The organism is Amycolatopsis sp. TRM77291, from assembly GCF_054166285.1.
Genome location: NZ_JBSZHF010000001.1, coordinates 2,038,446 through 2,093,646 on the forward strand (window position 1 = coordinate 2,038,446; position 55,201 = coordinate 2,093,646).

The following is a 55,201-nucleotide window of genomic DNA, read 5'->3' on the forward strand; positions in this document are numbered from 1 at the left end:
CTTCGGCCGGGCTAGCGTCCGAAACGAGGCGTTGCGAAAGCCACTTTCGCAACGTTGAAGGTTGTGAAAGTGGCTTTCGCAACACCGAGCGAGGCCCGGGCCGGCCGCGTGTGTTCAGCTGCGGAAGAGGGCGACCTTGAGGGCGTCGCTTTCTTGAGGCCGGGCGAAGACGTCGTAGGCCTCGTCCATCTCGTCGAGTCCGAACCGGTGCGTGATGAACCGGGTCGTGTCGAGCCTGCCGGCGGCGAGCATCCGCAGCAGCATCGAGGTACTCGACGTGTCGACCAGGCCGGTGGTGATGGTGATGTCGCGGATCCAGAGCTCCTCCAGATGCAGCGTCGCGGGCGCGCCGTGGACACCGACGTTCGCGACGTGGCCGCCAGGACGGACCAGTTTCGTGCACAGTTCGAAGGTCTCCGGCACGCCGACCGCTTCGATCGCGACGTCCGCGCCGAGACCGCCGGTGAGCTCCGCGATGGCCGCGGCCGGGTTCTCCCCGGGCTGGAGGAGGACGTCCGCGCCGAAGGTCTTCGCGGCGGCGAGCCTGCTGGGTTCCTTGTCGATCACCACGATGGAACTCGGCCCGAACAGCTGCGCCGTGGTGATCGCGGCGAGCCCGATCGGTCCCGCCCCGACGATCGCGACGCAGTCGCCGGGTTGGACCCGTCCGTTGCGGGCGCCGACCTCGTAGGACGTCGGCAGGATGTCGGCCAGCATCAACGCGGCCTCGTCCGCGACACCGTTCGGCAGCACGTAGGTCGAGGTCTCGGCGAATGGAACGCGCACGAACTCCGCCTGCACGCCGTCGATCCGGTGCCCCAGGATCCAGCCGCCACCGCCGAGGCACTGCCCGTAGACGGCTTTCCGGCAGTATTCGCAGCGTCCGCACGCGGTGATACAGGAGATCAGTACCCGATCGCCCGGCCTCAAGGTCGTCACCGCCTTGCCGACTTCCATGATCGTGCCGACCGCTTCATGGCCCAGGATCGTGCCCGGTTCCACAGCGGGCACGTCGCCCTTGAGGATGTGCAGATCGGTGCCGCAGATGGTGACCGCGTCGACGCGGACGATCGCGTCGGTCGCCGCGGCGAGCTCAGGCTGCGGCCGGTCGGTCCAAGCCCGCCGCCCCGGTCCGTCGTAAACGAGTGCCTTCATGTTCTCTCCTTGTTCGCGGAAGGGCCATCGGTTCGAGCGTGTCGCGGTGCGGCCGCTCGACACAGAGCCCAAAGCCCCTGCGGGTAGCGACGTACGGCCGCATCACCACCGCGACGGGTGTCTAGCGTCGACGGAGCCGGTATCCGGAACCGATCGGCTGAAGGCGTGCTCCATGGCGGCCGCGTTGTGGGCGGCCGAAGAGGCGTTGCTGCACAAGGCGGACTGCTGCTTCTGATGGCCTACTGTGTCGATGGCGCGCCCTTCGGGAATCGATCGTTTCCGCCTGATACCTGGCTGAAAGCAAAGGAAGCCATCACCGAAGAAGTACTGCATGAGTTCCGCGCGGGCTGCGAGTCGGCGGTTCCCGAGGTGAAAGTGACCACCGCGGCCGTCGATACGGGCCCGGCCGCCGCGTTGACGGAAATCTCGGGTCATGGCTCGCTTCTCGCGATCGGGGCTCCCGCTGGAGAGATCGCCGGAGCGTCCGCGTCTCGCCTGTCCTCGGATGCCGCCTGCCCGGTCGTGGTCGTCCGGGGACCGGTGACGCCGGGCCCGTTGTCGTCGGGGTGGACGGCAGTCGGTTGAACGAAGAAGCACTCGCCTGGGCCTTCGAGGAAGCTGCCAGCGGGAAGGTCCCCTTGGCCGCCTTGCATGCGTGGCACGACGGTGACATAGCGGGGCTCTTCACCGGTGAAGGTGCTCCGCCTTTCCCAGCGAATCGGTGCGGGAGACCGAGAATCGCGTTCTGGGGCAACGGCTCGCGGGTTGGCGCAAGAAGTATCCGCAGGTGCCCGTCGACCAAGTCGTCGTCCGGGACAAGCCTCGGCACCGCCTGCTCGAGCCGAGCGAGAAAGGCGGCCGCGGGCGAGGTGGTTTCGACGCTCTGGCTGTCGGGTCGACGAGTCAAGCCCTGATCCATCACGCGAAGTGCCTGGTCATGATCGTCCGAGAGACGCCCTCACTCGTTCCGTAACGGCAAGACAACGTCGGTGATGTAGTCGGCGGGGTCCGGCGTGCTGTCCGGTCCACACAGGTACAACTCCCGTGGAGCTCCAGCGGGTCTGCGGCCGTTTTCCCGAACCCATTCGTACACGGCTTCATACGCCGCACCGATCTTGTCGTAAGGCCCGTGATGCGAGGTGCGGGCGGCAGGTCCGCCGTCGAGGGTGACGATGTCGATATCGCCCTGCGATGGGAGGCCGCCGGGAATGGGCAGGTAGAGGTCGAGATCGAGTTCTTCGCCCGGTTGGAAATCGCCCGGATAGGCCGCTTGGGGAGGGCCGTTCGGAGCGGCATCTGCCTCGACGACGAGGGCGTACAACGCTTCGAATCCCGACCCCAGCCACTCGCCGAGGTCGGGCGGTCGTGGTGTGAAGATGCGCGGCGCTGAGGGCGTCAAGTTCGGTGAGTCCCACTGCATAGGTCATGACACGAGCATCAGCCGCCGGGCGACCGTGGCGGAGACCCCAAGGTCCCCTCCCATGGCGTCCTAGGTCCCTGGTGACGTGCCGGTCGACCGGCGTACCGATTAGAGCATCGACTTTGGGAAAGGACGATCGATGCGGACGAAGGAAACCATGACGACGCCCGAGGTGCGGGTGGCGGTACGCGGCGATATCGAGCCGGATTCCGCGAGCCGCGCGGCCGCCAAGGTTTCGCGCCTGATGAGGCTCGCCCACCGGCCGGTACTGGCGGCGTCGGTGCGACTGACCAAGTACGGGGACCCGGCACGGGAGCAGTCGGTGACCGCGCAGGCGTCCCTGGACGTGAACGGCAGGCCGGTACGCGCGCAGGCGTCGGCGCCGTCGGTGGACGAGGCGATCGATCGGATGGACGCGAAACTCCGGAGGCAACTGGAGAAAAGTGCCCTGCACTGGGAAGCCCGGCGAGGAGGGCGTCCTGTTCCGGATCCCGGCGAATGGCGCCACGAGTCGGTTCCCGCCGCGCGCGAGCCCTGGTTCCCGAGGCCGGAGAAGGAACGAGAGATCGTGCGGCACAAGTCCTACTCGCTGGCCCGGTCGACGGTCGACGAGGCATTCGTCGACATGCACCTCCTCGACTACGACTTCCATCTGTTCACCGAGACCGGTACCGGGCAGGACAGCGTTCTCTACCACACCGGGCCGACCATGCACCGGCTCGCTCAGACCGTCCCGCCGGGCCCGCACGACCTGAGCCCCTTCAAGCTTCCTCTCACGATCAGCAGGCGGCCGGCGCCGTTTCTGTCCACAGTGGAGGCAGTGGACCGGCTCGGCCTGACCGGCTTGCCATTCCTGTTCTACCTCGACGCCGAGCGGGGCAGGGGCAGTGTGCTGTACCACCGCTACGACGGTCACTACGGCCTGATCACCCCGGCGGTCTAGGTGACTCTTCCCATGACCGAGTCACCGCGCGCCGGGCAGGCCGAGGTGCTGGCGGTGGCGGGGCTGACCAAGCGCTTCGGCGAACGGGTCGCCGTCCACGACGTCGGTTTCTCGATCGGCGCCGGCGAGACCTATGGCCTGCTTGGCCCGAACGGCGCGGGGAAGACGACCATCATCCGGCTGGTGTGCGGTTTGCTGCGGGCGGACGCCGGCACCATCACTATCGCGGGTGCGGCCGACGGCGGGGCCGTGGTGTCCCGGGAACGGATCGGCTACGTCCCTCAGGATGTCGCGCTGTATCCGGATCTCACCGCACGGGAGAATCTGCGGTTCTTCGCCCGGTTGTACCGGCTGCGCGGCAAGGCGCTGGACCGGCGGGTCGACGAAGTGCTGGAGTTGATCGGCCTCACCGACCGCGCCGGGGACCGGGTCGAGTCCTTCTCCGGTGGGATGCGCCGCCGGCTCAACATCGGTGCCGACTTGACGCACCGGCCGACGCTGCTGATCCTCGACGAGCCGACGGTCGGGGTCGATCCGCAGAGCAGGCACGCGATCATGGAGAACGTGCGGTCGCTCGGCGCGAGCGGGATGGCCGTCCTGTACACCACGCACTACATGGAAGAGGCCGAACGGCTGTGCGACCGGGTCGGCATCATCGACCGCGGCCGCCTGATCGCCGAAGGCACCCGCCGAGAGTTGATCGACCGCCTGGGCGAGCATGACCGCATCACGCTCTCCACCGACGGGGATCCGGCCCGGCTGGTGGACCGGATCGGCTCTGTCACGGGAATCGAGAAAGTCGATTCCGCGGGCGACGAAGTCCACCTGATCGTGCGCGAGGGCCGTCGCATGCTGCCCGCGGTTCTCGACGCGGCCGAGAGGTCCGAGGTCGGAGTGCGCTCGGTCGAAGTGACCGAGCCCGACCTCGAGGCGGTCTTCCTCCACCTCACCGGCACCGCACTCCGAGACTGAGGGAGCCAAAATGCAAGCGGCGTTCGTCGTGGCGGCCAAAGACCTCCGTCAGCGGCTGCGGGATCGGTCGGCGTGGGCGCTCGGATTCCTCGCGCCGGTGGCCGTGGCCTTGCTGATGAGCCTCGCCTTCCAAGGAGGGGAGCACTTCCACACCAAGGTGGCCGTCGTCGACCAGGACGGCGGGGCGTTGGCGACGGCGTTCACGGCTCTTCTCGCCGGACCACAGCTGGACTCCGTACTCGACGTGGTCCCCGTGACGAGCGAAGCCGAAGCCCGCGCCCTGATCAACGAGGGGGAACTCGGTGCGGTCTTCCTGATTCCCCAGGGCTTCACCGCCGCCGCGCACGGTGGCACGGCCGAGCCGATGACCGTGCTCTCCGGGGTCGATTCGCCGCTCGCCGGAACGGTCGCCCGATCCCTCGGCGAGTCTTTCATGGCTCAGCTGAACGCCGACCGCCTCTCGGTGGCGACGGCGCTGGCCGCCGGAGCCGGATCCGTGGATCCATCGGAGATGGCCGGGTTGCGGCTCCCCGAGCAGGTCGTGCCCAAGGCGGCCGGGACCGAGCAGCTCACCGCGGCCGGGTACTACGGTCCCGCGATGGGGATCTTCTTCATGTTCTTCGCGATCGGTTTCGGTGCGCGCGGATACTTCGAGGAACGCGCGAACGGCACCCTCGACCGGATCGCCGTCGCCCCGGTCGGCGCCGGTGCGCTGCTCCTCGGAAAGGCGCTGGCCACCTTCGTCTACGGCGTCGCCAGCCTGTCGTCGGTCGCGTTGATCACCGGCCTGGTCCTCGGCCCGGGGTGGGGGCCGCCGCTCGCCGTCGGCATGGTGATCGTCGCGCTGTCACTGACGCTGGTCTGCCTGACCGCCTTCGTGATCGCGGTGGCCGGCAGCGATCGGCAGGCAGATGGCATCGCCTCACTCGTGATCTTCGGACTGGTCCTGCTCGGCGGCAACTTCATCATGCTCGGTGGTGCACCGGAAATCATGCGGAAGCTCGCCCTGCTGACGCCGAACGGGTGGGCGTTGCGGGCCTTCACGGATCTCGCCGGGGGAGCGGGCTGGATCGGCGTCGTCCAGCCGGTCTCGGCGATCTTGTTGTTCTGCGTGGTGATTTCGGCCATCACGGTGCCGATCTACCGGAAGAGGTTCAGATGAACGTGGTGACCATCGCGTTGGTGTCGCTCCGGAGGCTGGCGCGAGACCGGATCGCCTTGTTCTTCATCGTATTGCTGCCGATCGTCGTGATACTGGTGATCGGCGAGGTGATGCGTGGTCAGAACGGGTTCAGGGTCGCTGTCGTGGCGGCGGATGGGCGTTTCGCCGTCGAGCTGACCCAGCGTCTCGCCGCCGCGGGAACGTTGGTCGCCAGTCCGTTCACCGAGGAGTCGGCGGCGAAGGACGCCTTGCGGCGCAATGAAGTCGACGCGGTTCTGCTCATCCCCGCCGGGATGGACGAGACGCTGACGGCCGGGGCGCCGGTCGAACTCCCCTTGCTCACCACTGCCGCTTCCAGTGCAGGGCAGGGGGCCTGGTCGGCGGTCGCGTCCGTGGTCGCGGACCAGGCGGCGACCGTTCAGGCCGCCGCCTTCGCCGCGAGCCGGACCTCTGCTTCCTTCGACGAGTTGTTGCCGCTGGCTCGCTCGCTCGACCGCACGGTGCCCCAGGTCGCCGTGCGAGCCGAAACGGTGGGAAGCACGGGTGACGTACTGCCGCCGGGATTCAGCTACAGCGCGCCGACCATGCTCGTTTTCTTCGTCTTCATCAACGCGCTCGCCGGTGGTGCGGCCTTGATCCAGACCAGGCGGCTCGGTATCCACGCCCGGATCCTCGCCGGGCCGGTCCGCCCGAGTGAGGTCATGCTCGGTGAAACGGTCTGCTACCTCGCGCTGACCTTGCTCCAATCCGGGCTGATCATCGGGGTGGGTGGCCTGCTCTTCGGGGTGAACTGGGGCGACCCGCTCGCGGCTGTGACCTTGACCTTCATGTGGGGTCTCGTCGGTGCCGGCGCGGGGATGCTGAGCGGCGCGCTGTTCCGCACCCCTGAGCAGGCGTCGGCCATCGGACCCGCGGTCGGCATCGGGGCGGGCATGCTCGGCGGCTGCACCTGGCCGTTGGAAATCGTTCCGCCCGCCGTGCGTGCGGCAGGACACGTCACGCCGCACGCTTGGGCGGTCGACGCCTGGACCACGATCCTGTCGCGGGGCGGCGGACTCGTCGACATCTTGGGGCCCTTGGCGATGCTGGGTGCCTTCGCGGCCCTCTTCCTCGGCGCGGCGACTCTGCGGCTGCGGCGGTCCTTGACCGCTTGAGCCCGGCGGCGAAGGTTGCGGGTGGCCGCGTGGTGCAGGGCGACACCTACCGATCGCCGAACAGCGAGGGGCCGGAATCCTTTTTGAGTTCGGTGGCCAGGACCGCGGCTTGTGTGCGGCGTTGGAGGCCGAGTTTGGCGAGGATGCGCGAGACGTAGTTCTTCACGGTCTTCTCGGCGAGGAACATGCGTTCCCCGATCTCGCGGTTGGTCAGTCCTTCTCCGATCAGTTCGAAGACCGCGCGTTCTTGTTCGGACATGCCGCTGGTCGGGTCGTCGCGATCCCGTTCGCGGCGGATGCGGTTCATCAGCGCGGCGGTGGTCCGGCTGTCGAGCAGTGAGCCGCCGGAGGCGATGGTGCGGATGGCGGAGATGAGGTCGTTGCCGAGTACTTGTTTGAGGACGAAGCCGGATGCTCCGGCCATGATCGCGGTGAAGAGCGCTTCGTCGTCGGCGTAGGAGGTGAGCATCAGGCAGCGCAGGTCCGGTTGGGTGGACAGTAGCTCCCGGCACAGTTCGATGCCGTTGCCGTCCGGGAGCCGGACGTCGAGTACGGCGATGTTCGCGTCGCTCTTCGGGATCCTGGCGAGTGCTTCGGAAACCGAGGCCGCTTCACCGGTCACCGTGATGTCCGGTTCGTTGCCGAGGAGATCGGCGAGTCCTCGGCGGACGATCTCGTGGTCGTCGACCAGAAACACCTTGGTCGTCATACGTTTCCTCTCGCTGCGTGATACCCGGCCCGCGAATTCGACCGTACTCGTCCGTTCCGCCCGGCGCAGCCGTCACACCGTCGCGGGGTACTTGGTCCTGGTGATCCGAGTCCTCCGAATCTGCTGCCGGTCCGCCGCGACGGCGCATCGTAGAGGTACGTGAAGTGGTAGGAGAGGACTGACATGGCCGGACGAAGGCCGGCGGAGCGCTGGTCGCCGCGGAACTCGAGGTAGTGGCGGGGGCGGTGCTGCGTGCGCCGTCGGTGCACAACATCCAGCCTTGGCGGCTGAACTTCGAGGACGGTCTGCTGGTCCTGGTCGAGCGCCGGGAGCTGGAGCTTCCCGAGCACGATCCGCACGGCCGTGACCGTCTCATGTCGTGTGGTGCCGCGCTGGCCAATCTGGAACTCGCCATCCGGGTGCTCGGTCACCGGACGTACACCACGGAGTTCCCCGACCCGGACCGGCCCGAAGTGGTGGCCGCCGTCGAACCGGACGGGCCGCTGCCCCCCTCGGTCGCGGAGGTGAACCGCTATTCCGCGATCAAACGACGGCACAGCCATCGCCGTCGTTTCTCAGGACGATCGCTGACCAGGCACCAAATCGTGGATCTCCGGGACAGCGCGGCGGCCGAAGGTGTCCAGACCCGGCCGATCCTCGACGAGATCGAACTCACCAGGGTCGCGGACCGGCTCGAGTTCGCCGCCGAGACCCACCAACATGATCGCGGTTATCAACGGGAGCTGGCCCTGTGGACGGTCCGTGACGAGGGCCAGCGGAACGGCGTCGGCCTGGCCGTGAGCGCGCGTTCGGCCGGTTCGCTGCCGTGGGCGGGGCTGGTGCGTGAGTCGACGGCGCTGCCCGATCGTGAGGTCCTCAAGCGCAGGCTCACCGAGGAGACGTTGCTGGCGTTCGTCACCGCAGCGAAGTGCGTGACCCATTGAATCACGGCTACCCGCTTCGGAGCTGCGACTAACAACACGGTCATCGCCGATGGACCTCGCAGACCGGGACCNTGAGTCGACGGCGCTGCCCGATCGTGAGGTCCTCAAGCGCAGGCTCACCGAGGAGACGTTGCTGGCGTTCGTCACCGCAGCGAAGTGCGTGACCCATTGAATCACGGCTACCCGCTTCGGAGCTGCGACTAACAACACGGTCATCGCCGATGGACCTCGCAGACCGGGACCTCCGGCCCTGACCGGCGGCGCGAACCGGCGCTCATGCTCGAAAGTGCTTGTTCTTCATCGTCTTCAGGGAGTCATCGTGGCGAATCGACAACAGCTCGAGGTCCTGGACCGCGAGCAGTGCCTTGGCCTTTTGCGGACAGTGCGGGTGGGGCGGCTGGTCTTCGTCGAAGACGCTTTGCCGGCGGTGCAGCCGGTCAATTTCCGGGGGAATCGGGACCACGTCGTGATCCGGGTGGCCGGCGGAGCGAAACTGGCCGCCGCGACCGGTAACATCGTGGTGGCCTTCCAGGCCGACGAACTGGATCCCGATCTGCGGACCGGATGGAGTGTGACCGTCGTCGGCCACGCGAACTTGATCACGGACGTCGCCGAGCTTGTGGACGTGTCCGGGACATGGCTGGAGCCTTGGGTCGACGGCCGCCGCGACCATTTCATCCGGATCGAGGTGGAGAAGGTGACCGGACGACGTCTGCGCGAGCCGGTGACCACCACCGCCTGACCGGATGCTCAGTGGAGCGCGACGGTGAGCAGGACGGCGCTGTCGAGGAACGCCGTCAGGCGGTGCCGCTCGGGTGGGATGGCGGTCAGCTGACCGCGGTCGAGGAGCCGGTCGTGGTCGTGGGTGCTCAGGCGAACGCTTCCGGTGATGACGTGAAGGGTGGCGGCCGGGGGCGAGTCGTGCTCCGCCAGCTCGGCGCCCTCGGCCAGCGCGATGAGGGTGACCCGTTGAGAGTTGCCTGCCACCAGGGTCCTGGCGGCACGCCGTGAGCGGTGTTCGCGGGCCTGCTGGAGCAGTTCGGCGGCCAGGACGCCGACGTCCGCGACCTCGGGACGCCCGCTCATTGTTTCGCGCGCTGTCATGGTTTCCTCCATTCCTTTGAAGGCGGCCCGCCCCGGGGACGGGCCGTGCGTCAGGGTGCTTCGTGCTCGAACGATCCGGTCGTCCGCCGCGATCGGATGGCCGAACCCGCGACGCCGGACAGCGTGATCGTGATGGCGAGCCCGATGGCCAGGTTGATGATCGCCGTCGCGAGACGTGCGTCCAGTGCGGCACCCAGGCTGAGCGGGATCACGACGGCGATCGCGGTGAACAGCACCATGATCCAGCCGAAGAACGTCCGGGGCTTCGGTGCGGTGAGCAGCAGGAGGTGCAGCAGAGCGGTCGCCGCGAGTGCGATGGCCGCAGACGCTAGGGAGTAGGTGAGGCTGCTCGCGCCACCCCACGCACCTTCGCGACTGGGGGCCAGCACGGCGACTTTGACCAGGCCGCGCGCGATCAGGATCCCGACGATCGCGGTCAGGGCGGCGGTCACCGCCGTCGCGGCCCCGCCCGCCCACAGCCGTGCTCCGTTGACAGCAGGTCGATCCTTTTCCTCGAAGTCGTTGTCCATGGGGAAAACCTTGCTCGCCGGCTCCTTCGTGCAGAAGGGGCCGAGGAACCCCGTTGGCGGGACCAACGGCCTGCGCGCAGAGGATGCTCCCGTGTGCGCGGCCGTCCGCCACCCCAAGCCCTTCAACGGCAGTGTCGCGAAAGCCACTTTCAGGGCATCGGACGTCCCCAAAGTGGCTTTCGCGACACGGAGTCGGTCCTCAAGGCACGCCACGTCCGAAACGCGCCACTGCCCACCGCTCACGCCTTGCCGTCGGGTGTGATGACGGTGCCTTCGGTGCCCCGCAGCATCGCGGCGGGCGAGTCGAGGGCACCGATGGCGGCCATGTTGCCGGTGAGTTCGACGAAGCGGCAGGCGGCGTCGACCTTCGGGCCCATCGAACCGGCCGGGAAATCACGGGACCGTAGCCGTGCCGGTGTGGTGTGGTGGATCGGAGTGGCGTGCGGGGTGCCGTAGTCGTCGATGACCGCGGGCACGTCGGTGAGCAGCAGGAGCGCGTCTGCGTCCAGGGCTTCGGCGAGCAGTGCGGCGGTCTGGTCCTTGTCGACGACGGCTTCGACACCCCGCAATCGTCCGGTGTGTTCGTCCCGTACCACGGGGACACCGCCCCCGCCGGCGCAGACCACGATCGTCCCCGCCTCGACGAGCGCGCGGATCACCGGGGTTTCCACCACGCGTTGCGGTTTCGGCGAAGGGACGACCCTCCGCCAGGACGGGCCGTCCCGGCGGACGGTCCAATCACGTTCGGCGGCCAGCGCGGCGGACTGCTCCTCGGTGTAGACCGGGCCGACGAACTTGGTGGGATCGCCGAACGCGGGATCGGCGACGGAGACGAGTGTCTGCGTCATCAGCGTGGCGACCTGCTTGCCGGGTACGACGTTCCGCAGCGCCTGGCCGAGGAGATAGCCGATCATGCCCTGGGTCTGCGCGCCGAGGACGTCGAGCGGGTACGGCCGGGTCAGTGCGGGATCCGCCGCGCTTTCCAAGGCCAGCATCCCCACTTGGGGGCCGTTGCCGTGGGTGAGCACGACTTCGTGTTCGGTGGCGAGTTCCGCGAGTGCCTCGGCGGCGGCGAGCACGTTGACCTGCTGGAGGTCGGCGTCGGGTCGTTCTCCGCGGCGCAGCAGGGCATTGCCGCCCAGTGCGACGAGAATCCGCATGGTCAGCTCCCCAGTGTGGCGACCAGGATCGCCTTGATGGTGTGCATCCGGTTCTCCGCCTGTTCGAACACCAGCGACGCCGGGGATTCGAACACTTCGTCGGTGACCTCGACACCGTCCAGCCCGAATTCCTTGAACGCTTCGGCTCCCACCTCGGTCTCGCGGTCGTGCAGCGCGGGCAGGCAGTGCAGGAACCGGACACCGGGATTGCCGGTGGCGCTGAGCGTCTTTGCGGTGACCTGATACGGCGCCAGCAACTCGACCCGGTCGTGCCAGGTCTCGGCTGGTTCGCCCATGGACACCCAGACATCGGTGTAGACGAAGTCCGCGCCCGCCACGGCCTCCTCGACGTCGTCGGTGACGGTGATCCGGGCCCCGCTGATCGCGCCTTCGGCCAGACAGGTCGCCAGGTGCTCTTCATCAGGCCAGAGCGACCGGGGTCCGGCGAGCCGGACGTCCATGCCGAGTTTGGCGCCCATCGCCAGCAGGGACCGAGCGACGTTGTTCCGGGTATCACCGAGGTAGCAGAAAGCGATCTCCGGCAGGGGTTTCGAGCTGTGCTCGCGCATCGTGAACACGTCGCAGAGTGATTGCGTCGGGTGACTCGTCGCGGTCAGTCCATTGTAGACGGGTACGCCGGAGTGCCTGGCCAGCTCTTCGACGGTGTCCTGCTCGTGGCCGCGGTATTCGATCCCGTCGTACATGCGGCCGAGCACGCGAGCGGTGTCACGGGCGGATTCCTTGTGTCCCAAGTGGGCGTCCTGGGGGCCGAGGTAGGTCGTGGTCGCTCCTTCCTCGGCGGCGGCGACCTCGAACGCGCATCGCGTCCGGGTGGAGGCCTTCTCGAAGATGAGCGCCAGGTGCTTGCCCACCAGCCGATTTTGCGCGATTCCGGCGTAGGCCGCGGACTTGAGCTGGGCGGCGAGGTCGAGCAGGAAGACGAGCTCTTCCTTGGTGAAGTCGAGTTCGGTGAGGTAGCTGCGGTTGCGCAGGTTGAAGGCCATTGTGGATCCGTTCAGCTAGGGTCGCGGTCGATCGGGCAGGTCATGCAGCGAGGGCCGCCACGGCCGCGTCCCAGTTCGCTTCCGGCGATGGTGACGACTTCGATGCCGTGTTTGCGCAGCATGGTGTTGGTGGCGACGTTGCGTTCGTAACCGAGGACGACCCCCGGTGCGACGGCGAGGTAGTTCGTGCCGTCGTCCCATTGCTCCCGCTCGGCGGCCCGGATGTCCTCGTCGGTGCTGAGCAGGGTGACCTCGGGGACTTTCAGGACTTCGGCGAGGGCGTGCCAGAGGTTCTCGTTGGCGTTCACGCTCAACGTGGAGGGTTCTTCGCCCGCGGTGATGGTCCAGCTGCGGGCGCCGCGGTCGAAGTAGGGGTAGACCACGAAAGTGGCGCGGTCGACCATGCTCATCACCGTGTCCAGGTGCATCGTGGCGTGGGAGTGCGGAAGCTCCACGGCGACGACGGTGTGTGCCTGTCCGGACGAGAACAGCGCCTTGGCGAGGATCTCCACGGCCATGGGCGTGGTGCGCTCTCCCATTCCGATGAGGACGGCGCCCTCGCCGAGGACGTGCACGTCACCGCCTTCGATCGTGGCAGGCTGGTGACTGACGTCGTCGTCACCGTAGTAGGTGTGGAATCCGGCCCCGGCGAACATCGGATGGTGGCGGTAGATGGCCCGGGTATGCAGGGATTCGCGTTGCCGGGCGGGTTTCGCCATCGGGTTGATCGAGACACCGCGGTACACCCAGCAGGAATCGTCACGCTGGAACAGGTGATTGGGCAACGGCGGGAGGACGAAGTCGTCGGCGGCGAGGGTGTCCCATCGAAGACTCCGCGCTCGCAGCGGGGAAAGGTCGGCTTTGAGGACTCCGCCCACCAGGTACTCGGCCAGATTCTCGCCGTCGAGGTCGTCGAACAGGGCCCGCAGTGGCGCGACCAGCGCCGGGCCGAGGATTTCGGGGGTGCACACGCGGTCCAGCACGAACGCCCGGCCCTCGGGCAGTGCGAGCGTCTCCGCCAGCAACTGACCGTAGTAGTGCACGCGGACGCCTTTGTCCCGCAGGGCCTCGGCGAACGCGTCGTGTTCTTGCTTCGCCTTCTTGGCCCAGAGGACGTCGTCGAAGAGCAGTTCGCCGATATTGCGAGGGGTCAACCGGCTGAGTTCGAGGCCGGGACGGTGCACGATGGCCTGCCGAAGCCGGCCGACCTCCGAATGGACGGCGAAAGTCATGCCTGCTCCTGCGTTTCGGACGGCGACGGGGAAGCGTTCTTGCCGCCAGCGCCGTTGTTCCCGTTGGGGGAGAGGTAATAGGGGCTGTCCGCGGGGTAGCGGATAGGGGAGACGACGGTTTCGCCGTACTCCTTGCGCTGGGATTTCATCCAGACGTAGACGGGAATACCGAGGAAGAAAGCGAACACTCCGTAGTACACCGCCTGATAACCGCTGCCTGCCAGCGCCCAGAAGCTGAAGAGCAGCGCAAAAGCGGTCACGGCCAGATCGCGGACCAAATGTGGCCAGTGCAGCGCGCGACCCTGGACGATCAGCCAGTAGAGATGCGCGGCGGCGGAGTACAGGTAAGGGATCACCGCGGTGAACACACCCAGCAGCACCACATTGGTGAACACGGACTGGAAGTTCCAGTAGCCGAAAGCCGTGAGCACCGACGCCAGCACGGTGGCGGCCAGGATGCCGAAGACCGGGATCTCCTTCTTGCTCAGCTTGGCGAACTGGGTCGGGAACAGCCGGTCACGGGCGGCGGCCATCGGCATTTCGGCGCAGATCAACGTCCAGCCGTTCAGGCAGCCGAGCCCGGAGACGATCGCCACCACGGCCATGGCCTGTCCGGCCCAGCTCGCCCCGAAGATGGCGGTGGCCGAATCGGAGAACGGCGAGGTGGAGTCGGCCAGCGCCTGCTGTCCGACCGTGCCGAACACCGTGACGGTCCCCAGGACGTAGACGACGGCGCAGACGAGGGTGCCGAGCACGGTCGCCCTCGACACGTTGCGCCGCGGGTCGCGGACGCGTCCGGCGGCCACCGAGGCGGTTTCCAGGCCGAGGTAGCTGAACAGGGCGATCGCGGCCGCCGCGGAGATGGCCCCCACCCACGACAACCCGCTGGGATTGAACGAGCCGAGGTTCTCGACCTTGATGAAGAACAGCCCGATGGTCGCCATGAACACCAGTGGCACGAATTTGAGGATCGTGGTGACGATCTGGAACCACGCGAGGTTCCGGACGCCGGAGATGTTGATCGCGGCGGGCAGCCACAGGCCGACCAGCGCGATGGCGATCGACCACCACGGGTTGTGGGCGGTGTTGACGAACACTTCCACGTAGCCGACCCAGGCGACCGCGATCCCGGCGTTGCCCACCCAAGCGGTCAGCCAATAGGCCCAGGCGGTGACGAAGCCGCCGAAGTCACCGAAGGCGTCTCGTGCGTACAAGTAAGGCCCGCCCGAGCCCGGCACACGTTTGTTGAGCCAACCGAACACCAATCCCAGGGCCAAGGCGCCGACCGTGACCAAAGCGAAGGCCAGAAGACTCGACAAGCCATACGGGGCCAAGGACGAGGGAAGGGCGAACACGCCCGTTCCGATGATCGAACCGACCACCAACGCCGTCGCGGTCGGCAAGCCGAACCGGTTCGAGAACTCCTTGCCGTTCGTCGGGTTCGCGGCTCCGTCGGGATCTCCCGGTTGTTCCTGCTGTGCCATCGGTCTTTCCGATCTTTCGTTCGTGTTTCCAGGTAAAGGATCTACGTTCGATCCGGCGGTGACATGGGGCTTAGGTCCGCGTCTTGCGGGTCATTCGGCGGTTCGCCCGGAATACCAGGGCGAGGTGCACACGCGGAAAAGGCGGACGACACGTCCCCGTGCCGTCCGCCGCACTTGATTCCGTATTCGGCTCAGCGGAGCCACTTGTGGTGCTCGACCAACGGCAGCCGGGCCCAGCGCTCGCCGAGGCCGAAGGTCTTTCCCGCCGCGGTCATGGCGAGGGCGATGAGGACGAGCGCGTAGATGACGTGGTATTCGATGAGCGGGTTGGTCGACATGGTCGGCTCGCCCGCGGCGGTCGTGCGGTCGAGTGGCCATTCGGCCACCCACATGAGCGCCATCATGATCGTGCCCGCGATGGCCGAGAGCCGGAGTCCGATGCCGAGGGTCACGGCGACGCCGATACCGAACAGGCCCGCCATGAACAGCCAGTCGGCCCACCAGGTGCCCGCCCAGGAGTGCAGGGTTTCGGCGAACGGGCCGACGTCGACACGGCTCAGGAAGCCCTTGGTGGGCGAGCCGCCGTTGAGCCAGGCGTTCTGGGAGGTCGTCGCGTAACCGAGGCCGAAGGTCTTGTCCGCGAAAGCCCACAGGAACAGCAGACCGGTGGCGACGCGAAGGACCGCGAGGCTCACGGCGCCAGGGTGTGCTTCTTTCGTGTTGTGGCGGACGCTGGTGGTTTCGCGCTGTCCACGATCGATCGTTGCCATGATGTCTCCTGGTTCTTCGTTCCTTGTCGGTTGAATGCGAGTCTGTAACGACTCGAATCGCCTCTCTGGGGCCGAAAGGCCCGGATAGGCCGGGCTGGAGTCCTTTCCGGGTTCCGGCCCGACGCGGTCGTCACCCCGGCGCGGGTATTTGGTCCTGGTGATCCGAGCCCTCCGTAACTGCTCCCGACTCGGCGCGGCGGCGCATCGTGGAGAGCGCGAGAGTGGCAGGAGAGGACGGAAATGGTCGGACGAAGGGCTTCGGAGGACTGGTCGCCGGCGGAACTGGAGGTGCTGGCGGGGGCGGTGCTGCGTGCGCCGTCGGTGCACAACATCCAGCCGTGGCGGCTGAACTTCGAGGAGGGCAGGCTCGTCCTCGTCGAGCGCCGGGAACTGGAGCTTCCACAACACGATCCGCACGGCCGTGACCGCCTCATGTCGTGTGGAACCGCGCTGGCCAATCTGGAACTCGCCGTCAAGGTGCTCGGCCACGTGACGAGCACCGCGGAGTTCCCCGACCCGGACCGGTCCGAGGTCGTGGCCGCCGTGGTACCCGGCGGACCCGCCGTCCCGGCCGCTGCCGACCTGAACCGCTATTCCGCGATCCAACGGCGGCACAGCCATCGCCGCCGGTTTTCGGGACGGTCGCTGACCAGGCACCAGATCGTGGATCTCCGCGACACCGCGACCGCGAACGGCGTCGAGGCCAGGCCGGTCCTCGACGAGATCGAACTCACCATGGTCGCCGATCTGCTCGAGTTCGCCGCCGAGACCCATCAACATGATCGCGGTTATCAGCGGGAGCTGGCCCTGTGGACGCTTCGCGACGGAGGGCACGCACACGGAACCGGCCTGGCCGTGAGCGTGCGCTCGGCAGGCTCGCTGCCGTGGGCGGGACTGGTGCGTGAGTCGACGGCGCTGCCCGATCGTGAGGTCCTCAAGCGCAGGCTCACCGAGGAGACGTTGCTGGCGTTCGTCACACCAGGTGACACCCGGCACGACCACCTCCGGGCCGGGCGGGCGTTGCAGCTCACTTGGCTCGACGCGGTCCACCAGGGACTGGTCGGGTCGGTCCTNTGAGTCGACGGCGCTGCCCGATCGTGAGGTCCTCAAGCGCAGGCTCACCGAGGAGACGTTGCTGGCGTTCGTCACACCAGGTGACACCCGGCACGACCACCTCCGGGCCGGGCGGGCGTTGCAGCTCACTTGGCTCGACGCGGTCCACCAGGGACTGGTCGGGTCGGTCCTGACACAGCCACTGCATCTGCCCGAGGTGCGCGCCGCCCTGACCGAGGATCTGGAGCTGTCCGGATCGCTCCAGGCACTCATGCGATTCGGCTACCCCGCGGGCGACGTCCCGCATTCCCCGCGACGCTCGATCGACGAACTATTCGGCACCGGGTTCTGAGCGGGTACCGCTTCAACCACCCCTGGTTGTCCATCATCAAGGAGAGAACTCATGAGCGAATTCCCCGACAAGGCCGTGATCGCCGGCGTCGACGGAATGGCGTCCTCGCTGACGGCGGTGCGCTGGGCCGCCGCGGAGGCACGTCATCGCCGTGTCGAGTTGCGGCTCGTCCACGCGTTCGACAAGGACTCACTGGAGTATCCGCAGCCGTTGCCGACGCGTGATGAACTCGCGGATATGGCGCGGATGCGGGGACAGCGTCTGCTCCGGCAGGCCAGGGAGGCCGCCAGGGAGGCCGAACCCTCCGTGGAGGTCCAGCTGATCCTGCGTAACGAGAAGCCGGCGCAGGCGTTGCTGGCGATGTCAGAGGATGCCGGCCTGCTGGTGCTGGGCCCGGAAGAGATCCGCCCGCTCGGCCGGATGCTGGTCGGCTCGGTGTCGATCGGGCTCGCGGCGCACGCGAAGTGCCCGGTCGCGGTGGTGCGCCCCCGGGTGGCCGAGGAGCAGCCTCCTTCGGAGGGTGCGGTCGTGGTCGGTATCGACGGCACCCGGACCAGTGAGGCCGCGGTGGCGCTGGCCTTCGGGGAGGCATCGTGGCGGCGTGCGCCGCTGGTCGCCGTCCACACCTGGGACCACGCCTTCCTTTCGGCACTGTTCGAGGAAGCGCGATGGACGCTCGACGCGCGCGAAATCGAGGAACGCGAGAGCGAGGTGCTGGCCGAGCGGCTCGCTGGCTGGCAGGAGAAGTACCCCGATGTCGCGGTGGAGCGGGTGGTCACCCGTGGCCGTCCCGCTGACGAACTGCTGCGCCACGCCGACCGCGCGCAGCTCCTGGTCGTCGGTAGCCGGGGCCGGGGCGGAGCGGCCGGGATGCTGCTCGGTTCCACCAGCCAGCACCTGCTGTCGTACGCGCTGTGCCCGGTGATCGTCGCCCGCTCACAGGGAGAGACAAAGCCGTGAGCGCGACCGGCCCGCATCGGCGTCGATAGTCCACAAAGGAGAGTGAGGGCCGCGGCCGATCACCCTCCTTCCGGAACACCGGCGATCTGCGCGCACCGCGCCAGGTTGTGGAGGGCGACGAGGTCGCGTTCGATGGCTTTGGAGAAGAACCCCGAGTCCGGTGAGCTGTCGAAGTCCAGCGTCACGCCGAAAGTGACATCGTCGCCGTAGGACAGGACGGCGATTCCGGTCCGGAGACGCAACGCGATCGGGACGTACGGATAGAGGCCGATCACCGCGCGACCGAGCAGGTGCAACGGTTCGCGGGGGCCGGGGACGTTCGTGGTGACCGTGACGACGTTGTGCTGGGGAAGACCGGCCGCCAACCGGATCGCCCACGAGATCGGCGCGAAGGGAACGTGCAGCCCCGCGCCCGTCAGTTCGGCTCCCGTCTCGACCTCTTTGCTGTTCTTCAGCTCGGCCAGCCGCCGGTGGACCTCGGTGAGCCTGTCCGCCGGATCTTCGATGTCCACCGGCAGCAGCGGCAGCATCAAGGAGATCTGGTTGTCCACGCTCGCGAAGTCCCGGCGGACCGAGACCGGGACCAAGGTACGCACCGAATCCGGGCGTGGCTCCTCACCGCGCCTCAACAGCAGCGCGCGAAAGGCGGCGGTGATCGACGCGAGGACGACGTCGTTCACGGTCGTGTCGAAGACTTCGCCGATCTCGTGGATCTCGCGGAGCGACGCGTGTGCCAGTTCGTAACGACGGTCCGGGCCGATCGGACCGGAGAGTGAGGACCGCGCGGCCGGAACCAGAGCGGAAGCGAGTGCACCCATACCCTTCGCGGCGTCGGCGATCCGGCGCACCGCGAGACCGGGTGAGCGCACCAAACGGGTGAGCGCGGCCGTTTCGTCGAAGGGGATGGCGGCGAGCTTGCGCATGGCTCCCCACAGCAGCGCGATCGACCCCGGATCCTCGGCCTCTGCCGCTTCCGGAGCCGTCGCCACCTGAGTGTCGAAGAGCGCTCTGAGCAGCCGCGTGCCGCTGATCCCGTCGGCCAGGCAGTGGTGCAGTTTCGACAACACCGCCCACCGGCCACCTTCGAGCCCTTCGATGACCCAGAACTCCCACAACGGGTGATCGCGGTCGAGTCGTTCCGCCATGAGCAGGGCGACGAGGTCGCAGAGTGCGTTCTCGTCACCCGGAACGGGGACGGCGACCCGGTGGAAATGTCGTCGTGCGTCGAAGCGGTCGTCGTCGACCCATACCGGGGCGTCCAGGTCGAGCGGGAGCCGGTGGACCTTCTTCCGGTAGCGCGGGATCCTCGGCAGCCGGGCGGTGATCGAGTCGATGAACTCGTCCTTGGCCGGAGCGGGGCCTTCGAGCACGGCGACCGACGCGATCGACAGCGTGGAGTTCGGATCACCGTCCTCGAGTTCGAGGAAGGCGGCGTCCAGCGGGCTGAGCCGGTCCATGTCCTGATCCTCCGGTCCGTGTCGGTGGGGTTCTTTTCATGGTCGCCTCGCGTGGATCGCCGAAGCAGGGCCGGAGGGCCCGGGCCATGGGGCCCTTGGTTCCTGTTCCCGGGCGCGGGTAGGCCGGATCGTCGAGAGATCCGGACGACGCGAGGTGGCTGAGGACCGGCCATGACACAAGGAGCTCACCGATGCACGTGATAGTGGTGTTCGAATCGATGTTCGGGAACACCGAACGGGTGGCGAGAGCGGTGGCGGAAGGGTTGGCGCCCTTCGCCGCGGTGGAGGTCGCGAACGTCGACGAGGCACGTGGCTACGAGGATGCGGATCTGCTCGTGGTCGGCGGTCCGACGCACGCACACGGCATGTCGCGTGCCGGCACCCGGAGCGAGGCCGCCCGTGAGACGGATGGCGCGGTCCGGTCGCACACCGGACTGCGAGACTGGATCGGTGCCCTGGACCACGCGCCGGAGCGCATGCCGGTGGCGGCCTTCGACACCCGGTTGGCGAAACCGCGCTGGCTCACCGGCTCCGCGGCGGTCTCCGCGGAACGGCGGCTCCGGGCTCTCGGCTTCGTCCCTGTCGTGCCGCCGGAGAGCTTCCTCGTCGAGACGGACGGGACGCGCACGGTCTTGAAGGACGGTGAGCGGGAGCGGGCGCGGTCGTGGGGTGCCGCGTTGGGAAGGCGCTTCGCCACGGCGATGCTCTGATCTGCGCGCACGCGCTTGATCGAATAGGGCCTTTCGGTCCTGTGTGCGGGACCGGTCGGCCGGGTATCCGGGACCGACGGCGTGGAGCCTCGGGACGTCGGGCTCTGCGATTCGAGTGCCGGTCCAGGCGAAGCTGGAGCAGAACCGAATCGCCGACAAGATCGGCCGTGCGAACTCAAGGAGTGATCATGCAGCTGCCCGCTGAAGGAGCCATCGTGGCCGGGATCGACGGCTCGGGGTCGGCCCGGACGGCGGCGATGTGGGCCGCGGGTGAAGCCCACCGGCGCGGATTGCCGTTGCGGCTCGTGCATGTGTACACGGTTCCCGCGGTGAACACCCCCGGCGTGTCGGTCCCCCGTGAAGCGGTTCGCGCGGGGTTCGAGAGCCGCGGCCTCGAGTGGCTTGCCGAAGCACGGAAAGACGTGCTCGACCGGTATCCGGAGCTCGTCGTCGAGACGGCGGCCCGCGAGTGGAGTGCCGTGCCCGCGCTGGTCCAGGAATCCCTGAGCGCGACGATGGTGGTGCTGGGGTCGCGCGGCCTCGGCGGGTTCACCGGGATGCTGGTCGGCTCGACCGCCGTCGCCCTCGCACACCACGGACATTGCCCGATCATCGTCGCCAGGGGGAACCAGCCGGACGGTGTGGTCCCGCAGGCCGGCCCGGTCGTCGTCGGCACGGACGGCTCGCCCTCCAGCGCGGCGGCGCTCGCGTTCGCGTTCGACGAGGCGGAGCGGCGGAAGACGGCGCTCGTCGTCGTCCGGACCTGGTCGGAGATGTTCGACCACGGGACCATCCGCCCGCATTTCCTCGATGTCGATCCGGCCGGAATCGAAGCCGCCGAGCGCACGGAAGCCGAAACGCAGATCGCTCCTTGGCGAGAGAAGTACCCGGACGTCGCGGTGGAACTCGTCGTGCGCAAGGGGCGACCGGTGCGGACCCTGCTCGAGTTCGGCGCGAAGGCGAGTCTGCTCGTGGTCGGCAGCCGGGGACGCGGCGGGTTCCAAGGCATGTTGCTCGGTTCGACCAGCCAGGCGCTGGTGGCGCACTCGGAGTGCCCGGTCGCCGTCATCCGGCCCGCGGCCCCGGCGGAATGACCACGTACCCCCTGTTCAGGAGACGAGATGCGAGCACGAGACCTGATGACGAGGCCGGTCCTCACCGTCACCCCGGAGACGACCGCCAAACACGCAGCCGGAGTGCTGACCGAACACGGCTTCACCGCCTTGCCGGTGGTGGACGACGACGACCGCCTGATCGGCATCGTGACCGAAGCGGATCTGATCCGCGACCGGTTCCCCCACGACATCCGGTCCGGCGATGACTCCGGCCTCCGGGCGACCCCGGGCACCACCGTGCGCGAGGTGATGACCTCACCCGCGACCGGAATGGGCGCCGGCGCCGACCTGGCCGAGGTGGGCAAAGCGCTGCTCGACGGGAAGATCCGCGCGATGCCGATCGTGGACGGTGCACGGGTGATCGGCATCCTCACCCGCGGTGACTTCGTCCGCGCCTTCGCCCGCGATGACACGGCGATCGCCGCGGACGTCCGGCATCACCTCTCCGTCTACGGCGGCTCGGACCGCTGGACCGTCGAAGTGACCGACGGCGTCTGCCGCATCGGCGACGCCTATGACGACGACACCGACCGGCACGTGGCCAAGGTCATCGCCGAAGCGGTACCCGGCGTCGTCGAAGCCGAAGTGACTTATCAGGAGGAAGACCGATGAACACCGCGGAAAACAGGATCGTCGTCGGAACCGACGGGGCCGAGCCGGGACGGGCCGCCGTCAGGTGGGCCGCCTCCCTCGCGGCCGAGCGGGGGTTGGGGCTGCTGATCGTCCACGCTCTCCACAGTGAGCAGCTGGCCTACGGTGCCGGTCTCGCCGGCCCCGTTCTGTGGCTGGACGATCTCGCCGCCGCGGGGCGCAAGGTGCTGGAGGAGGCCGTGGCGGACGCCGAAACGGTCGCTCCCGGTGTCCCGGTGGACACCGCCATGCCCACCGACTCGCCGACGCCGTACTTGATCGACGCGTCGAAGTCGGCGGCGATGATGGTGGTCGGCGCTTCGGGGAAGGGCTTCTTCGCCGGAATGGTGATCGGTTCGACGGCGTCGGCCGTCATCTCCCACTCCCACTGCCCGGCGGTGGTCCTGCGGGGGCGGAAGGGCACCACGAACTATCCCGACAGCGGACCGGTGATCGTCGGGATCGACGGCAGCCCGTTGAGCGAGCAGGCACTGGAGACCGCGTTCGACGAGGCGTCGCGGCGGAACGCGTCCCTGGTGGCCGTGCACGCGTGGTCGGACGTCACCTACGACGACGTGTACGGCATGGCGCGGCTGGTCACGCAGTGGGAAAGCATCGAGGGCGACGAACGCCGTCTGCTCGCGGAACGGCTGGCGGGCTGGCAGGAGAAGTACCCGAACGTCACCGTGGAGCGGGTACTCGTCCGTGACCGGCCCCGCCACACCCTGCTGGAGTGGAGTGCCAAGGCGCAACTCGTGGTCGTCGGCAGCCGCGGCCGGGGAGGCTTCACCGGGCAACTGCTCGGCTCGGTCAGCCAGGCGCTCACCCGCCACGCCGAATGCCCCGTGATGGTGGTCCGGCCGAGGAAGACCCGATGACCGCGCTCAGCGCCCCGGCCACCCCGGCCGTGCTGACGCCGGCGGAACTGTCCCAAGTGGACGCCCAGTGGCGGGCGGCGAACTACCTCGCCGCCTGCCAGATCTACCTGATGGACAACCCTCTGCTGACCGAACCGCTGAAGCCGGAGCACGTGAAGCCCCGGCTTCTCGGGCACTGGGGGACTTCACCAGGGCTGAACTTCCTGTACGCGCACCTGAATCGCGCGATCGTGCACCGGGATCTCGAGGCACTGTTCGTCACCGGACCCGGCCACGGCGGTCCCGCGTTGTATGCGCACACGTGGCTGGAAGGCAGTTACTCGGAGGCGTGGCCGTCGGTCACCTATGACAAGGCCGGCCTCCGCAAGCTGTTCCGGCAGTTCTCCTTTCCCGGCGGCGTTCCCAGCCACGTCGCGCCGGAAGTGCCCGGATCCATCCACGAAGGCGGTGAGCTGGGCTACTCTCTCGCGCACGCGTACGGCGCGGCGTTCGACAACCCCCACCTCGTCGTCGCCTGCGTGGTCGGCGACGGCGAGGCGGAAACCGGTCCGTTGGCCGCGAGCTGGCAGTCGAGCAAGTTCCTGAACCCGGCCCGCGACGGAGCGGTGCTGCCGATCCTGCACCTGAACGGCTACAAGATCGCCAATCCGACCGTGCTGTCCCGGATCACGCAGGCGGAACTCGACGAGCTGCTGCGGGGCCACGGGTTCGCCCCGCGCTACGTCGAGGGTGCCGATCCGGCGCTGATGCACCAGGCCATGGCCGCGGCGCTGGACGGGGCGCTCGACGAGATCGAGGGCATCCAGGTCCGGGCACGAGCCTCCGGCCGGGCGCCGGAGCGGCCGCGCTGGCCGATGATCGTGCTGCGCAGCCCCAAAGGCTGGACGGGTCCGTCCTTTGTGGACGACAAGCCGGTGGAAGGCACCTGGCGTTCGCACCAGGTCCCGGTCGCCAATGCCAGAGGAAATCCGGACCATCTGCGGCAGCTGGAGGACTGGCTTCACTCCTACCGCCCGGAAACCCTCTTCGACGAGGACGGGCGACCCTCTCCCGAGGTCACCGCGCTGATCCCACGCGGCGATCGCCGGATGGGATCGAGCCCGCACGCCAACGGCGGACTCCTGCTGAGGCCGCTGGACCTGCCCGCGGTGTCCTCTCACGCGGTGCCGGTCGAGCGGCCGGGCACGGCCGTCGCCGAGCCGACCCGGGTGCTCGGCCGATGGTTGCGCGACGTGTTCGCGATGAACCGTCGTGCGGCGAACTTCCGGTTGTTCGGTCCCGACGAGACGGCGTCCAACCGGCTCGACGCGGTGTTCGACGAGACCGCCAAGACCTGGATGGCAGGCGTCGAGCCCGTCGACGAGAACCTCGCCGCCGATGGCCGGGTCATGGAAGTGCTGTCGGAGCACCTGTGCCAGGGCTGGCTGGAGGGCTACCTGTTGTCGGGCAGGCACGGGCTTTTCTCGTGCTACGAGGCGTTCGTGCACATCGTCGACTCCATGCTCAACCAGCACGTCAAGTGGCTCAAAGTGCACCGGAGGATTCCGTGGCGACGGCCGGTCGCGTCCCTGACCTACTTGCTGACGTCGCACGTCTGGCGCCAGGACCACAACGGCTTCTCCCACCAGGACCCGGGATTCGTCGACCATGTCGCGAACAAGAGCGCCGAGGTCGTCCGCGTGTACCTTCCACCGGACGCGAACACCCTGCTGCACGTCGCCGACCACTGCCTGCGGAGCAGGGATTACGTCAACGTGATCGTGGCGGGGAAGAACGACAGCCCGGTCTGGCTCGACGACGAACAGGCCGCGATCCACTGTGCACGGGGCGCCGGGATCTGGGACTGGGCGAGCACGCACCCGGAGCGGGAACCGGACGTCGTACTGGCCTGTGCAGGTGACGCGCCGACCGTCGAGGTGCTGGCGGCGGTGAAACTGCTGCGCGAGCACTTGCCCGAGCTCGCGGTCCGGGTGGTGAACGTGGTGGACCTGATGCGGCTCCAGCCGGCCACGGAACATCCGCACGGGATGGGGGACCGGGAGTTCGACGCGTTGTTCACCACTGATCGCCCGGTGATCTTCGCCTATCACGGTTACCCGTGGCTCATCCATCGGCTGGCGTACCGGCGCACGAACCACCACAACATGCATGTGCGCGGCTACATCGAGCAGGGGACCACGACGACTCCGTTCGACATGCTGGTCCTCAACAGCATGGACCGTTTCCAGCTGGTGATCGACGTGATCGACCGTGTGCCCGGCCCGCTCGCCGGCGCGGGACTGGTGTGGCAGCGAATGGCCGAGGCGCAGGAACGGCACCGGCGCTGGATCGTCGAGCACGGCGAAGACCTGCCGGAGGTCCGGGATTGGGCGTGGGAGGACCGATGAGGGTTCTGACGCTGAACCCCGGCTCGTCGACCATGAAGGCTTCCCTGGTGCACGACGGCAGCCCGGTCGGCTGGGCCGCGTGGCCACTGGCGGACGCCGGAGACGACGCCACGGTGGTGGCGCAGGCGCTCGACCGATGGTCCACAGTGGACGCTGTCGCCGTGCGCTTCGTACACGGTGGATCGAGGACAGGCCCGGAACGGCTCGACGACGCGGCACTCGACGCGCTCGAGCGGCTCGTGCCGCTGGCACCGCTGCACCAGCCCCGCGCGCTCGGGCTGGCACGGGCGGTCCTCCGGCTGCGGCCATCGCTTCCGATCGTTGCGGCATTCGACACCGCTTTTCACGCCGAGCTTCCGGCCGCCGCGGCGAAGTATCCGTTGCCGAGGGAGTGGACCAGGCAAGGACGGTTGCGACGGTACGGTTTCCATGGCCTCTCGTGCCGTCATGCCGCCCGCCGCACCGCCGAACTCCTCGATGTCGCCGCACCCCGGCTGGTGTGCTGTCACCTCGGCGCCGGTGTGTCGGTGACCGCGATCCGCGACGGCCGGAGCGTCGACACGAGTATGGGATTCACGCCGCTGGAAGGGCCCGCCATGGCCACGAGGTCCGGGTCGGTGGACCCGGGACTCCTGCTGCACGTCATGCGGACGGCGCCGATGTCGGCCGAGGAGATGGAGGACGCGCTCTATCACCGCTCCGGTCTGGCCGGGATGAGCGGTACGGACGGGGATCTGCGTTCGGTGCTCGCGCTGGCCGCCACCGGCGATCCCGACGCGACGACCGCGCTCGAGGTCTACCTGCATCGCCTCCGCCGGGAGATCGGTGCGATGGCCGTGGCGCTCGACCGGCTGGACGCGATCGTCTTCACCGGCGGGGTCACCGCTCACCAGCCGGAATTGCTCGCGCGACTGGCGGAATCCCTTGGCGTACTGGGAATCGCGGTCGACCCCGCGCGCTGCCTCGGTGAGGGTGATCGCGTCGTGAGTCCCGAAGGGGCGATGGTCACGGCCTTCGCCTTGGGAACAGGGGAGGACGTCGAACTCGCTCGCGACGCCGAGGACGTCCTGGCCGCCGCGCGGCTCTGAAACCCGGTAGAGCGCGTGAAGGCCCCCTTCCCTCGGCTCAGCTGAGGGAAGGGGGCCTTCACGCGTGTTCAGGAGGCTGTGGGGCTGAACCGGTGTGCCGCCTGAGGGGTCACGAGCACGGTCGGGCAGGGTGCGTGCCGGACACAGGCTGCGGCCACGCTCCCGAAGACGAGCTTGCCGATACGCCCTTCGGAAGGCGAGCCGAGCACCAGCAGGTCCGCGCCTTCCGCGGCGGCCAGCAGCACCGAGGTTGGGTCACCCGTGCGGACCGAGGTCTCGACGGCGAGATCCGCTGCGAGCTCGTCGTGGATCCTCGCGACCTCCTTCGCCAGGGGATAGCCGTCCTGGATCGGGAGCCTGCCATGCGGCTGAAGCGCGAACGGTGTTCCGGGCAGGAGAACGTCCTTCGGTCGCACGAGGATCACTTCGACCCGAGCGCCGAGCGCCCGGGCTTCGCTGATCGCCCAGCGGACCGCTTCTTCGCCATGTGCGGTGCCGTCGGTCCCGACGACGATCCGGCGTTCGTGTGGTGACTGCTGGTTCATGGCATATCCCTTGACGAGGTTTCGGTGGCTCGCGCGCGCAGCAGGTCCCGCCAGGTGACAACGCCGACGACGCGGCCGTGGTCGAGTACGGGGACCGAGCGGAGCCGGTGTTCCAGCATCCGTTCCGCCAGGTCCGTGAGTTCCGTGTCCGGGTGCGTTCCGGCGCCCGGGGTCCGCATCACGTCCCGGACCTTGGTGCGGCCCCCGAGCAGGACACCCGCGTCGGGGTCGCTCGGTGACCGCGGGCCGGGCACGTAACAGGTGAGGACGACGTCGTCTTCCTCCAAGACGCCGAGCAGCCTGCCGGTCTCGTCGACGACGGGCAGGGAAGTGAACCCCTTCCCGGCCAGCACGGCGATCGCTTCGCCGAGTGTCGCGGCCGGGGTGACCGCGACGACGGGGGTGGTCATGACCTCACGTACACGCATTACCGCAGTGTGCGGCCCCCATCGCGGTGGCCGGAACCGCTGGAGGTCCCGGCCTGCCGGGACCGAGGACCCTCTCCGCGCTCACGCGCCGGGAGGGTGTCGAAGGTCCCGGATGGCCGGGGCCCACGGCTCTGCCGCCCGGCGCCGTCCCGCGACAGGCTGAAAGTGTCCACCGACCGGCTAGGAGCCCACAGCATGATGCCCACCGATTTCCCGGCACTGACCGCGTTGGAGGCTGCGGTGCGGGCACCGTCGCCGCACAACACCCAACCCTGGATCTTCGAGCTGGAGCCGGGCGCGATCGAGGTGCATCTCGACGAGGACCGGTTGCTCCGGGTGTGCGACCCCGACGGCAGGGAGGCGCGACTGGCCTGCGGTGCGGCCTTGCTGAACATCGAGCTCACGATCGCGGCCGCCGGACGGCTCGTGGAGACGGAGCTAATGCCGGACCCTGGCCGCCCTTCGCTGCTGGCCAGGGTCGAGATCGGCGGCCGTCACCGGCCCGGCATCGAAGAACTGCGCCTCGCCGCCGCGATTCCGCGCCGCTACAGCAATCGCCGGCCGTTCGCCGATCAGGCCGTGCCGGAAGGCGCGCGGACGGCGGTACGGCGGGCGGCCCTCGCCGACGGCGCGGGACTGGTCCTGGTCGACGAGGTGGGCAAGCTGGAGGCGACCGCGGCACTGATCCGGCGCGCGGATCACATGCAGACTCAGGACGGGGCCTTCCACGAAGAGCTCCGGGCCTGGACTCGTGGGCATGGCCGGGACGACGGCGTGCCCGCGTTCGCCGGCGGGCCGCGTTCGGCGGGCGGGCTCCTGCCGGTCCGGCACTTCCATGACAGCGACGCTCCCCGGCCGTTCGAGCAGGATCCGGTCGTCGCGGTACTCACGACCGCCGCAGACGGTCCGTCGGCGCAGCTTCGCGCGGGACGGGCCATGCAACGCGTGCTGCTCACCGCGACCACCGCGGGGCTGAGCGCCTCGTTCTATTCCCAGCCCATGGAAATCCCGTCCACCCGGGACGAACTTCGTGCGCTGCTCGGCGGAACCGGCTATCCGCAGACGGTTTTCCGGCTGGGCTACGGCTACCCCGGTGTCCCGACTCCACGTCGTCCCCTCGAGACGGTCATCAGGCAGAAGACCTCGTGACGCCCATTCCCTCTTCGCCACAGGAGACTTCAATGCGTACCCTTGCCGCCTTTTGGCAGCGGATCCGCCCAGACGGGAGCCCGCTCGTGCGGACGTCGGACCGGATCGAGGCGGCTCTGACGCTCACGGTGATCCTGGCCGGGTTGCTGGCGATACCGTTCGCGGCCGCGATGGGCTCCGACATCTACGCGGGCCGGATGGCGCAGGCCGCCGAACAGGCCGCCGACCGGCGGCCGGCCACCGCGATACTGCTGGTGGACGCGCCACCGGTGGCCATCCGGCTCGACGGCGTGCCGATCGAGGGGAAGTCCCGGGTCCCGGCGCGCTGGATCGACGGTGACGTCGTCCGGGAAGAACCGGTCGATGCCGGAAACGGTGCCGTAGCGGGTCAAGAGGTGAAGATCTGGCTTGATTCGCGGGACGACGTGGTACCGGCACCGGTCACCCGGGATGATGCGGCACGCAACGGCATCGGAGTCGGAGTCGGTGTCTGGCTCGGCTGCGTCGCCTTGCTCGCGGTGGTGTTCCTGATCGCGCGTTCGGCGCTGGCCAGGCGGCGCGACGCCGCGTGGAGCCGTGAATGGCGGCGGGTGGCGGACGACTGGACGACGGCCTGACGGCGGCTGGACCCCGGAACCGGTCGCGAGGCGATGGCCTGCCGTGGCAACGGCGTCCGGGCCGCTTGCCCGGTTCGCGCGGCTACCGCCTTCCCCTGATCGGAGATCATGGGACACCGTCGATGAGGGCCTGGACCGGTCCTGCCTTGGCATCGAGGCTGCCGACTGAAACGCTGAGGGCGATCATACGATGGACAATTGCCACGGTCCGCGGAGAGGGAGCCTGAGATGCCGGTAGAGCCGACAGCGGCTGGGAGCGCGCTGCCACCGAGCGCGGCGGTCCTCACCGGGTTGCGGCTGGACGAGCTGCTGCATGAGGTCCAGGAGCGGTTGTCGGAGATCGTCAAGACCAGGGACAGGCTTCAAGGGCTGCTCGACGCGGTGCTGGCGGTGGGCACCGGGCTGGAGCTCGATTCGACGCTGCAGCGCATCGTGCAGGCGGCGGTCGAGCTGGTCGACGCCCAGTACGGCGCCCTCGGCGTCCTCGGTGACGAGGACGGGCTCTCGGAATTCGTCTACGTGGGGATCGACCCGGAGACCAGGGCGAAGATGGGGCACCTTCCCGAGGGACGGGGCCTGCTCGGACTGCTCATCGAGGAACCGCATCCGGTCCGGCTACCGGACCTGTCGGCGCATCCGACGTCGGTGGGCTTCCCACCGAACCACCCGCCCATGCACAGTTTCCTCGGCGTCCCGGTCCGCGTCCGGGACGAGGTGTTCGGCAATCTCTACATGACGGAGAAGAGGGGTGCCGCGGAGTTCACGGCCGACGACGAGGTCGTGCTCCAGGCTCTGGCAGCGGCGGCCGGGGTGGCCATCGACAACGCACGGCTGTTCGAGCGATCCCGCTCCCGTGAACGCTGGCTGGAGGCGGTCGCGAAGGTCAACGGCGAGCTTCTCGGCGGTGCCTCCGTGACCGACACGCTGAGCCTGGTCGTCAAGAGCGTGCGGGATCTGGCCGAGGCCGGCGAGGTGACGATCCTGCTGGCAGGCAACGAGGACCAGAGCGCCTCGCGGTCATTGAACGTGACCGCCTTGTCGACCGACCGGGCAGGCTCGTTCACCAAGACGATCTCGGGGGAGCATCCCGTTGTCGACGAGGTCTTCACCACGGGGCAAGCGAGCCTGATCGCCGATCTCGGCACGGTCTTCCCCTCGGCGGAGGACTTCACGCTCAGTGGGCCGGGAGTGATGGTGCCGTTGACCAGCGCGGGCGGCGTGGGCGGGATTCTGGTCGTCAGCCGGGAAAAGGGCTCTCCGCAGTTCAAGGCGGATCTGATCCCGATGCTGTCGTCGTTCGCCGACCAGGCTGCGGTCGCTCTCGAATTCGCCGAGAATCAACGAAACCAGCGGCTGCTGGACGTGCTCGCCGACCGCGACCGCATCGCGCAGGACCTGCACGATCACGTCATCCAGCGACTGTTCGCCACCGGAATGAGCCTGCAGAGCATCGTGCCGCGCGTGCCCGACGAATTCGCCAGGAACCGGGTGACACAGGCCGTCGAGCAGCTGGACCGGACCGTACGGGAGATCAGGACGTCGATCTTCGACCTGCACACCTCAGGCGCGGACCAGTCGGTCAGCCTGCGCCGCCGGTTGCTCGACGTGGTCACGGAGTTGTCGACCGACCCCTCGGTGACGCCCTCGGTGCGGATCAACGGAGCCGTCGACACCCTCGTCCCGGTGAAGTTGCACGAACACGCCGAAGCCGTCGTGCGCGAGGCGCTGAGCAACGCCATCCGCCATTCCGGTGCCGACGAGATCACCGTGTCCGTCGAAGCCGACGGCGATCTGGTCATCGAAGTGACCGACAACGGTGCTGGCCTTCCCGAGACGGGGAGGCGTAGCGGTTTGGAGAACCTCTCGCAGCGAGCGGAGCGTTGCGGCGGCCGTGCCGAGTTCATCGGGCGGGACGGTGGTGGAACGCGGGTGGTGTGGCGCGTTCCCCTGCCGTGACAAGACCCCGGGCGTCGGCGAGGTTCACCGGTCACCGAACAGCTGGCTCCGCTCCTGCTTCTTCAGTTCGGTCGCGAGGACCGCGGCCTGGGTCCGGCGCTGGATGCCGAGTTTGGCGAGGATGCGGGAGACGTAGTTCTTGATGGTCTTTTCGGCGAGGAACATGCGTTCCCCGATCTCGCGGTTGGTCAGGCCTTCGCCGATCAGCTCGAAGACCGTGCGTTCCTGTTCCGACAGTCCGGCGGTGGGATCGCTGTGATCGCTCTCCCGGCGGATGCGGTTCATCAGCGCGGCGGTGGTCCTGCTGTCGAGCAGTGAGCCACCGCCTGCGATCGTCCTGATCGCGGACACCAGGTCGTTGCCGAGTACCTGCTTGAGGACGAAGCCGGACGCGCCGGCCATGATCGCGGTGAAGAGCGCTTCGTCGTCGGCGTAGGACGTGAGCATCAGGCAGCGCAGATTCGGCTGGGTGGATAGCAGATCCCGGCACAGTTCGATGCCGTTGCCGTCCGGGAGCCGGACATCCAGTACCGCGATGTCGGTGTCACTCGCGGGAATCCGGGTGAGCGCTTCGGACACCGAGGCTGCTTCGCCCGAGATCTCGATGTCCGGCTCGCTGCCGAGGAGATCGGAGAGTCCTCGGCGGACGATTTCGTGGTCGTCGACCAGGAACACCTTGGTCATCTGTGTGCGTCCTCCTGCTGAGCCGGGTCCTGGCCGTCCTGGTGACCGTACTTGGCCGTCCCCAGGGAAACACCGGCCTGGACGTCCCGGCAAGGAGGGACTTTGGACCCTAATCGGACGAGGCGGGGCTTAGGTCCCGGCGATCGGAGTCGTCCGGACCTGCGCGCGGCACCCCTTCCTGACGCACCGTGGAAACCGACACGGCCGGCGCGGAGGGACGGAACATGGCGAAGCGAACGCGGCAATGGTCGACGGCGGAGACCGAGGTGCTGGCGCGGACCCTGTTGCGGGCGCCCTCGGTGCACAACATCCAGCCTTGGCTTCTCGAGTTCGAGCACGACCGGCTACTGCTGATCGAGCGCCGGGACCTGGCTCTGCCGGTACACGACCCGCTGGGCCGGGATCGGGCGATGTCCTGCGGGGCCGCTCTCGCGAATCTGGAACTCGCGGTCCGGGTACTCGGCTTCGAGCCCCGTACGGACACGTTCCCCGACGCCGGCCGCCCTGAGGTGGTGGCGTCGGTGGAGCCGGGCGAGCGCACCCTTCCCTCGGCCGACGACCTGCACCGGTACTCCGCCATCGAGCGGCGCCGCAGCTACCGCAAGCGGTTCTCCGGGCGTCCGGTGACGCGTCAACGGATCCGCGAACTGGTGGCGACCGCCGCCTCGGTGGGTGTCGAGGCCCGGCCGATCCAGGACGAGCTGGAGCTGTCGCGGGTCGCCGAACTGCTCGAATTCGCGGCGGAGTCGTTCCAGCACGATCACGGATATCAGCGCGAACTCGCGCTCTGGACGATCCGTGACGAGGTGTCCCACCGGTACGGCGTCGGCCTCGCCGCCACCGCGCTTCCTTCGGGCTCCCTGCCGTGGGCCGGACTCGTCCGGGCCTCGACGGCGCTGCCGGACAGCGCGGTGCTGCGGCGGAGGCTGGCCGAGGAGACCTTGCTGGTGTTCCTGACGCGTGACGACACCCGGCACGACCATCTCCGAGCGGGCCACGCCTTGCAGACGACGTGGCTGGACGCGGTCGACGGGGGCCTGGCCGGCTCGATTCTGACCCAGCCCCTGCATCTGCCGGAAGTGCGCTCCGCACTGTGTGAAGACCTTGAGCTGCCCGGGTTCCCACAGGCGCTCATGCGGTTCGGCTATCCCTCCGGTGTGGTGCCCACGAGCCCCCGCCGCGCCGTCGACGAAGTGCTCGGACACGGCTTCCGAGCCGATTCCTGACCCTCGAAGGAGAAAACCACGATGCCCACGCGCAATGAAGCCGGATCCGTCGCACTGACCTTTCACGGCGGTGCGGGGACGGTCACCGGAAGCAAGTACCTGATCGACACACCCGAGGCGCGGGTGCTCGTGGATTGCGGTCTGTTCCAGGGGATCGCCGAGTTGCGTCGAAAGAACTGGGCGCCGGTGCCCGCGTCCTTCACCGAGATCGACGCGGTGGTGATCACGCACGCTCATCTGGATCACTGCGGATACCTGCCGGTGCTCGTGCGCGCGGGCTGGAGCGGGCCGGTGTTCACCACCAGGGGGACGGCCGAACTGGTGCCGATCGTCCTGCGGGACAGCGCGCATCTGATGACCGAGGAAGCGGCGCACGCGAACAAGTACGGCTGGTCGAAACACCGGCCGGCTTTGCCGCTGTACGACGCCTCCGACGCCGAGAAGGCGATCAGCCTCCTGCGTCCGGTCGAGTACGACGAGGAGATCGAGATCGCGCCGGGTGTGACGGTCGAATTCGGACAGGCCGGGCATATCCTGGGCTCTTCGTGGGTGCGAGTGCGGGCCGGCGAGCGAAGTGTCGTCTTCAGCGGCGACCTGGGCAGGCCGACACACAGCCTGTTGCGGCCCCCGCGGCCGCGGCCGGCTTGCGACGCGTTGGTCCTCGAATCGACTTACGGCGCGCGTGATCACCACGACACCGGGTCGATGGATCTGCTCGCCGCCGGCATCCGGCGCACGGCGCGCCGTGGCGGCAGTGTGCTGATCCCGGCTTTCGCCGTCGACCGGACCGAGGTGCTGTTGTCGGCCTTGGCGAAGCTGATGCGTGAACAGCGCATACCCGAGTTGCCCGTCTACGTGGACAGCCCGATGGCGCTGGCCGCGCTGCGGATCTATCGCGAGGCACTGCATGGCCGCTGGCCGGAGATCCGGCCGGAACTCGCCGGGCACGACCCACTCACGCCCGGCTCGCTGACGGAACTGCGCACGGTCGAGGAATCCATGCGGGTGAACTCGCCACGGATGCCCTCGATCGTCGTGTCGGCCTCCGGGATGGCGACCGGTGGGCGGGTGCTGCACCACCTCGAGCACATGCTGCCCGACCACCGCCACACCGTGCTGATCGTCGGCTATGCCGCGCAGGGCACCCGGGCGAGACAACTCGCCTCGGGGGCCAAGCAGCTGAAAATCCATGGCCGATACGTGCCCGTGCGCGCCGACGTCGTCCAGGTCGACGCCTTCAGCGCGCACGCTGACGCCGACGAATTGCTGGCGTGGGCGACGGCCGGTCCTCCGCCGAAGACCACCTACCTCGTGCACGGGGAACCCGACGCCGCCGAGACCGTGGCCGGCCGGCTTCGCGACGAACACGACTGGTCCGCCGTCGTGCCTCGTCAGGGCGAGCGCGTGCTGCTTTAGCCATGAAGAACCGAACTACCGAAGTGGGGAAGTCAATGCCGGAATACTCGAACGGGGCCGTGGTCGTCGGAATCGACGGCTCGGACGCCACTGCGCGGACGGTGCGCTGGGCCGCCGCTGAAGCCCGCCGTCGTCATGCCGAACTGCGGCTGGTCCACGCGATCGACGAGGAAGAGCTCAAATTCCCGCGGACGTTGCCGCTGGGCGACGGACTGGTCGAGAAGGCACGAACGCGCGGCCATCGCCTGCTGCGTCACGCCCGTGACCTCGTGAGGGAGGCGGAGCCCTCGGTGAAGATCACCGCGGTCCTGGGTCATGACAGGCCGGCACCCGCGTTGCTCGCGGCGTCGGAGGACGCGGCGTTGCTGGTGCTGGGAACCGAGCAGATCCGAGCCCTCGGCCGGCTGCTGGTGGGGTCGGTGTCGATCGCCGTGACCACGCACGCCCGGTGCCCGGTCGCGGTCGTACGCCCGCATATCGCGGAGGGCGAGGCTCCCGAGGAGGGCCCGGTGGTCGTGGGCGTCGACGGTTCCCGGGCGAGCGAGGCCGCGCTGGCGCTGGCGTTCGAAGAGGCGTCCTGGCGCGGCGCACCACTGGTCGCCCTGCACTGCTGGGACGACACCTTCCTCGCGGCACTCTTCGCCGAGTCGCGGACGACCCTGGACACCTCCGACTTCGAGGAGCGGGAGGGTGAGGTATTGGCCGAGCGGCTGGCCGGCTGGCAGGAAAAGTACCCGGAGGTACAGGTGGAGCGCGTGCTCACGCGTGGCCGGGCGTCCGATGAGCTGCTCGCATACGCCGATCGTGCCCGGCTGCTGATCGTCGGCAGCCGCGGCCGGGGCGGGGTCGCCGGGATGCTGCTCGGCTCGACCAGCCAGCGCGTGCTGTCCGCCGCCCTGTGCCCGGTGATCGTCGCCCGGTCACAGGGGGACGGGAAACGATGACGGGTGCCGGGCTTCTCCGGGAAGCCGGGGGCCTCACCGACGCCGAGGCGGCGACCGCGTTGCGGCGGGACGGACCGAACGTCCTGCCCGCTCCGAAGCGGCGGCACCCGGTACTCGTACTGGCCGGCCAATTCGTCCACTTCTTCGCGCTCATGCTCTGGGTGGCCGCGGTGCTGGCACTGATCGCCGGGATGCCCGCGCTCGCCATCGCGATCGCGGTGGTCGTGGTGCTGAACGGGGTGTTCTCCTTCGCGCAGGAATACCGAGCTGATCGGGCCGCCGAACGGCTGCGCGACCTGCTGCCGGTACGGGCCACGGTGCGGCGCGACGGACGGGCCAAGGTGGTGCAGGCGGCGGACCTGGTCGTCGGTGACGTCGTCCTGCTCGAAGCCGGGGACAGGATCTGCGCCGACGGACGCTTGATCGAGGCCGGGCGGCTTTCGGTGGACGAGTCCATGCTGACCGGTGAGAGCCGTCCTGTCCGGCTCGAACCGGGTGGGACGGTGCACGCCGGAACCTACGTGACCGAGGGCCACGCCGCCGCGTCGGTGACCGCCACCGGTGCCCGATCGCGACTGGCCGGGATCTCCGCGGTCACGGCGAACGCCGTCCGCCCCAGGAGCCCGCTGACCGCGCAGCTCCACCGGGTGGTCCGGGTCATCGCCCTCGTCGCCGTCGCGGTCGGCTGCGTCTTCTTCGCCGCCGCACTGGGGTTGGGACGCACCGGCACGGAGAGTTTCCTGTTCGCGATCGGCGTGACCGTCGCCCTCGTGCCCGAAGGGCTCCTGCCGACCGTCACGCTTTCCCTGGCCCGCGCCGCGCAGAAGATGGCCGGGCGCAAGGCCTTGGTCCGCCGCCTAGAAGCCGTCGAAACCCTCGGGGCGACGACCTTCATCTGCACCGACAAGACCGGGACACTGACCAGGAACGAGATGTCGGTCGTGCGGGTGTGGACGCCCGCCGGAACCGTCGCCGTCGCAGGTGAGGGATACCGGCCTTCCGGTGATCTGACGGGAACACCGGAGGCGCTGGCGGCGACGGCCGCCCTCGCCGACTCGGCGGCGCGGTGTTCTCCGGACGCCCACGCGGTCGAGCAGGCTGGTCATTGGCAGCCGGTCGGTGATCCGATGGAGGTGGCGTTGCACGTCCTCGCCGCCCGCGCCGGTGTACAGGATCCACCGCCGCCGACCGAACGGCATCCCTTCGACCCTCGCCGTCGGCGTTCGTCGGTGAAGGACCGGGACGGAGTGCACGTATCGGGGGCGCCGGACAGCGTTCTCCCGCTGTGCCTGGAAGTACCCGAAGGAGCGAAGGGCGCCGTGACCGCGATGAGCGAGCAGGGCCTGCGGGTGCTCGCCGTCGCCCGCCGTGGCCAGCCGTCCACAAAGGACGCTGAGAGTGAGCTGGAGCTCCTCGGCCTGGTCGGTCTGCAGGACCCGCCGAGGCCCGACGTCGGCGCCGCGATCGCCTCATGCCGCCGGGCGGGAATCAAGCTGGCGATGATCACCGGCGATCACCCGGGCACCGCCGCCGCCATCGCCGCCGAAGTCGGCTTGCTGGGCAGAGAAAAGCTTGTCGTGGAGGGAAAGAACCTTCCCGCGGACGACACCGAGCTCGGCGAACTGCTCGACGTGGACGGCGTGGTCGTCGCCAGGGTCGCTCCGGAGGAGAAACTACGGATCGCCAAGGTGCTGCAGGCCCGAGGTCACGTCGTGGCGATGACCGGGGACGGGGTCAACGACGGCCCCGCGCTCCGCACCGCGGACATCGGCGTCGCCATGGGGGCGTCGGGAAGCGACGTCGCCCGCGAAGCCGCGGATCTCGTATTGCTCGACGACCACTTCGGCACCATCGTCTCGGCGATCGAACTCGGCCGGGCCACCTTCGTCAACATCCGCCGCTTCCTCACTTACCACCTGACCGACAACGTCGCGGAGCTGACGCCGTTCGTGGTGTGGGCGCTCGCCGGCGGGCAGATCCCGCTCGCGATCACGGTGCTGCAGGTGCTGGCCCTCGACATCGGCACGGATCTGCTGCCCGCGGTGGCACTCGGCGCGGAGCCGCCGAACAAGCGCACGATGACCGGTCCGGCGAAGGGCGGTTCGCTGATCGACGGCAGGCTGGCCCGCCGCGCCTTCGGCGTGCTCGGACCGGTGGAGGCCGCGATGGCGATGGCCGGGTTCCTCATCGTGCTGCTCACCGGCGGCTGGTGGTTCGGCGAAACGCCCGACGCCGGGCTGCTGGCGGTGGCGTCGGGCACGGCGTTCTCCGCGATCGTGCTCGGCCAGCTCGCCAACGCCTTCGCCTGCCGCAGCGAGGCACGCTGGATCGGCCGTATCGGCGTCCGCGGCAACCCGCTGCTCTGGTACGCGCTCGTGTTCGAACTGGGGATGCTGGCCCTGTTCCTGGTGCTGCCGCCCTTGCCGGGGCTGCTCGGTGGCGCCGTGCCCAGTCCGCTCGGCTGGGTGCTGGCCTTCGCCACCGTCCCGGTGGTCTTGCTGGCTGACACGCTGCACAAGGCATTCCGGGCGCGAAGCCGGTAATGCCCTCTCCCAGTACATGAAGGCCCTCTTCCTGGCGCCAGGCGCAAGGAAGAGGGCCTTCATGCCATGACCGCCTTCGTGCTGTCGACGTGAACAGTGGCCGCCATTCGGGAGATCGGGACGGAGGGCCACTGGGCCTGCCGGAGAGGGTCCTTGGTGCCTGTTTCCGGGGCGGGAAAAGCCGGATCGTCAAGGTGTCCGCTTCATACCGAGGAGATGCCGTGAATCAGTCTGTTCGTGTCGAGGCCGAGCTGGATCCCGGCCTGTCCCGCTGGCTGTGGCTGGTGAAATGGGTGCTGGCGATCCCGCACTACCTTGTGCTCGCGTTGCTGTGGCTGGCCTTCGTTCCTCTCACGGTGCTGGCGTTCTTCGCGATCTTGTTCACCGGTCGCTACCCGAGGGCGATCTTCGAATTCAACGTCGGTGTGCTGCGCTGGACCTGGCGGGTGCACTACTACGCCTACGCGGCGCTGGGCACCGACCGGTACCCGCCGTTCACCCTCGCCGACGTCCCCGCCTACCCGGCCAGGCTCGAAATCGCCTATCCGGAGCGGCTTTCGCGCGGCCTTGTGCTGGTGAAGTGGGCGCTGGCGATCCCGCACTACCTCATCACCGCCCTGTTCGCGGGCGGTGGCCTGTGGCTGGCGTGGCGGCCGGAGGACGACGGCTTCAGCTGGGGTGCGGGCGGGCTCATCGCCCTGCTCGTCGTCATCGCGGGCTTCGTGCTGCTGTTCACCGGCGAGTACCCGAAGCCGATCTACGACTTCGTGCTGGGCATGGATCGCTGGGTCGTCCGGGTCGCCGCGTACGTCGCGCTCATGACCGACGAGTACCCGCCGTTCCGGTTGGACGAGGGCGGTACCGAGCCGGAATCCGTCATGGAGGACAGGCCCGCACCGACGCGCAAGCCCGGCTGGACTTCGGGAAGGATCGTCTCCGTCGTCGCGGGGGCCGTCGCCGGCCTGGCGTCGATGGGGCTGCTGACCGGTGGCGCCGCGCTGCTGTGGCTCGATCAGAGCGGCCGCGATGACAACGGCTACCTCTCCACTTCGACCTCCTATCGCACCGAGACCCCCGCGCTGGTCAGTGAACGGGTCCGGTTCGCCGGTGTCGCCGGAGAGTCCGTACCCGCGCTGAACGCGCTGGGCGATGTCCGGCTGACGGTGACGGAAAGCACCGGGAAACCGGTCTTCATCGGGATCGCGTCGTCGGCGGACGTCCAGCGCTATCTGGCGGGCACCACCTACGCGACGGTCACCGACCTGGCGTCCGGATCCGTTCTCGTGCGGCAAGGTGCCGGTTCGGCCGGTATCCCGGAAAGCGCGGACATCTGGACGGAGCGCTCGAGCGGCCCCGGTACCCGGACGGTGGCGTGGCCGGACCAAGCGGGTGACTGGACCGTCGTGGTGATGAACGCCGACGGCTCGGCGGGACTCGACGTGCGTGCCGAAGCCGCCGTGACCGTTCCCGCGCTCGGCTGGACGGCTTGGTCGCTGCTGAGCATCGGAGCCGCCGGCCTGGCTGCGGCCGTCGCGCTGGTCGCGATCCCGGTCTCTCGCGTTTCCCGACACCGTTCCCTGACAGGACAAGGACCACTGTGATGAAAGCGACGATCGTGTACGAGTCGATGTTCGGGAACACCGAGCGTGTGGCGAAGGCGGTGGCGGACGGGCTGTCGCGTCATGCCGAGGTCGACGTCGTGAATGTCGACGACTTCGGCAGCGTGCCGGAAACCGGGTTGCTCGTGGTCGGCGGGCCGACCCACGTGCGTGGCCTTTCGTGGCCTTCCAGCCGGGCCGAGGCCGCGCGGCAGGCGATGGACGAGGTCCGCTCGAAGAAGAACTTGCGTGACTGGCTGGGCACCTTGGATCGGACGTCCGGCGACACTCCCATCGCCACGTTCGACACGAGGATCGGGAAACCGCGCTGGCTTGCCGGTTCCGCCGCGACCGCTGCGGAACGCAGGCTCAAGCGACTGGGTTTCGTCCCGCTCGTGCCGCCGGAGAGCTTCTTCGTCGATATCGACAAGGAGGAGACGGTGCTGCGCGACGGCGAGTTGCAGAGGGCACGCGACTGGGGCGCCTCGCTGGGCGAGCACTTCGCGTCGCTGCGGGCGGTCGGCTGAGTGTCTTCGGTGGAAAAGGCGGTCGCCATGGCGAGCAGGCGCTATCCCGTTGTCGCGGGCGTGGACGGCTCGGATTCCGCGCTGCAGGCCGTCCGTTGGGCGGCCGGAGACGCCGTCCGGCGTGACCTGCCGTTGCGGCTGGTCTTCGCCTGCGTCCCGCCGGGGCACGACTATCCGAACCTGGAGGTCACCGCGGCCGAAGTCCGTGACGCCATGTGGGAAACCGGCGCGAAGCGGTTGCGTGCCGCGACCGAGGCCGCTCGCACGGTCGCGCCGTCGCTGGCCGTCGAGAGCGAGATCAGACCCGGTGACCCGAGGGTCGTCCTGGTCGACGAGTCGAGACGAGCGGCGGTGACGGTGCTCGGTTCGCGGGGACTGAACGGGATAGGACGACTGCTACTGGGTTCCTCGGGTCTCGCCGTGGCGATCCGGGGGCATTGCCCGTTGGTGGTGGTCCGGGGCCATCGGGCGAGATCGGGGCCCGTGCTGGTCGGAGTGGACGACTGGGCCAGGTCGGCCGCCGCGGTGCGCTTCGCCTTTCAGGAGGCGTCCGCGCTCGGTGCTTCCGTGACGGCTCTCAAGACCTGGCACGACTTCGGGCCGGTGGACGGGCGGAGTGCCGCGCCGGCTGGATCGGCGACGCGGCACGAGGTGCTGCGACGGGAATTGGAGGCCGAGATGTCCGCGGTCGCGGCCGGGTTCCCGGAAGTGTCCTTCGAATGCCTTGTCGTCCGTGGCCGTCCCGGCCGGGTGTTGCTGGAATACGGCGAGCGGGCGTGCCTGGTCGTGGTCGGCGGCCGCGGTCGCGGCGCCTTCGGCGGACTGCTGCTGGGCTCGGTGGGCCAGGACCTGACCGGGCACGCGTCGTGCCCGGTGGCCGTCGTCCGGTCCGAAGCGGGCGCCGAGACCGCCGGCAGGCAAGGCGAAGGACGCGCGTCCGTCCGAAGTGGACGAGAAACGACGCTCGGAGGCGTATCCGCCGACCGAGGGGAGCGGCGGTGAACCGGCGTCCTTCCGCGGAAGTCGTGCTGCTCGCCGCGGTGGCCGCTTCGCTCGCCGCCGGCGGGCTCGCTCGCGCGGCCGGCCTCGCGCCCGTGGCTTCGGCGCTTTGGGCGGCAGCCACCGTGACGGCACTCGTCCCGGCCGTGATCTGGGTGCTCGCGGACCTCCGGGCGGGCCGGTGGGGCGCGGACGTCCTGGCCGTGCTCGCGCTGGCCGGGACGGTGGCGGTCGGCGAATACCTCGCGGGAGCGATCATCGCGGCGATGGTCGCGACCGGCAGGGTGCTGGAAGCGGCGGCACAACGCCGCGCCGGGCGCGATCTCTCCGCGCTGCTGGAGCGGGCCCCGAGCACGGCCCATCGACGGCGTATCGACGATGCCGGCGCACCGATGGAGACCATCGCGGTCGCAGAGGTCGGCCCTGGTGACCGGATCGTGGTCTTACCGGGAGAGGTGGTACCGGTCGACGCGATCGTCTGCGAGCAAGGGGTTTTCGACGAATCCGCGCTGACCGGTGAGGCGGAACCCGTGCTCCGCCAGGGCGGGCCGGTGCGTAGCGGGGTGGTGAACGCCGGAGCGGCCGTCGACCTCCGCGCGTCGGCCACCGCCGAGGGCAGTACCTATGCGGGGGTGGTGCGGCTCGCCGAGCAGGCCGCGGCTTCCACCGCTCCGATCGCGCGGCTCGCCGACCGTATCGCCGTGTGGTTCCTCCCCGTCGCGCTGCTCATCGCCGTGCTGGCTTGGCTGCTCAGCGGAGAGCCCGCCCGGGCCGTCGCGGTACTGGTCACGGCCACGCCGTGCCCGCTGCTGCTCGCCGTCCCGGTCGCCGTGACCGGGGGGATGTCGCGGATGTCCCGCTCGGGTGTGGTCGTCAAGGACGGTGCGGCGCTCGAAACGCTCGGCCGGGTCCGGACCCTCGCGATGGACAAGACCGGAACGGTGACCGCGGGGCAGCCGGAGGTCACCGCGGTGCTGTGCACGCCCGACCGGACCACCGAGCACGTACTCGGCATCGCCGCCGGTGTCGAGTCGTACTCGTCGCATGTGCTCGCGGGTGCCGTTCTGCGGGCCGCTCGTTCGGCGGGGGTGCCGCCGGCCCACGCGGAGGCGGTGTCGGAAGAGGTCGGGCGCGGCGCGGTGGGCATGGTGTCGGGAGAACGGGTTCGGGTCGGCAGGCGTACCGGCCCGCTGCCGGAATGGGCGGTCGGTGTGGAGCGCCGGGGGCGGCTCGACCTGGCGTCCTTGGTGTGGGTCGAGGCCGACGACGTTCCGATCGCCGCGTTCCTGGTCCGCGACCGGCTGCGACGGGACGCCGCACGCACGATCCGGCGGCTGCGCGCCGCGGGTATGGCGCAGATCGTGCTGCTCACCGGAGACCGGGTGGAGAACGCCACCGAAGTGGCTTCGCTGCTCGGTCTCGACGGTGTCCGGGCGGAGTGCGCGCCGGAGGAGAAGATCTCCTGGGTGAGCCGGGAAAGCGAACGCACGGTCACCGCGATGGCCGGTGACGGGATCAACGACGCACCCGCGCTCGCGGCCGCCGACATCGGGATCGCGCTGGGTTCACGAGGGTCGACGGCGGCGGTACAAGCCGCCGACGCGGTCATCGTCGACGACCGGATCGACCGTCTCGCCGACGCCGTCGAGATCGCCCGCCGGACCAGACGGCTCGCCGTGGCGAGCGCCGGCCTCGGCACCGGACTCTCGGTCCTCGCCATGATCGCCGCCGCGGCCGGCAGGCTGCCGCCGGTGCTGGGGGCGCTGGCGCAGGAGGGCATCGACGTCGCCGTGATCGGGAACGCGCTGCGAGCGTTGACCGGTCCCGTGTCGTTCCGCCGCCGTCGTGCCCCCGATGACCTGTTGCGCCGGTTCGCGGATGAACACGAGACCCTCCTGCCCGCCCGGACCGCCGTCCGGCAGGCGGCCGACGCGCTCGGCGACGGCGGCGGGCCCGCGGCCGACGCCGCGGTGCGGCGGGCGTTCCGGTTGCTCACCGAACGCGTCCTCCCACACGAACTCGCCGAGGAGAACCAGCTCTACCCGGCGCTGGCCGGGGTACTCGGCTGTCCCGAGAGCACCGTGACGATGAGCAGGGAGCACGCCGAAATCGAACGGTTGGTGCGACGGCTGGGAAGACACCTGCGTGAGTCGCCCGACACGATCCAACCCGAGCAGATCGACGATCTCCGCGCGACGCTGTACGGCCTGGACGCCGTCCTCGACCTCCACTTCGCCCAGGAGGAGGAGGCCTACTTCACCCTCGGCCGATGAACCCGAAGTGCGGGAAGGGATCCCGGTGGCGTCCTCGGGCGGTCGAGTCTTTGGTCCCGCCCATTCGGGGACAACGTCCGCTCCGGCACCGTGCTCGGAAGGGTTTCCTGGAGTGGTGAGGTTTCCATCGCGACGAAGGGAAGGAAGATGACCTCTCTCGTGTCCAGCCCCCGCCTGGCGTTGCCGAGTTTGGCCGCCTGGCTGGAAAACCCCTGGCCGTTCGCCGAGCACAACCCGGTGCGCATCGAGGAGTCCACTGAGGACGGAAACTACGTCGTGCGCGCCGAACTCCCGGGTTTCGACCCGGATAAGGGTATCTCCGTCACGGCGCACAACGGCCTGCTGACCATCCACGCCGAACGCGAGGCGAAGTCGGCCGAACACGGACGCAGTGAGTTCCACTACGGCCGGTTCAGCCGCACTGTCTCGCTTCCCCCCGGCGCCGAAACAGCGAAGATCAGCGCGAAGTACAGCGACGGGATTCTCGAAGTCTCCGTGCCTCACAAGGAGGAGCCGCAGGACAAGCAGGTGAAGATCCAGGTCGGCAAGGCCTGAGCGACCGCCGAACGCAAGCGCCGTCACCCCACGCCGGGGGACGGCGCTTGCGTCGTCGCAGGGGCTGGAGGTCCCGATGAGGCGGGACCGTCGCCCCTCGTTGCCTCGGCGTGGTGAGGGGACGCTGAGAACCGTCCATTCCCAGAGAAGCGGCTGGAGGCCGACGATGAACATCCCGGCACGTTTCCTGCGACTCTGGCGGATCGTTCATCCTGGCCACGGCCCGCTGGTCAGGTCCGTGGACCGGCTCGAGGGACTGATCCTGGTGTTCGCTGTGCTGATCGCGATGGCCGGACTGCCGTTCGCCGTGGCGGCGGGTTCGGCGGTGTTCGCGGCCGGAAAGGAGAGGTCGGCCGCCGAAACCGCCGTCCGGCACCGGGGCGACGCGATGCTGCTCGAGGCCGGAGCGCCGGTCGCCATCGCGGTCCGGTCCGGGGCCACCGCGGACACCACGCCCGTGAAGGCGCGCTGGACGCTTCCCGACGGCTCCCTTCGAGTCGGGAAGGTGCCCGCGACGCGGGGGACACCGGTGGGCGCCCGGGTACCGGTGTGGCTCGACGAGGCCGGTCAGCCGGTGGAGGCACCGCTGACCCGCTCCGCCGCGGCCATCCGCGGCTTCGGGGCCGGTGCGGGCCTCTGGGGCGCTGTTCTGATCTTCAGCTGGCTGGTGTACCGGGTCAGCCGGTTCTTCCTCGACCGGGCGCGCACCGACCGGTGGCAGCGAGAGTGGGAGACGGTGTCCCGGCGGTGGAGCCATTCATGAACGGGCGGTCCACCCGCGACGCGGACGTCGACGAGACCGCGAAGGTGACCCTGCGGGACGGCCGGACCGTGTCGGTCCGCAGACTCACTTCGGCGGACGCTGCGGAACTGGGGGAGGCGATTCGCCACGCCGACGCAGGAACGCTTCACGGCAGGTTCTGCGGGCCACCTCCGAAGGTGACGCCCCGCCTGCTCGAGCACCTGACCGAGCTCGACTTCCATCGTCGCTACGCGTTGGTGGCCAGGGATCCCGACGGACATGGAGTCGCGGTCGCACGCTACGAGGCGACCCAGGATCCCGGCGTCGCCGAGATCGCGGTGGCCGTCGACCCGCGTTGGCGACGAGCAGGCGTGGCGTCGGCGCTGATCCGACGGCTCGCGGTCGCGGCTCTGCGTAACGGGTTCGATCGGTTCACCGTCACCTACCTCGCCGACAATCGGCCGGTCGCCGATCTGCTCGACGAAACGCACGTGAAGCGGGTGATCTCGCAAGGCATCGCCGAAGCGACGGTCCCACTCGAACAGAGCCCGGAACGGACAGAGCGCTGAATCGGCCTCGGTCAGCGAGCCCGCCGTCGGCGTGACACCGCTTTGCGTAGTTCTTCGGCCCACAGGACGGAAGACGCGATCGCGGTGGCGGCGAGCCAGTCGAGGGCGGTCAAGGCGGTCGTGCCGAACAGGGACTGCGCGGCGGGCAGGTAGACGGCGCAGATCTGCAGGGCGAGCACCGCACCCAGTGCGGCCCAGAGCCGCCTGTTACGGAAAAGGAGCCTGCCGAACGCCGAGGCGTGTTCGTCGCGGACGTTGAGGATGTTGAACAACTGGAACACCACGAAGGTCACGAAGGCCAGGGTGTGCGCCACTTCGATGCCGCGGTCCAGGCCGTGGGCGAACGCGTAGAGGGTGCCGGCCACCATCACGAGTCCGGACAACAGGATCCGCGTCAGGCGTCCAGCGCTGAGGATCTGCGCTCCCGAGCGTCGTGGCGGCTCCTCCATGACGGCTCGCCGCGGTGGTTCCAGGCCGAGCGCCAATGCCGGGGGGCCGTCGGCGATCACGTTGACCCACAACAACATCAGCGGTGTCAGAACGCTGGTTCCGGTACTGAACAACAGGGAGCCGAGCACCATGGTGAGGATCGCGGCGACATTGGTGCCTACCTGGAAGCGGACGAACTTGACGATGTTGTCGTAGATCGTGCGGCCGGCGCGGACTGCCCGGACGATGGTCGCGAAATTGTCGTCGGTGAGGATCATCGCGGCGGCTTCCTTGGACACGTCGGAGCCGGTGATCCCCATGGCCACACCGATGTGGGCGGCTTTGAGCGCCGGTGCGTCGTTCACGCCGTCACCGGTCATGGCGACGACGTCGCCTCGCCGCTTGAGCGTGTCGACGATGCGGATCTTGTGTTCCGGCGCCACCCGCGCGAACACGCCGGTGGTGGTCGCGGCCTGTTCGAGGGCACGGTCGTCGAGGCGGTCGATGTCCAGTCCCGACATGCCGTCGCCCTCGATGCCGACCGCGCGGGCGATGGAGGTCGCGGTGGCCAGGTGATCACCGGTGATCATCTTGACGTCGATGCCGGCGGCATGGCATTCGGCCACCGCGGTGCGGGCTTCCGGCCGTGGCGGGTCGAGTAGGCCGATCAGCCCGATCAGGACCAGTCGGCGCGGCAGCGTGGGCGCCCCGGCGTCCGTGTCGCCGTGGGCGACGGCCAGGACGCGCTGACCTCGTCCCGCGAGATGATCGAGTTCCGTGAGCAGACGGCTGCGTTCGGCATCGTCGAGCGGGACAACACCGTGTTCCCGGCGCACATGGGTGGCCAGGTGGAGCAGGACGTCCGCCGCTCCCTTCACGTGCGCACGGAGCGCTCGCCCGTGCCGGTGGAACGTCGCCATGTACTTCAGGGCGGAGTCGAAGGGGATCTCGGAGACGCGGGGATCGGCGCCGCGCAATGCCGCGACGTCCAGCTCCGCTTTACCCGCCAAAGTCACCAGCGCGCCCTCGGTCGGGTCGCCGACGAGAGTGGCGTCCTGGACCACCGCGTCGTTGCACAGCACCGCGGTGGTCAGCAGCTCACCGAGATCGGGGACTTCACCACCGTCTTCGGCGGTGATCGCGCCTTCGAAACCGTAGCCTTCACCCGACACCAGGTAGCGGCGACCGGCGTACCACAGCGAACGGGCGGTCATCTGGTTCAGCGTGAGCGTGCCGGTCTTGTCGGTGCAGATGACCGTCGTCGCTCCCAGGGTTTCCACCGCGGGGAGCCGTTTGACGATCGCGCGCTGACGGGCCATGCGCCGCATTCCCAGCGCCAGTGTCACCGTGACGACCGCGGGCAGCCCTTCCGGGATGGCGGCCACGCCGAGCGCGACGGCCAGCGTGATCACCTCACCGATACCGCCGCCTGCCGCGAATTGCAGTACCGCCACGAGCAGGACCGCCACGCCGGCGAGGTAGGCCAGGCGGACGCCGAGCTTGTCCAGCTGCCGCTGCAACGGGGTCCGCGTCGAATCGGTGCGCTCCAGCAGGCCGGCGACCTTGCCGATCTCCGTGCCCATGCCGGTGCTCGTGACCAGCAGCTCGCCACGGCCCCTCGTGACGATGCTCGTCATATGGGCCATGGACGTCCGATCGGGCAGCGCCAGCTCGCCCTGCCGCGGTGCCGCGGATTTGGATACGGGCGCGGATTCGCCGGTCAAACCGGATTCATCGGTTTCCAGGTTCACCGTCGAGAGCACCCGGCCGTCCGCGGGCACGCGGTCACCGGCTTCCACCAGGACGACGTCACCCGGCACGAGCTCGGCCGCGGGCACCTCGGTCACCCTGCCGTCGCGGCGGACCCGGGCCGACGGGCTGAGCAGGCTCTTCAGCGCGGTGACGGCGCGATCTGCCCGTCGTTCCTGGACGAAACCCAGGACGCCGTTCAGGCCGAGGACCAGTCCGATGACGAGCGCTTCCCGATACGACCGCTCCACCACGCCGGCCAACGCGGCCGCCACCACGAGCACGAGGTTCAGCGGGCTGGCCACCTGCGCCACCAGCACCCGCCACCACGGCCTGGCCGTTGCCTCGGCGAGCCGGTTGGGGCCTGCCACCTCGAGCCGGTCGCCCGCGTCCGAGGAGTCCAGACCTCGCCCCGGATCGACGCCGAGGCGAGATGCGAGCTCCGTGGTCTCGACGGACCAGGGAGCGGAGACTTCCGGCACCTGGCGGGTCGCGGGCCCCTTCGCCGGTGCGGTTTTCACTGTCGGGCGGGCGGGACGACGGCCACCGGAGAGGCGGAGTGGTGGATCAGCGCCTGGCTGGTGGAACCCAAGAGCAGTCCGCGGAAACCGCCTCGGCCTCGAGAACCGACAACGACAAGCTGGGCGTCCTCGGAGTGTTCGAGCAACGTGTGCGTCGGCCGGTCGCGAACGACGACACCCTGGGCGGGCACGTCGGGGTACTCGCTCCGGTAGGCGTCGAGCCGCTGTTCCACCAGCCGGGCCTCCGCCGCTTGGACGGCCTCCCAGTCCAGCGCGGAGCCGAACTCCCAGGCGTTGCCCACGGCGAAGTCCGACCACGCGCGCACGGCGACCAGACGCGTACCGCGCGCCGCGGCGGCGTCGAAGGCGAAAGCCAAAGCCGCATCACTCGTCGGCGAACCGTCCACACCGACGACGACCGGCGCGTCCTGTGGCCGGTCCGTTCCCCGGACGACGACGACCGGGCAATGTCCGTGCGTCGCGACCGCGACCGCGATGGAGCCGACCAGCAGCCCGGTGAACCCGCCAAGGCCGCGAGAGCCCAGCACGATCAACTCCGCCGAGGCCGATCGCCCGATGAGGTGCTCGGCCGCTGCCCCGCCGCGCAGCTCGGTGGTCACGTCGACCTCGGGGGCGGCTTCCCTGGCCGCATCCGCGGCGGCCGCGAGTATTTCCCGTCCTTGTTCGGTCAGCGCGTCGGCGTACGGCCTCGGCAACTCGACCCCGGGCGGCAGCTGTACCGGGATGAGCATGCAGGCATGCGTGATCGACAACGGCGCCTTCCGCCTCGCCGCTTCGGTCGCGGCCCAGCGCGCCGCGTGGAGGGCCGAAGAAGAGCCGTCCACACCCACCACTACCGGTCGCACGTCTGGTGCGGTCATCGTGTCCTCGAATCGGGAGTAGGTCCCCGCCCCACTGGGCGGGCCTGATCACGTGACCCACCTTGCCGTCCCTCGAATTCCGGTCCCAGTGCCATCGGCCGAGTTTCGTAAGGACCAAGGTCCCCGGCCGAGTACGCCGAAGATCCCTAGGTGCCGCACCGCGTTCCCGGCAGGATCGGCGAGAGATCGGCCGTGGCCGCATCGGCGCCTTCGCGAGGCCTGGTCCTACTCCCCGAAGAAGGAGAATTCCTTGCTGTCCCCAGCATCCGCCGCGGTGGTTCGCGCCACCTTGCCCGTCGTGCGCGCGCACGCCGTGGAAATCACCGGCGAGTTCTACTCGTCGATGTTCGCCGCGCATCCGGAACTGCTCGACCTGTTCAACCAGGGCAACCAGGCCGACGGCCGCCAGAAGCTCGCGCTGGCGTCGGCCGTCGCCGGCTTCGCCGAGCACCTGCTCGACGGCGACGACGCCGCGCCGTTCGAGCGAGTCGCCGAGCGGATCGCGCACAAGCACGTGTCGCTGGGCATCCGGGCCGAGCAGTACCCGCTCGTCGGTCACTATTTGCTCACCGCCGTCGGCACGGTCCTCGGTGCCGCGGTCACCCCCGAAGTCTCCGCGGCGTGGCACGAGGTCTACTGGCTGCTCGCCTGCCGGCTGATCGCGGCCGAGGCCCGCCTCTACGAACGTGGCGACCACGATCCCGCCGACCTCTGGCGACGCTGGCGGGTGGCCAAGCGCCTCGATGAGGCCGTCGACGTGGTGTCGTTCACGCTGGTGCCCGATGACGGCCCGGCCGTCCCGGATTTCCTGCCGGGCCAGTACGTTTCGGTCGCCGTCGATCTGCCCGACGGCCGTCGCCAGCCTCGCCAGTACTCCCTGTCGCAGGGCCCTGGAAGGGGCTCATTGCGGATCACCGTCCGCCGGGTTCGCGGCCACGACGGCGCCCCGGACGGCGCGGTGTCCAACCACCTGCACGACCACGTAGTGGGTCTCGACCTGGAGGGAGTCGGTGGTCAGGAACCAGTCGAGGAACGCGGTGAGCTGTTCCCGTACCTCGTCGTGGGTGATGTCGCCGACGGCGGAGGTCAGTTCCTTCCCGGCCCCGATCAGTGCGGCGTCGGGGTAGGTGAGCAGCACCGAGGCGAGCTCGAACAGCCGGGTCCGGTCGGCACCCTCCACAAAGGACTTCTCGGGCGCGGTCATGAGCGGCCTCCGGCGGGATCGATGGTCAGGCCGAGCCTGCCGTCGCCGCGGCGCGCGAACAGGCTCCGGCGGCCTGGGCGGACCTGCCGGTCTTCGGTCACGAGGTGGAACCGCTCGGCGGTCGCGGCCGGTTCGGTCATCCCGGGGCCGCCGGTGCAGTCCAGCGAACAGTCCGAAGTGGACGCGGCCTGTGCTTCGAGCGCGGCGGCGTCCTTGGCGTAGGCGGCGGGGATGACGTAGCGCTCGTCGTACTTGGCGATCGCGAGCAGCCGGTACATCGCCTCGATCTCCTTGCCGGACATGCCGACGGCCTCACAGAGTTCCTCGGCCACGGTGCCGTCGAGGGTGCGGGCACGCATGTAGGAACGCATCGCGGCGAGCTTCATCAACACGCCGGCCACCGCGTCGGCGTCGCCCGCGGTGAACAGTTCGGCGAGGTATTCCACCGGGATCCGCAGATCACGGATGGTGTGGAAGACGTCGTCGGCGTCCGTGTCGTCGCGCCCCGCGGCATTGACGGCGTCCAACACGGGAGAGAGCGGAGGGACGTACCAGACCATCGGCAGGGTGCGGTATTCCGGGTGCAGCGGCAAAGCGATCTTGTACTCGCTGATCAGCTTCCACACCGGCGAGGCCTGCGCGGCGAGCACCCACTCCTCGGGCAGGCCCGCCTCGGTCGCCAGGCGCACCGTCTCGGGATCGTGCGGGTCGAGGAACACCGCTCGTTGCGCGGTCAGCAGCTCCTGCTCGTCTTCGACGGAGGCGGCGGCGAGCACAGCGTCCTCGTCATAGAAGACCAGCCCCAGATAGCGCAGCCTGCCGACACAGGTCTCCGAACAGATGGTGGGCTGGCCGGCTTCGATGCGCGGGAAGCAAAAGGTGCACTTCTCGGCCTTGCCGGTGGCGTGGTTGACGTAGACCTTCTTGTAGGGACAGGCGCTCACGCACATCCGCCAGCCGCGGCAGCGGTCCTGGTCGACCAGGACGATGCCGTCCTCCTCGCGTTTGTACATCGCGCCCGACGGGCAGGCGGAGACGCAGGCGGGGTTGAGACAGTGCTCGCAGATCCGCGGCAGGTGGAACATGAAGGTCTTCTCGAACTCGAACTTCACCCGTGCCGCCGCGTCGGGGTCCATCGCGGTGATGTTGGGGTCGGTCCCGGCGCGTTCGTGGGCGCCGCCGAGGCTGCGCCGTTCGTCAACGCCTGGTTCCCGCCGCAGCGACGTGGGCTGGCGATCGGCGTGTTCGGGGCGGGCATGGGCGGCACCGCGATCAGTGCCTTGACCACGGTGCAGCTCGTGGACGCCGGCGGAGCTGCGACACCGTTCGTCATCACCACCGTCGTACTGGCGCTCTACGCCGCCGTCGCGTTCCTGTTGCTGCGGGACGCGCCAGGCCGGACGGTGCCGACCGAACCTGCCCTCCGCCGCCTGGCGGACACGGCTCGGTTGCCCATCACGTGGCAGGCCTCGGCGCTGTACGCGGTCGCTTTCGGCGGCTACGTCGCGTTTTCCGTCTATCTGCCCGCTTATCTGAAGGCCGCTTACGGGCTCACTCAGGCCGACGCGGCCAACCGCATGGCAGCTTCGTGCTCTTGGCAGTTCTGATGCGCCCGGCGGGCGGGTGGCTGTCCGACCGGATCGGACCGGTGCGGGTCTTGGCCGGAGTCTTCACGGTGGTCACCGCCGCGGCCGCGGTCACGGCGTTCACCCCGGCCCTGATGCCGCTCGGCACGATCGCCTTCCTGTCCATGGCCGCCGCGCTCGGCGCCGGCAGTGGCGCGGTCTTCGCGCTCGTCGCCCTGCTCGCGCCGGGGAACAAGGTCGGTTCGGTCACCGGGATCGTCGGCGCAGCAGGTGGTCTTGGCGGATTCGTGCCGCCGCTGGTGATGGGCGCCCTCTACGGCGCGTTGGGCTCGTACGCGGTGGGCTTGGCCGCTCTGGCCGCGGTCGCCGGCGGCGCGTTGGCCTTCACCGCCACCACGGTACGTCGTGCGATCGCCGAACAAGGCCGGGAACTGTCCGCGAAACGGTGTAAGTCTTGATCAAGGACGAGTGAGCAGTGATGATCGAGACGACGTCCGCGACGGACGAGAACACCAAACCGTGCATCGGCTCGGACGAGAACCTCGCCGGGACGGTGGGGCCGGCGGCGGCAGCGACCGAGGAGCCGACCCGGCGGTGTGGGCGACGCCTTGTCGAGCAGCTGGCCGCTCGTGCGGAAGCCGGCGCTTCGTCGGCTTGACCGGACTGAACAAGTGTTCAATACTTTGAACATGAGTTCAGTTTCTGATCTGACCGCGCGGGCCCGGATCCGCGACGCCGCGTTGGCCAGATTCGGCGCCGACGGCATCGCGGGGACCTCGGTGCGGGCGGTGGCCGCGGATGTGGGGGTGTCGCCGGGGCTGGTGCTGCACCATTTCGGGTCGAAGGACGGGTTGCGGCAGGCGTGTGACGACCACGTGCTCGATGCGATCCGTTCCGGTGGCGAGGCGGGGACCGACGCGCTGGGCGAGGTGTTGCGGGCCGCCACGCCGGTGCGGCGGTATCTGGCCCGGGCCTTCCTGGACGGGTCGAGTGGCGCGTCCGCCCTGTTCACCGAGATCGTGGATCGCACCGAGGCATGGCTGGCCGACGGTGAGCGCGAAGGATGGGTGCGTTCCTCGGGCGACTCCCGGGCACGCGCCGTCGTGTATGTGTCCTGGCTGCTGGCACCCCTCGTACTCGGCGATCACGTGGGACGGCTGCTGGGCGGGGATCCGGCGGAGACCGCGACCGCGGTCCGGGGAGCCAAGGCGGGGCTGGAGATGCTGACCAACGGCCTGTTCGCCGATGACCGGTGGCTGTCCGCCTACGCCGCCATCAACGGCGAAGAGCGCGCGAAGTGAGGGCGTTACTGGTCACCCACGGCACGCGGGGTGACGTGCAACCGATGCTCGCCCTCGCGGTCGCCCTGCGCGCTCGCGGACACGAGGCGTTGCTGGCCGCGCCGGACTCGTTCGCCGACGCCGCGGGGGAGTACGACGTCGAGTTCGCTTCGTTGGGTGAGGGGCCGAACCGGCTGATGAACGACCCGGTGGTGCAAGAGGCCATCGAGGGAGGCTATCGCGGAGTGCGGGGCAAGATCACCGCGGTGCGGACCGCTCAACGGGTCAAGCCGCTGATGGCGGAGGTCTTGCACAACATCGGTGTGGTCGCGAAAACGTCCCGCGCGGACATCGTCGTGCACACGACCGGGGTACCCGCTCACCACGCCGCCGAGATGCTGGGCGTGCCCGCGGTCGTCGTCGCGCTGCAACCCGGTTGGATTCCCACCGGCGACTTCCCCTGCCCGATGATGCCCTTGCCCCGCCTGCCGAGGAGGCTGAACCGCGCCACGTATCTCGCCGTGGGCGCCATACTGCGGATGTACGCCGGTATCACCACTAAGTGGCGTACCACCGAACTCGGATTGCCGCGCCGCCGGGGAAGCCACGACATCCTGCACGACGAACACGGCAAGGACCGTCCGGTCCTGCAAGCCTTCAGCCGTCAGATCACCGTCTCCGCCCGCGATTGGCCGGCTTCGGTGCACACCACCGGCTTCTGGTACCTCCCGGCGGTGACAGGCTGGGAGCCGGACGCGGAGTTGCGTGCCTTCCTCGACGCCGGCCCCGCTCCGGTCCACATCGGATTCGGCAGCATGGCAGGCCGGGACGCGCGCGGCACCCGCGCGGTGGTCGAGGAAGCGGTCGGCCGGGCCGGTGTCCGCGCGGTGCTCGCCACCGGCTGGGGCGGCATCTCCGCGGACGCCGGCACCGGCGATCTGTTCGTGATCGACCACGCCCCGCACGACTGGCTGTTCCCGCGGATGAGCGCGGTCGCGCATCACGGTGGCGGCGGCACGACCGGCGCCGCGCTGGCGGCGGGCGTACCGCAGGTGGTGTGTCCGTTCGTCGCCGACCAGCCGTACTGGGCGAACCGCGTGCACGCCGTCGGAGTCGCGCCGGCACCGATACGCCAGCAAAACCTCACGGCGGAGCGGCTCGCCGAGGCGCTGCGGCAGGCCACCGGCGACGTCGGGATGCGCGAACGAGCCGCCCGGCTCGGCCGCCAGATCCGGGCGGAGAACGGTGTGTCCACCGCTGCGGGCTTTCTTGAAACCCTGACCTGACAAGGAAATCATGGTGGAATTCACCGAAGCGGTCGCGAAGACCTTCCGGATGGACGATGAAGCGTGGCGCCGTCATGCGAACCCCTGGAGCGTGTGGACCCGCTTCGCGGCCATTCCGCTGATGCTGCTCGCGATCTGGAGCAGGACCTGGATCGGCTGGTGGTGCCTGGCGCCGATCGCGGCGGTGGTGCTGTGGCTGTTCCTCAACCCGTCGGCGTTCCCGCCGGTCGAGCCGCGCAGCTGGGCCGCCCGCGGGATCTACGGCGAACGCGTCTGGGCGCAGGACAAATCGTCGGTCCCGCCGAACCATCGCCGGGTACTGCGTGTCCTGGTCGTACTCGGCCTCGCCGGATTCGGCCTGATCACCTGGGGCCTGGTGATGCTGGATTTCTGGCCGACCCTCTTCGGGGCGGTCGTCGTCATCATGGCCCAGCTGTGGCGCATCGACAGGTTCGGCTGGCTTTGGGAACGCGCCGCGGAACAGGCGACCGCGTGAAGGTGTCAGTCTTCGTTCACTATCCGCACCGTTCCCGCGGTTCCATCGATGGTGATCAGCTGGCCGGTGGTGATTTCGTGGGTGGCGTTGCGGACGCAGATGACGGCGGGGATGCCGTATTCCCGGGCGACCGTGGGGCCGTGCGCGACCGGTGAGCCGGTTTCGGTGACCAGGCCCGCGGTGGTCAGGAACAGCGGGGTCCATCCGGGGTCGGTGGTCGGCGCCACGAGGATTTCGCCGGGCTCGATGTACGCACCGGCCGGATCCCNGCGGACGCAGATGACGGCGGGGATGCCGTATTCCCGGGCGACCGTGGGGCCGTGCGCGACCGGTGAGCCGGTTTCGGTGACCAGGCCCGCGGTGGTCAGGAACAGCGGGGTCCATCCGGGGTCGGTGGTCGGCGCCACGAGGATTTCGCCGGGCTCGATGTACGCACCGGCCGGATCCCGGATCACCCGGGCCCTCCCGGTCGCCTGGCCCGCCGCACCGGCCATGCCGGTCAGCACGCCGTCTTCGACCGGCCCCGGCGGGACAAGCGCTTCCACGTCGGTTCCATCGGAGAGCAAGGCGCCCGGGACAGTGGACCGCCGCAACTCCCGTCGGTGGTCCGCGCGGCGTGAGGCGA

53 protein-coding genes and 3 pseudogenes (1 of these 56 running past the window's edge) are annotated in these 55,201 nt (G+C 69.2%); 38 read left to right on the plus strand and 18 right to left on the minus strand.

The window, feature by feature from the left end; genetic code table 11:
- Positions 1–114: 114 nt before the first annotated feature.
- Positions 115–1,155 (minus strand): zinc-dependent alcohol dehydrogenase family protein, encoded by a 1,041-nt coding sequence (locus ACXIZN_RS09540; RefSeq protein WP_457953752.1) that lies wholly within the window; start codon positions 1,153–1,155, stop codon positions 115–117.
- 234 nt (positions 1,156–1,389) lie between these two features.
- Between ACXIZN_RS09540 and ACXIZN_RS09545 the strand changes: the two genes are divergently transcribed.
- The 3 genes and pseudogenes from ACXIZN_RS09545 (at position 1,390) to ACXIZN_RS09555 (ending at position 2,128) form a co-directional block, all read left to right on the plus strand.
- The gene (locus ACXIZN_RS09545) at positions 1,390–1,740 is read left to right on the plus strand and encodes a hypothetical protein (protein WP_457953754.1); all 351 of its coding nucleotides are present in this window, start codon (positions 1,390–1,392) and stop codon (positions 1,738–1,740) included.
- Positions 1,722–1,772: pseudogene (locus tag ACXIZN_RS09550) on the plus strand (hypothetical protein); the annotation flags it as partial. The gene ACXIZN_RS09545 and the pseudogene ACXIZN_RS09550, both read left to right, overlap by 19 nt.
- A gap of 170 nt (positions 1,773–1,942) precedes the next feature.
- Positions 1,943–2,128 carry a universal stress protein gene (locus tag ACXIZN_RS09555; protein WP_457953755.1) on the plus strand — a complete coding sequence of 62 codons (186 nt, stop codon included), beginning with the start codon at positions 1,943–1,945 and terminating at the stop codon, positions 2,126–2,128.
- Here the strand turns inward: ACXIZN_RS09555 and ACXIZN_RS09560 are convergent.
- A complete protein-coding gene (locus ACXIZN_RS09560) occupies positions 2,114–2,575 on the minus strand; it encodes a GyrI-like domain-containing protein (protein WP_457953757.1) in 462 nt (153 codons plus the stop codon). The two genes, ACXIZN_RS09555 and ACXIZN_RS09560, sit on opposite strands and share 15 nt — an antisense overlap.
- A 139-nt stretch (positions 2,576–2,714) precedes the next feature.
- Between ACXIZN_RS09560 and ACXIZN_RS09565 the strand changes: the two genes are divergently transcribed.
- From ACXIZN_RS09565 to ACXIZN_RS09580, 4 genes are read left to right on the plus strand one after another with little or no spacing between them, the layout of a single operon-like run.
- A complete protein-coding gene (locus ACXIZN_RS09565; RefSeq protein ID WP_457953759.1) occupies positions 2,715–3,518 on the plus strand; it encodes a sigma 54 modulation/S30EA ribosomal C-terminal domain-containing protein in 804 nt (267 codons plus the stop codon).
- Between the two features lie 12 nt (positions 3,519–3,530).
- Positions 3,531–4,490 (plus strand): ATP-binding cassette domain-containing protein, encoded by a 960-nt coding sequence (locus ACXIZN_RS09570; RefSeq protein ID WP_457953760.1) that lies wholly within the window; start codon positions 3,531–3,533, stop codon positions 4,488–4,490.
- Positions 4,491–4,500: 10 nt separating this feature from the next.
- Positions 4,501–5,652, plus strand: coding sequence for an ABC transporter permease (locus ACXIZN_RS09575; protein WP_457953762.1), 1,152 nt, complete (start codon positions 4,501–4,503; stop codon positions 5,650–5,652).
- Positions 5,649–6,806, plus strand: coding sequence for an ABC transporter permease (locus ACXIZN_RS09580; protein ID WP_457953764.1), 1,158 nt, complete (start codon positions 5,649–5,651; stop codon positions 6,804–6,806). Before ACXIZN_RS09575 ends, ACXIZN_RS09580 begins: the two co-directional genes overlap by 4 nt.
- 46 nt (positions 6,807–6,852) lie before the next feature.
- On the opposite strand, the gene ACXIZN_RS09585 is transcribed toward ACXIZN_RS09580, so the two are convergent.
- Positions 6,853–7,515: a response regulator transcription factor gene (locus ACXIZN_RS09585; protein WP_457953765.1), complete on the minus strand. Its 663-nt coding sequence runs from the start codon at positions 7,513–7,515 to the stop codon at positions 6,853–6,855.
- A gap of 245 nt (positions 7,516–7,760) precedes the next feature.
- Between ACXIZN_RS09585 and ACXIZN_RS09590 the strand changes: the two genes are divergently transcribed.
- Together ACXIZN_RS09590 and ACXIZN_RS09595 are read left to right on the plus strand one after the other, a co-directional pair.
- Positions 7,761–8,459 carry a hypothetical protein gene (locus ACXIZN_RS09590; RefSeq protein ID WP_457953767.1) on the plus strand — a complete coding sequence of 233 codons (699 nt, stop codon included), beginning with the start codon at positions 7,761–7,763 and terminating at the stop codon, positions 8,457–8,459.
- 319 nt (positions 8,460–8,778) lie between these two features.
- Positions 8,779–9,201, plus strand: a complete 423-nt coding sequence (locus ACXIZN_RS09595; protein ID WP_457953769.1) for a pyridoxamine 5'-phosphate oxidase family protein — start codon at positions 8,779–8,781, stop codon at positions 9,199–9,201.
- Positions 9,202–9,209: 8 nt separating this feature from the next.
- Here the strand turns inward: ACXIZN_RS09595 and ACXIZN_RS09600 are convergent, their stop codons facing one another.
- From ACXIZN_RS09600 to ACXIZN_RS09630, 7 genes are all read right to left on the minus strand, one after another.
- Positions 9,210–9,563, minus strand: a complete 354-nt coding sequence (locus tag ACXIZN_RS09600; protein WP_394329945.1) for a cupin domain-containing protein — start codon at positions 9,561–9,563, stop codon at positions 9,210–9,212.
- A 50-nt stretch (positions 9,564–9,613) separates the two neighbouring features.
- Entirely contained in the window at positions 9,614–10,093 is a 480-nt protein-coding gene (locus ACXIZN_RS09605) for a DUF6069 family protein (RefSeq protein WP_457953771.1), read from the minus strand.
- A gap of 239 nt (positions 10,094–10,332) precedes the next feature.
- Entirely contained in the window at positions 10,333–11,253 is a 921-nt protein-coding gene (locus tag ACXIZN_RS09610) for a carbamate kinase (RefSeq protein WP_457953773.1), read from the minus strand.
- Between the two features lie 2 nt (positions 11,254–11,255).
- Positions 11,256–12,257 (minus strand): ornithine carbamoyltransferase, encoded by a 1,002-nt coding sequence (gene argF, locus ACXIZN_RS09615; RefSeq protein WP_457953775.1) that lies wholly within the window; start codon positions 12,255–12,257, stop codon positions 11,256–11,258.
- A gap of 11 nt (positions 12,258–12,268) precedes the next feature.
- Positions 12,269–13,489 (minus strand): arginine deiminase, encoded by a 1,221-nt coding sequence (locus ACXIZN_RS09620; protein WP_457953776.1) that lies wholly within the window; start codon positions 13,487–13,489, stop codon positions 12,269–12,271.
- The gene (locus ACXIZN_RS09625; protein WP_457953778.1) at positions 13,486–14,973 is read right to left on the minus strand and encodes an APC family permease; all 1,488 of its coding nucleotides are present in this window, start codon (positions 14,971–14,973) and stop codon (positions 13,486–13,488) included. The genes ACXIZN_RS09620 and ACXIZN_RS09625 overlap by 4 nt, the downstream gene beginning before the upstream one ends.
- A 191-nt stretch (positions 14,974–15,164) precedes the next feature.
- The gene (locus tag ACXIZN_RS09630) at positions 15,165–15,743 is read right to left on the minus strand and encodes a hypothetical protein (RefSeq protein ID WP_457953780.1); all 579 of its coding nucleotides are present in this window, start codon (positions 15,741–15,743) and stop codon (positions 15,165–15,167) included.
- A 240-nt stretch (positions 15,744–15,983) separates the two neighbouring features.
- Here ACXIZN_RS09630 and ACXIZN_RS09635 point away from each other — a divergent pair, with 240 nt between their 5' ends.
- The 3 genes from ACXIZN_RS09635 to ACXIZN_RS09645 are packed head-to-tail and all read left to right on the plus strand — an operon-like array spanning position 15,984 to position 18,108.
- A complete protein-coding gene (locus ACXIZN_RS09635; protein ID WP_457953782.1) occupies positions 15,984–16,820 on the plus strand; it encodes an Acg family FMN-binding oxidoreductase in 837 nt (278 codons plus the stop codon).
- 55 nt (positions 16,821–16,875) lie between these two features.
- Positions 16,876–17,148 (plus strand): hypothetical protein, encoded by a 273-nt coding sequence (locus ACXIZN_RS09640; RefSeq protein ID WP_457953783.1) that lies wholly within the window; start codon positions 16,876–16,878, stop codon positions 17,146–17,148.
- 51 nt (positions 17,149–17,199) lie between these two features.
- Entirely contained in the window at positions 17,200–18,108 is a 909-nt protein-coding gene (locus tag ACXIZN_RS09645) for a universal stress protein (RefSeq protein WP_457953785.1), read from the plus strand.
- Between the two features lie 59 nt (positions 18,109–18,167).
- On the opposite strand, the gene ACXIZN_RS09650 is transcribed toward ACXIZN_RS09645, so the two are convergent.
- Complete coding sequence (locus ACXIZN_RS09650) at positions 18,168–19,565, minus strand: wax ester/triacylglycerol synthase family O-acyltransferase (protein ID WP_457953786.1); 1,398 nt, start codon at positions 19,563–19,565, stop codon at positions 18,168–18,170.
- 191 nt (positions 19,566–19,756) lie between these two features.
- Here ACXIZN_RS09650 and ACXIZN_RS09655 point away from each other — a divergent pair, with 191 nt between their 5' ends.
- From ACXIZN_RS09655 to ACXIZN_RS09680, 6 genes are all read left to right on the plus strand, one after another.
- Positions 19,757–20,275 carry a flavodoxin family protein gene (locus ACXIZN_RS09655; RefSeq protein WP_063274746.1) on the plus strand — a complete coding sequence of 173 codons (519 nt, stop codon included), beginning with the start codon at positions 19,757–19,759 and terminating at the stop codon, positions 20,273–20,275.
- A 188-nt stretch (positions 20,276–20,463) separates the two neighbouring features.
- Positions 20,464–21,369, plus strand: a complete 906-nt coding sequence (locus ACXIZN_RS09660; RefSeq protein WP_457953788.1) for a universal stress protein — start codon at positions 20,464–20,466, stop codon at positions 21,367–21,369.
- Positions 21,370–21,396: 27 nt separating this feature from the next.
- On the plus strand, positions 21,397–22,002 hold the full coding sequence (locus ACXIZN_RS09665; RefSeq protein WP_457953790.1) for a CBS domain-containing protein: 606 nt from the start codon (positions 21,397–21,399) through the stop codon (positions 22,000–22,002).
- On the plus strand, positions 21,999–22,898 hold the full coding sequence (locus ACXIZN_RS09670) for a universal stress protein (RefSeq protein ID WP_457953792.1): 900 nt from the start codon (positions 21,999–22,001) through the stop codon (positions 22,896–22,898). Before ACXIZN_RS09665 ends, ACXIZN_RS09670 begins: the two co-directional genes overlap by 4 nt.
- Complete coding sequence (locus tag ACXIZN_RS09675) at positions 22,895–25,285, plus strand: phosphoketolase family protein (RefSeq protein ID WP_457953793.1); 2,391 nt, start codon at positions 22,895–22,897, stop codon at positions 25,283–25,285. The genes ACXIZN_RS09670 and ACXIZN_RS09675 overlap by 4 nt, the downstream gene beginning before the upstream one ends.
- Positions 25,282–26,373 carry an acetate/propionate family kinase gene (locus tag ACXIZN_RS09680; protein ID WP_457953795.1) on the plus strand — a complete coding sequence of 364 codons (1,092 nt, stop codon included), beginning with the start codon at positions 25,282–25,284 and terminating at the stop codon, positions 26,371–26,373. The genes ACXIZN_RS09675 and ACXIZN_RS09680 overlap by 4 nt, the downstream gene beginning before the upstream one ends.
- 68 nt (positions 26,374–26,441) lie before the next feature.
- Here ACXIZN_RS09680 and ACXIZN_RS09685 read toward each other — a convergent pair whose 3' ends face one another.
- Positions 26,442–26,918 (minus strand): universal stress protein, encoded by a 477-nt coding sequence (locus tag ACXIZN_RS09685; protein WP_457953796.1) that lies wholly within the window; start codon positions 26,916–26,918, stop codon positions 26,442–26,444.
- On the minus strand, positions 26,915–27,328 hold the full coding sequence (locus ACXIZN_RS09690) for a CBS domain-containing protein (RefSeq protein ID WP_457953798.1): 414 nt from the start codon (positions 27,326–27,328) through the stop codon (positions 26,915–26,917). The genes ACXIZN_RS09685 and ACXIZN_RS09690 overlap by 4 nt, the downstream gene beginning before the upstream one ends.
- Positions 27,329–27,541: 213 nt before the next feature.
- Here ACXIZN_RS09690 and ACXIZN_RS09695 point away from each other — a divergent pair, with 213 nt between their 5' ends.
- The 3 genes from ACXIZN_RS09695 to ACXIZN_RS09705 all read left to right on the plus strand — a co-directional run bounded on the left by ACXIZN_RS09695 (position 27,542) and on the right by ACXIZN_RS09705 (position 31,068).
- A complete protein-coding gene (locus tag ACXIZN_RS09695; protein ID WP_457953800.1) occupies positions 27,542–28,495 on the plus strand; it encodes an Acg family FMN-binding oxidoreductase in 954 nt (317 codons plus the stop codon).
- Between the two features lie 32 nt (positions 28,496–28,527).
- Complete coding sequence (locus ACXIZN_RS09700) at positions 28,528–29,112, plus strand: Rv1733c family protein (RefSeq protein WP_457953802.1); 585 nt, start codon at positions 28,528–28,530, stop codon at positions 29,110–29,112.
- Positions 29,113–29,340: 228 nt separating this feature from the next.
- Positions 29,341–31,068: a GAF domain-containing protein gene (locus tag ACXIZN_RS09705; RefSeq protein ID WP_457953804.1), complete on the plus strand. Its 1,728-nt coding sequence runs from the start codon at positions 29,341–29,343 to the stop codon at positions 31,066–31,068.
- Positions 31,069–31,092: 24 nt separating this feature from the next.
- On the opposite strand, the gene ACXIZN_RS09710 is transcribed toward ACXIZN_RS09705, so the two are convergent.
- Positions 31,093–31,752, minus strand: a complete 660-nt coding sequence (locus ACXIZN_RS09710; RefSeq protein ID WP_457953806.1) for a response regulator transcription factor — start codon at positions 31,750–31,752, stop codon at positions 31,093–31,095.
- 224 nt (positions 31,753–31,976) lie between these two features.
- On the opposite strand from ACXIZN_RS09710, the gene ACXIZN_RS09715 reads away from it, so the two are divergent.
- The 11 genes from ACXIZN_RS09715 (at position 31,977) to ACXIZN_RS09765 (ending at position 45,144) form a co-directional block, all read left to right on the plus strand.
- The gene (locus ACXIZN_RS09715; RefSeq protein ID WP_457953808.1) at positions 31,977–32,978 is read left to right on the plus strand and encodes an Acg family FMN-binding oxidoreductase; all 1,002 of its coding nucleotides are present in this window, start codon (positions 31,977–31,979) and stop codon (positions 32,976–32,978) included.
- Between the two features lie 21 nt (positions 32,979–32,999).
- The gene (locus tag ACXIZN_RS09720) at positions 33,000–34,394 is read left to right on the plus strand and encodes an MBL fold metallo-hydrolase RNA specificity domain-containing protein (RefSeq protein WP_457953810.1); all 1,395 of its coding nucleotides are present in this window, start codon (positions 33,000–33,002) and stop codon (positions 34,392–34,394) included.
- A gap of 35 nt (positions 34,395–34,429) precedes the next feature.
- Complete coding sequence (locus ACXIZN_RS09725; protein WP_457953812.1) at positions 34,430–35,338, plus strand: universal stress protein; 909 nt, start codon at positions 34,430–34,432, stop codon at positions 35,336–35,338.
- A complete protein-coding gene (locus ACXIZN_RS09730) occupies positions 35,335–37,881 on the plus strand; it encodes a cation-translocating P-type ATPase (RefSeq protein WP_457953814.1) in 2,547 nt (848 codons plus the stop codon). Before ACXIZN_RS09725 ends, ACXIZN_RS09730 begins: the two co-directional genes overlap by 4 nt.
- A gap of 221 nt (positions 37,882–38,102) precedes the next feature.
- The gene (locus ACXIZN_RS09735; RefSeq protein WP_457953816.1) at positions 38,103–39,482 is read left to right on the plus strand and encodes a DUF4389 domain-containing protein; all 1,380 of its coding nucleotides are present in this window, start codon (positions 38,103–38,105) and stop codon (positions 39,480–39,482) included.
- Positions 39,482–40,006, plus strand: a complete 525-nt coding sequence (locus ACXIZN_RS09740; protein ID WP_457953817.1) for a flavodoxin family protein — start codon at positions 39,482–39,484, stop codon at positions 40,004–40,006. Before ACXIZN_RS09735 ends, ACXIZN_RS09740 begins: the two co-directional genes overlap by 1 nt.
- Positions 40,007–41,008, plus strand: coding sequence for a universal stress protein (locus ACXIZN_RS09745; protein WP_457953819.1), 1,002 nt, complete (start codon positions 40,007–40,009; stop codon positions 41,006–41,008). It abuts the gene before it with no gap.
- A complete protein-coding gene (locus tag ACXIZN_RS09750) occupies positions 41,005–43,278 on the plus strand; it encodes a heavy metal translocating P-type ATPase (protein WP_457953820.1) in 2,274 nt (757 codons plus the stop codon). The genes ACXIZN_RS09745 and ACXIZN_RS09750 overlap by 4 nt, the downstream gene beginning before the upstream one ends.
- A gap of 147 nt (positions 43,279–43,425) precedes the next feature.
- Positions 43,426–43,833, plus strand: a complete 408-nt coding sequence (locus ACXIZN_RS09755) for an Hsp20/alpha crystallin family protein (RefSeq protein ID WP_457953822.1) — start codon at positions 43,426–43,428, stop codon at positions 43,831–43,833.
- 166 nt (positions 43,834–43,999) lie between these two features.
- Positions 44,000–44,596, plus strand: a complete 597-nt coding sequence (locus tag ACXIZN_RS09760; RefSeq protein ID WP_457953824.1) for an Rv1733c family protein — start codon at positions 44,000–44,002, stop codon at positions 44,594–44,596.
- Positions 44,593–45,144, plus strand: a complete 552-nt coding sequence (locus ACXIZN_RS09765; RefSeq protein WP_350573707.1) for a GNAT family N-acetyltransferase — start codon at positions 44,593–44,595, stop codon at positions 45,142–45,144. Before ACXIZN_RS09760 ends, ACXIZN_RS09765 begins: the two co-directional genes overlap by 4 nt.
- 11 nt (positions 45,145–45,155) lie before the next feature.
- On the opposite strand, the gene ACXIZN_RS09770 is transcribed toward ACXIZN_RS09765, so the two are convergent.
- Positions 45,156–47,843 (minus strand): cation-translocating P-type ATPase, encoded by a 2,688-nt coding sequence (locus ACXIZN_RS09770; protein WP_457953826.1) that lies wholly within the window; start codon positions 47,841–47,843, stop codon positions 45,156–45,158.
- The gene (locus ACXIZN_RS09775; protein WP_457953828.1) at positions 47,840–48,724 is read right to left on the minus strand and encodes a universal stress protein; all 885 of its coding nucleotides are present in this window, start codon (positions 48,722–48,724) and stop codon (positions 47,840–47,842) included. Before ACXIZN_RS09775 ends, ACXIZN_RS09770 begins: the two co-directional genes overlap by 4 nt.
- Before the next feature lie 250 nt (positions 48,725–48,974).
- Here ACXIZN_RS09775 and ACXIZN_RS09780 point away from each other — a divergent pair, with 250 nt between their 5' ends.
- Entirely contained in the window at positions 48,975–50,150 is a 1,176-nt protein-coding gene (locus tag ACXIZN_RS09780; RefSeq protein WP_457953829.1) for a globin domain-containing protein, read from the plus strand.
- Positions 50,151–50,284: 134 nt separating this feature from the next.
- Here ACXIZN_RS09780 and ACXIZN_RS09785 read toward each other — a convergent pair.
- Positions 50,285–51,064, minus strand: a pseudogene (locus ACXIZN_RS09785) (4Fe-4S dicluster domain-containing protein); the annotation flags it as partial.
- Positions 51,065–51,112: 48 nt separating this feature from the next.
- Here ACXIZN_RS09785 and ACXIZN_RS09790 point away from each other — a divergent pair.
- From ACXIZN_RS09790 to ACXIZN_RS09810, 5 genes and pseudogenes are all read left to right on the plus strand, one after another.
- Positions 51,113–51,972: pseudogene (locus tag ACXIZN_RS09790) on the plus strand (MFS transporter); the annotation flags it as partial.
- 20 nt (positions 51,973–51,992) lie between these two features.
- Positions 51,993–52,172 (plus strand): hypothetical protein, encoded by a 180-nt coding sequence (locus ACXIZN_RS09795; protein ID WP_457953830.1) that lies wholly within the window; start codon positions 51,993–51,995, stop codon positions 52,170–52,172.
- A 31-nt stretch (positions 52,173–52,203) separates the two neighbouring features.
- Entirely contained in the window at positions 52,204–52,815 is a 612-nt protein-coding gene (locus ACXIZN_RS09800) for a TetR/AcrR family transcriptional regulator (protein WP_457953831.1), read from the plus strand.
- Positions 52,812–54,080 carry a glycosyltransferase gene (locus tag ACXIZN_RS09805; protein WP_457953833.1) on the plus strand — a complete coding sequence of 423 codons (1,269 nt, stop codon included), beginning with the start codon at positions 52,812–52,814 and terminating at the stop codon, positions 54,078–54,080. Before ACXIZN_RS09800 ends, ACXIZN_RS09805 begins: the two co-directional genes overlap by 4 nt.
- Positions 54,081–54,090: 10 nt before the next feature.
- Positions 54,091–54,576 (plus strand): DUF6653 family protein, encoded by a 486-nt coding sequence (locus tag ACXIZN_RS09810; protein ID WP_457953834.1) that lies wholly within the window; start codon positions 54,091–54,093, stop codon positions 54,574–54,576.
- A gap of 5 nt (positions 54,577–54,581) precedes the next feature.
- Here ACXIZN_RS09810 and ACXIZN_RS09815 read toward each other — a convergent pair whose 3' ends face one another.
- Positions 54,582–55,201, minus strand: the 3' portion of a protein-coding gene (locus tag ACXIZN_RS09815; RefSeq protein WP_457953835.1) for a PEP/pyruvate-binding domain-containing protein. Its footprint extends 2,308 nt past the window's final position; only the last 620 of its 2,928 coding nucleotides appear in the window; its start codon lies beyond the right edge, outside the window — the gene reads right to left on this strand; the stop codon is at positions 54,582–54,584.

Excerpts from the sequence above, each read along its gene's own strand:
- ACXIZN_RS09760 (WP_457953824.1), top strand. The coding sequence starts at position 44,000 with ATGAACATCCCGGCACGTTTCCTGCGACTCTGGCGGATCGTTCATCCT.
- ACXIZN_RS09740 (WP_457953817.1), top strand. The coding sequence starts at position 39,482 with ATGAAAGCGACGATCGTGTACGAGTCGATGTTCGGGAACACCGAGCGT.
- ACXIZN_RS09765 (WP_350573707.1), top strand. The coding sequence starts at position 44,593 with ATGAACGGGCGGTCCACCCGCGACGCGGACGTCGACGAGACCGCGAAG.
- ACXIZN_RS09580 (WP_457953764.1), top strand. The coding sequence starts at position 5,649 with ATGAACGTGGTGACCATCGCGTTGGTGTCGCTCCGGAGGCTGGCGCGA.
- ACXIZN_RS09545 (WP_457953754.1), top strand. The coding sequence starts at position 1,390 with ATGGCCTACTGTGTCGATGGCGCGCCCTTCGGGAATCGATCGTTTCCG.
- ACXIZN_RS09720 (WP_457953810.1), top strand. The coding sequence starts at position 33,000 with ATGCCCACGCGCAATGAAGCCGGATCCGTCGCACTGACCTTTCACGGC.
- ACXIZN_RS09655 (WP_063274746.1), top strand. The coding sequence starts at position 19,757 with ATGCACGTGATAGTGGTGTTCGAATCGATGTTCGGGAACACCGAACGG.
- ACXIZN_RS09810 (WP_457953834.1), top strand. The coding sequence starts at position 54,091 with ATGGTGGAATTCACCGAAGCGGTCGCGAAGACCTTCCGGATGGACGAT.
- ACXIZN_RS09700 (WP_457953802.1), top strand. The coding sequence starts at position 28,528 with ATGCGTACCCTTGCCGCCTTTTGGCAGCGGATCCGCCCAGACGGGAGC.
- ACXIZN_RS09650 (WP_457953786.1), bottom strand. The coding sequence starts at position 19,565 with ATGGACCGGCTCAGCCCGCTGGACGCCGCCTTCCTCGAACTCGAGGAC.
- ACXIZN_RS09540 (WP_457953752.1), bottom strand. The coding sequence starts at position 1,155 with ATGAAGGCACTCGTTTACGACGGACCGGGGCGGCGGGCTTGGACCGAC.
- ACXIZN_RS09675 (WP_457953793.1), top strand. The coding sequence starts at position 22,895 with ATGACCGCGCTCAGCGCCCCGGCCACCCCGGCCGTGCTGACGCCGGCG.
- ACXIZN_RS09665 (WP_457953790.1), top strand. The coding sequence starts at position 21,397 with ATGCGAGCACGAGACCTGATGACGAGGCCGGTCCTCACCGTCACCCCG.
- ACXIZN_RS09670 (WP_457953792.1), top strand. The coding sequence starts at position 21,999 with ATGAACACCGCGGAAAACAGGATCGTCGTCGGAACCGACGGGGCCGAG.
- ACXIZN_RS09800 (WP_457953831.1), top strand. The coding sequence starts at position 52,204 with ATGAGTTCAGTTTCTGATCTGACCGCGCGGGCCCGGATCCGCGACGCC.
- argF (WP_457953775.1), bottom strand. The coding sequence starts at position 12,257 with ATGGCCTTCAACCTGCGCAACCGCAGCTACCTCACCGAACTCGACTTC.
- ACXIZN_RS09585 (WP_457953765.1), bottom strand. The coding sequence starts at position 7,515 with ATGACGACCAAGGTGTTTCTGGTCGACGACCACGAGATCGTCCGCCGA.
- ACXIZN_RS09565 (WP_457953759.1), top strand. The coding sequence starts at position 2,715 with ATGCGGACGAAGGAAACCATGACGACGCCCGAGGTGCGGGTGGCGGTA.
- ACXIZN_RS09710 (WP_457953806.1), bottom strand. The coding sequence starts at position 31,752 with ATGACCAAGGTGTTCCTGGTCGACGACCACGAAATCGTCCGCCGAGGA.
- ACXIZN_RS09625 (WP_457953778.1), bottom strand. The coding sequence starts at position 14,973 with ATGGCACAGCAGGAACAACCGGGAGATCCCGACGGAGCCGCGAACCCG.
- ACXIZN_RS09660 (WP_457953788.1), top strand. The coding sequence starts at position 20,464 with ATGCAGCTGCCCGCTGAAGGAGCCATCGTGGCCGGGATCGACGGCTCG.
- ACXIZN_RS09680 (WP_457953795.1), top strand. The coding sequence starts at position 25,282 with ATGAGGGTTCTGACGCTGAACCCCGGCTCGTCGACCATGAAGGCTTCC.
- ACXIZN_RS09695 (WP_457953800.1), top strand. The coding sequence starts at position 27,542 with ATGATGCCCACCGATTTCCCGGCACTGACCGCGTTGGAGGCTGCGGTG.
- ACXIZN_RS09630 (WP_457953780.1), bottom strand. The coding sequence starts at position 15,743 with ATGGCAACGATCGATCGTGGACAGCGCGAAACCACCAGCGTCCGCCAC.
- ACXIZN_RS09725 (WP_457953812.1), top strand. The coding sequence starts at position 34,430 with ATGCCGGAATACTCGAACGGGGCCGTGGTCGTCGGAATCGACGGCTCG.
- ACXIZN_RS09705 (WP_457953804.1), top strand. The coding sequence starts at position 29,341 with ATGCCGGTAGAGCCGACAGCGGCTGGGAGCGCGCTGCCACCGAGCGCG.
- ACXIZN_RS09645 (WP_457953785.1), top strand. The coding sequence starts at position 17,200 with ATGAGCGAATTCCCCGACAAGGCCGTGATCGCCGGCGTCGACGGAATG.
- ACXIZN_RS09610 (WP_457953773.1), bottom strand. The coding sequence starts at position 11,253 with ATGCGGATTCTCGTCGCACTGGGCGGCAATGCCCTGCTGCGCCGCGGA.
- ACXIZN_RS09755 (WP_457953822.1), top strand. The coding sequence starts at position 43,426 with ATGACCTCTCTCGTGTCCAGCCCCCGCCTGGCGTTGCCGAGTTTGGCC.
- ACXIZN_RS09575 (WP_457953762.1), top strand. The coding sequence starts at position 4,501 with ATGCAAGCGGCGTTCGTCGTGGCGGCCAAAGACCTCCGTCAGCGGCTG.
- ACXIZN_RS09685 (WP_457953796.1), bottom strand. The coding sequence starts at position 26,918 with ATGAACCAGCAGTCACCACACGAACGCCGGATCGTCGTCGGGACCGAC.
- ACXIZN_RS09690 (WP_457953798.1), bottom strand. The coding sequence starts at position 27,328 with ATGACCACCCCCGTCGTCGCGGTCACCCCGGCCGCGACACTCGGCGAA.
- ACXIZN_RS09600 (WP_394329945.1), bottom strand. The coding sequence starts at position 9,563 with ATGACAGCGCGCGAAACAATGAGCGGGCGTCCCGAGGTCGCGGACGTC.
- ACXIZN_RS09775 (WP_457953828.1), bottom strand. The coding sequence starts at position 48,724 with ATGACCGCACCAGACGTGCGACCGGTAGTGGTGGGTGTGGACGGCTCT.
- ACXIZN_RS09605 (WP_457953771.1), bottom strand. The coding sequence starts at position 10,093 with ATGGACAACGACTTCGAGGAAAAGGATCGACCTGCTGTCAACGGAGCA.
- ACXIZN_RS09570 (WP_457953760.1), top strand. The coding sequence starts at position 3,531 with ATGACCGAGTCACCGCGCGCCGGGCAGGCCGAGGTGCTGGCGGTGGCG.
- ACXIZN_RS09560 (WP_457953757.1), bottom strand. The coding sequence starts at position 2,575 with ATGCAGTGGGACTCACCGAACTTGACGCCCTCAGCGCCGCGCATCTTC.
- ACXIZN_RS09620 (WP_457953776.1), bottom strand. The coding sequence starts at position 13,489 with ATGACTTTCGCCGTCCATTCGGAGGTCGGCCGGCTTCGGCAGGCCATC.
- ACXIZN_RS09730 (WP_457953814.1), top strand. The coding sequence starts at position 35,335 with ATGACGGGTGCCGGGCTTCTCCGGGAAGCCGGGGGCCTCACCGACGCC.
- ACXIZN_RS09795 (WP_457953830.1), top strand. The coding sequence starts at position 51,993 with ATGATCGAGACGACGTCCGCGACGGACGAGAACACCAAACCGTGCATC.
- ACXIZN_RS09715 (WP_457953808.1), top strand. The coding sequence starts at position 31,977 with ATGGCGAAGCGAACGCGGCAATGGTCGACGGCGGAGACCGAGGTGCTG.